Genomic DNA, 56264 nt, shown 5'->3' on the forward strand with positions numbered 1-56264 from the left:
GTTTAACAAACGGTGAAAAATACTTCTTCCGTCTGGTAGTCAAATCGGGATTCTATAAAGGAACATCCAATGTAGTCCAAATCTCGCCAGCCGAGAAGCTGACCGCTCTGACAGCAACTAGGGGCAGCAGCAAAGCGACCCTGACGTTCCCGGCTTTAACCGGAGCGACGAATATCGTAGTTGAACAGTCTACGGACGGCGTGAACTTCACGCCTGCGACAACGACTGAAACGCTGGATGAGACTTCGACGAGCGCGACTGTAGCGGAATTGACGAACGGCACAACCTACTATTTCCGCTTGTCTATTGAGTCGGGCAAATATGCGGGTGTATCCAATGTCGTTACGGTTACGCCTTCTGTACCTTATACACCGCCAACACCTGAAATTGAGCAGCCAATGAATACGAAGGTGACGGTGTCCGATGGCGGTAAAACCGTTCAGGACAAAATCACGAAGCTTGTTGGAGAAAACCTGAAGGTATCGGGTAAAATCAAGTCTGCCAACGGTCAAGAAGTGAATGTGCCAAACATTGTAATGAATGCAGACGGCAGCTTTACGCTTCCGAAAGTTGCTGCGGGCGAGTACAAGCTTGTATTGAACGTAATTGCGCCAAATGGTGAAAAACTGGCTGGTCCTACAGGCAAGCTTGTTGTTGACAGCAATGGAAATGCAAGCTTGACGGTCGACCTGGTCGATCCGTACGGCACGATTCTTGATACGATAACGAATGAGCCTATTGCTGGCGTTAATATGAAATTGTACTGGGCGGATACCGAACTGAACCGCTCCAAAGGCAGAACCCCTGGAACGCTTGTTAATCTGCCGGAGCTGCCGGATTTCGCACCTAACAAAAACCACAACCCGCAGATCAGCTCGGAAAAAGGTGAATACGGCTGGATGGTATACGCCAATGCCGATTACTACTTCTTGGGCGAGAAGGACGGTTATGTTGTATTCGACAGCCGCAACGATAAGCGCGAAGAGAAATTTGGAGATGACAGCTTTATTAAGGGCGGAGTCATTCATGTCGGCGAAACGATCGTGAAGTTCAGCTTCTCGGCGGATCCGAAAGTGAAGGCTTCCGGTACTCATAATCCGTACATGATCGGTTATCCGGACGGAACGTTCAAGCCGGACCGCGGCATTGTCCGTGCGGAAATTGCTACGATCCTGAGCCGTTTGTACAAGCCATCCACGAACTCTAAGAAACTATCGTTTACGGATGTGGACTCCAAATACTGGGGAGCGGATGCAATCGCAATCGCGACGAATAACAAATGGATGGTAGGCACCGGCAAAAATACGTTTGAGCCAACCAAACAAATTACACGTGCAGAATTTGCGCAATTGCTGACGAACCTGTATAAATGGGACGTTGAGAAAGAAAGCAGCTACACAGATCTCTCCGGACACTGGGCGGAGAAAGCCATTGCAACGGTTGAGAAGCAGGGCTTGCTGTTTGACTTTACGGATAAGACATTCAATCCGAACAAGCCGATTACGAGACTAGAGGTTGTCCGGATCTTTAACCGCCTGCATGAACGCAAACCATGGCATGTTGAAGTTGACGCGAAATGGTCTGACGTTCCGGCAAGCCATGCATACTATTCGGATATTATGGAAGCTTCGGTTCAGCATCCGTTCGAGCAATTCGAGACGGGAATCGAGAGCTGGAAGAAATAAAATAAGTTGTTGAAAAAGCAGCGATCGCATTCGGCAATGTCATTAAGTTAAGCAACTAATGACATTGCCGTTGCCGGTCGCTTTTTTTCACAGCAGTGTTTACGGATCAGCCCTTAGCCGACAATAAAGCTATCCGGACTTTGGTGGAATTTATAAGCTGCAAGCAAGCGAATGGCAGAATGGCAGGGGATTGGAATTATCTTCCTATGTACACAGCGGATTACAAGTTAATATGCTGCTTCTTTTGGCGGACAGCCTGTATATTTTGATACATCTTGACACAAAAACGAACTTTCTTAATTTGAATGCACAGAAATGTTCGTATTTTATTCTTAATTCATTGACAGCTATGGAGGGATTGGATAAACTAGAATAGGTCAAGGCGGAACATTCCGCCGCAATAGTCGAACACTCGTATATCCTCGGGATTTGGCCCGAAAGTTTCTACCCGAAAACCATATTTTCGGACTACGAGCACGCTGAAACAATTGAACGGGTTGCCCTTCCATAGGGCAGCCTTCTGCTGTCTTTGCGTTATCGCATTAGCGAAGTAAAGCCAATTGTTGCCAGCAACCGCATCGAATCGCCTTTTCATTTAGAAAAGGCGTATACGATGCTCCGCTCGGGTCCGGTTAAGCAATCGTGTATATTCTACGGCTGCAAGCCGGACTTTTGTGCGTTTAGGGCCAAGTGCCGGGAATATCAAATTATAAATGAAGGAAGGTTTAGCGCATGTCTGCGAAGGTTGGCGTTATCATGGGCAGCAAGTCCGATTGGGACACAATGAAATTAGCTTGCGACGTGTTGGAAGAACTGCAGGTTCCATATGAGAAAAAGGTAGTCTCCGCACACCGTACCCCGGATTTAATGTTTGAGTACGCAGAAACAGCCGCTGAACGCGGGTTAAAGGTCATTATTGCAGGAGCAGGCGGCGCGGCTCATCTTCCAGGGATGGTAGCGGCCAAAACGCTGCTGCCGGTCATCGGAGTGCCCGTCAAGTCATCGAACTTGAACGGGCTGGATTCGCTTCTCTCGATCGTGCAAATGCCAGGCGGCATTCCGGTAGCGACGGTTGCAATCGGCAACGCCGGGGGCACGAATGCCGGATTGCTGGCGGCGCAAATGCTGGGCGCTTTTGATCCCGAGCTGCTGGCGCGTGTTGAAGCGCGGCGCGCACGCATTCAGCAGGAAGTGCTGGAAAGCAGTGAAACGCTATGACAATAGAAGCAGACAAGCGCATGAACGCTGAACGGACGATTGCGCCGGGCAGCACGATTGGCATCTTGGGCGGCGGACAGCTTGGCCGGATGATGGCGCTGGCGGGCAGCGCGATGGGCTACCGGTTCGTGGCGCTTGATCCGACCCCGGACGGGCCTTGCGGTCAAGTGTCGGAGCAGATCGTAGCCGCTTACGATGACCGCGAGGCCGCTAGAGAGCTGGCGAAGCGTGCGGACGTCATTACTTACGAGTTCGAGAACGTAGATGCAGGCGTAGCAGCGATGCTCATGGCTGAATCGTACGTGCCGCAAGGCAGCGAGCTGCTCTACACGACGCAGCACCGCTTGCGGGAGAAGCGGGCGATCGAAGCGGCAGGCGTGCAAGTAGCTCCATACAGCGAGATTCGCAGTGCAGAGGAGCTGAGAGCGGCTGCAGAACGATTCGGTCTGCCTTGCGTGTTGAAGACCGCTACGGGCGGATATGACGGCAAAGGGCAATGGGTTATTCGCAGCTTTGAGGAGATTGATGAAGCTTATGAGACGCTGAACCGCAGCGGCGCGGAGCTCGTGCTGGAGCAATTCATCCGGTTCGAGAAGGAATTGTCCGTTATCGCGGCGCGAAGCCCTCAGGGGGAGATTAAGGCATTCCCTGCGGCGGAAAATATTCATATCGACAACATTCTGCATCTGTCCATCGTGCCTGCCCGTATTTCTAATGAAGTTCAGCGGGAAGCCGAAAAGCTGGCGATGCGGATTGCTGAAGGGCTTGGCGTTGTAGGTCTGATCGCCGTCGAGCTGTTCCTGACGACAGACGGCGAGCTTTACGTCAACGAGCTGGCGCCTAGGCCGCATAACAGCGGACATTATACGATGGAGGCCTGCCGTACTTCGCAATTCGAGCAGCATGTGCGGGCGGTATGCAACTTGCCGCTTGGCGATACCTCATTATTGACACCTGTTGTGATGGTCAATGTGCTAGGTCAGCATGTCGAGCCGCTTCTAGCCCGCGTACAAGAGCACGATGATGCAGCGGAACGTTTGAACGTAGCACCTAAGCTTCACTTATATGGAAAGAAAGACGCGGTGCATAAGCGGAAGATGGGCCATATGAACGTATTGGCCGACAACGTGGAAGCAGCGCTGCAATGGATAGAAGAGACTACAATTTGGAAGGTGTGACCCGTACATGTTAGAGCGTTACAGCAGACCGGAAATGAGAGCGATTTGGACGGAGCAGAACAAATTTCAAGCTTGGCTTGAGGTGGAATTATGCTCTTGCGAGGCGTGGGCCGAGCTTGGTGTTATCCCGAAGGAAGATGTAGAAGCGCTGCGCAAATCGGCAAGCTTTAACATTGACCGCATTTACGAAATTGAGCAGGACACTCGTCATGACGTTATCGCCTTTACGCGCGCTGTATCCGAAACAGTTGGTCCTGAGCGCAAATGGGTGCACTACGGCTTGACTTCGACAGACGTCGTCGACACAGCGACTGGCTACTTGCTGCTGCAAGCCAATGCCATTCTGAAAAAAGACATCGAGCGCTTTATCGGCATTCTCCGCGAGAAAGCGATTCAATATAAAGATACGCCAATGATGGGACGTACACACGGCGTTCATGCAGAGCCAACGACTTTTGGTCTGAAAATGGCGCTCTGGTACGAGGAAATGAAGCGCAACCTAGAGCGCTTTGAGCATGCGGCAAACGGCGTGCAGTTCGGTAAAATCTCCGGCGCTGTCGGCACTTATGCCAACATCGATCCTTTCGTTGAAGAATTCGTATGCAACAAGCTTGGCATTACGGCTGCCCCGATCTCCACGCAAACGCTGCAGCGTGACCGCCATGCCGAATATATGGCTACGCTGGCGCTGGTTGCGACTTCGCTTGATAAATTCGCAACTGAGATTCGCGCCCTGCAAAAATCGGAATTCCGCGAGGTTGAAGAGCCGTTTGCAAAAGGCCAAAAGGGCTCCTCGGCAATGCCGCATAAACGCAACCCGATCGGCTGCGAGAACATCTCCGGCTTGTCCCGTGTTATCCGCGGCCATATGCTGACAGCTTACGAGAACGTACCTCTATGGCATGAGCGCGATATCAGCCACTCGTCCGCAGAACGCGTTATTTTGCCGGATGCAACGATGCTGCTTAACTACATGCTGAACCGTCTGGGCAACATCATCGGCAACCTGACTGTATTCCCGGAAAATATGAAACGCAACATGCAGCGCACGTTTGGCGTACCGTTCTCCGGCCGCGTCATGACGAAGCTGATCGACAAAGGCCTCAGCCGTGAGCAAGCGTACGATACGGTTCAACCGCGTGCGATGCAAGCCTGGGAAGAGCAGCGCCAATTCCGCGACATTATCGAGTCGACGCCGGAAATTACAGGCCTGCTGTCCTCGGAAGAAATCGATGATGCTTTCAATCCTTCGTGGCACCTGAAGCATGTCGATACGATTTTCACACGTCTTGGATTGAACTAAGCCTGGATTGAACGAAGGGGGATAAGAGGAGAATGACTGCGCAATCGCAAGCATTGTCTACCGCTGCGGAGTATGTAAAAGCGCCGCTGCTCTATAAAGGAAAGGTACGCGAGCTGTACGATCTCGGCGAGCATTATCTGATCGTCGTCACCGACCGCATCTCCGCATTCGACTATGTGCTGGACCCGGCTGTGCCGGAGAAGGGCAATGTGCTGAACCGTCTGTCGGCATTCTGGTTCGAGCAGACCGCTTCGATTCAGCCAAACCATGTCATTCATACGGACGTGGAAAAGCTGGGGGATCTCGTTAGCGAGCCTGAGCTGCTGAGAAACCGCATTATGGTGACTCGCAAAGCAGAGCGGATCGATATTGAATGTGTTGTCCGGGGCTATATCACTGGCGGAGGTTGGAGACAATACCAGCAAACGCAAGCGATCAACGGCATCGCGCTTCCGGCCGGCATGCGCAAAAACGAACGTTTTGCACAGCCGATCTTCACGCCGGCAGCGAAAAACGACGTTGGCCATGACGAAGATATTCCGTTCGAACGGATGCAGGAAATGGTAGGCGCCGAGCTCGCTGAAGAGCTTCGCGACCGCAGCATCAAGCTATATGAATTTGCTCATGCGTATTGCGCAGAGCGCGGCATCATTCTCGCCGACTGCAAATTCGAATTCGGACTTGTGGACGGCAAAGTCATTCTGATCGACGAAATCTTTACCCCGGATGCATCGCGTTTCTGGGCCGAGGGCAACTATGCGCTCGATATCGAAATCGACAGCATGGACAAGGAACCGGTTCGCACTTATCTTCTCGGCTCCGACTGGGATCGCGACAGCAAACCAGCTCCGCTGCCGCAATCGGTCGTAGATGAAACAACGAATCGTTACCTAGACATCTACCGTCGTCTAACGGAATAAGACGGTTCAAAAAGCTTGAAAGCTGGCTTTATGAACTTTGATCATATAAAAAACGTGCACCGGCCGCGGACAAAGCGGCCGGGCCACCCTTTCTTCACCGACCACCCGAGATGTTTTTAGAACAAATCGCTGTGAGCGAATTGAAGCGGGGGTGTCCGATCTGAAAGCCGAAAGGCGTTCGCTTTTGAACAATTGAAAAATTTCCACGATCCTGTGGAATCAGAATTTTTCAATGTTCAACGCGATGAAGACGGACACCCGCGCGGAAAGAGCGGGCATCAGCCGATTTCTTCTAACTACCATCTCGGAAAACTCACATTTCCAGGAGGCCACAATGAAAGCAATCGTCTACGTTACCATTAAAGAAAATGTATTGGACCCGCAAGGAACAGCCGTTCAAGGCGCACTGCACACGATGGGCTTTGGCGATGTCGGCAAAGTGCGCATCGGCAAATATTTGGAGCTGACGCTTGATACGACGGACCGTGCACAAGCGGAAGAGCAAGTTAAAGCGATGTGCGAGAAGCTGCTCGCGAACACGGTCGTAGAAGATTACCGTTTCGAACTGGAGGGTTAACACGATGAAGTTTGCGGTTCTGGTATTTCCCGGCTCCAACTGCGATATCGACTGCTTTAAAGCCGTTGAAGCAATTGGCGAGCAAGTCGAATACGTATGGCATACAACGACGGACCTGAGCGGCTTTGACGCCATCCTCGTTCCTGGCGGATTCTCTTATGGCGATTACTTGCGCTGCGGCGCGATTTCCCGTTTTGCCCCGGTTATGAATGAAGTGAAGAAAGCGGCGGACGAAGGCAAGTTCGTCCTCGGCATCTGCAACGGCTTCCAGATCCTGACGGAAGCAGGCCTGCTGCCAGGCGCACTGATCCGCAACAACGGACTGAAATTCCGTTGTCACCAAACGCCGCTTGAAGTGGTTAATAGCGCTACGGCGTTTACGAATCAATATTCGCAAGGCGAAGTGATCAGCATCCCGATTGCGCATGGCGAAGGCAACTACTACTGCGATGACGAGACGCTTGCTAAGCTTCAAGCAAACAATCAGATCGTATTCCGCTATGCGGGCGATACGAACCCGAACGGCTCGGTTGACAATATCGCAGGCGTAAGCAATGAGCGCGGCAACGTGGTCGGCATGATGCCGCATCCGGAGCGCGCGATGGATCAATTGTTCGGCTCGGAAGACGGCAAACGGATGTTCACATCGATTTTGAATGCATGGAGGGAACAACATGGCGCAGCAGTTAACGGCTAAGGAGCCTACAGCGGAACAAATCGCGGATCAGCGCATTTACACGCAGTTTGGCGTTACGGATTATGAATATGAGCTTATTTGCGGATTTCTCGGCCGCAAGCCTAACTATACAGAGATCGGCGTATTCAGCGTTATGTGGTCGGAGCATTGCTCGTACAAAAACTCCAAGCCGATCCTGAAAAAATTCCCGATCACCGGCCCGCGCGTCCTGATGGGACCTGGCGAAGGCGCCGGCATCGTCGATATCGGCGACAACCAAGCGGTTGTATTCAAAATCGAATCGCATAACCATCCATCCGCCGTTGAGCCTTACCAAGGCGCAGCGACAGGTGTAGGCGGCATTATCCGCGACATTTTCTCGATGGGCGCGCGCCCGGTTGCTCTGTTGAACAGCCTGCGCTTTGGCCGTCTGGAAAATGACCGCGTTAAATATTTGTTCGAGAACGTTGTAAGCGGCATTGCCGGCTATGGCAACTGTATCGGCATTCCAACGGTTGCAGGCGAAGTGATGTTCGATGAGAGCTACGAGGGCAACCCGCTCGTTAACGCAATGTGCGTAGGCTTGATCGATCATGACAAAATCCAGCGCGGTGTAGCTAAAGGCGTTGGCAACCCTGTATTTTACGTGGGACCGGCAACAGGCCGCGACGGCATCCACGGCGCAACCTTCGCTTCCGTTGAGCTTTCCGAGGAATCCGAAGAGAAGCGTACGGCGGTACAAGTCGGCGATCCGTTCATGGAGAAGCTCGTTATGGAAGCTACGCTTGAGCTGATCGATTCCGGCATCGTGCTTGGCATTCAAGATATGGGCGCAGCAGGTCTTACTTGCTCCAGTGCAGAGATGGCTTCGAAAGCAGGCAACGGCCTTGAGCTGTACCTCGACGAAGTTCCGCAGCGCGAGACAGACATGACGCCTTATGAAATGATGCTCTCTGAATCGCAAGAGCGCATGCTGTTCGTCGTTGAGCCGCAGCATGAAGCGCAAGCGAAAGAAATTTTTGACCGTTGGGGCATTATTTGCGCCAAAGTCGGCAAAGTAACGGATGACGGACGTCTCCGCTTATTCCATAAAGGCGAAGAAGTGGCGGATATGCCGGTTAAAGCGCTCGTTGACGAGTGCCCGGTATATGAAAAACCATCACAAGAGCCGGCTTCCTTCGCAGCAAGCGCATCGATCGATACAGCTGATTTCGCTGAAATCAATGATCTGACTGGCGCGCTTGAAAAAGTATTGGCTTCCCCAACTGTAGCAAGCAAAGAGTGGGTTTACAGCCAATATGACTACATGGTTCGCACATCGACAGCCGTTCAGCCTGGCTCTGATGCTGCAGTTGTTACAATCGACGGCACACGCAAAGGTCTGGCAATGACGACGGACTGCAATGGACGTTATGTATTCCTCGACCCTGAAGTAGGCGGAAAAATCGCAGTAGCGGAAGCGGCGCGCAACATCGTATGCTCCGGTGCAGAGCCGCTTGCGATTACCGACAACCTGAACTTCGGCAGCCCGGAGAAGCCGGAAGTGTTCTGGCAGCTGGAGAAATCGGCAGACGGCATGTCCGAAGCTTGCCGTGTGCTCGATACACCGGTTATTGGCGGCAACGTCAGCTTGTACAATGAGAATGCCAAAGGCGCGATCTATCCGACACCGGTTATCGGCATGGTAGGTCTCGTACATGATACAGATCACATTACGACGCAAGGCTTCAAGCAAGAAGGCGACGTTATTATTCTTGTCGGCGAGACAAAAGCGGAATTCGGCGGCAGCGAGCTTCAATACGTGCTGACGGGCGAAGCGAAAGGCCGTCCGCCAGTGATTGATCTGGCAACGGAAAAAACATTGCTGAACACGGTGCTTGGCGCGATTCAGCAAGGACTTGTCGCTTCGGCGCATGACTTGTCCGAAGGCGGCCTGGCGGTGGCGCTTGCAGAATCCTGTATCAGCGGCCGCATCGGCGCAGAAGTAAACGTAGCAACTGAGCTTCGTGCGGATCACGCGCTGTTCAGCGAATCGCAATCCCGCATTCTGCTGTCGGCGAAGCCGGAGCAAGCGGCTGCGCTGCAATCGCTGCTTAGCGAGCAAGGGCTGACTAATGCAGCTATCGGTACGGTAAAAGGCGGCAGCCTGACCATTAACATTAACGGCAAGTCCGGCGTTGCTGCGCCGGTACAACAACTGGAGAAGGTCTGGAAGGATGCGATTCCATGTCTGATGAAATAAAACAGCTAACGCTGTGGACGGGAAGCCATTATAACGAAGGCATCGGCCGTGACGATATTTTCGATAAATTGCGTGAGGAGTGCGGTGTGTTCGGGGTATTCAATGTCCCGAACGCCTCCTCGCTTTCTTATTACGGCCTTCACGCCTTGCAGCACCGCGGCGAGGAAAGCGCGGGCATCTGTACGGTGGATACGGAAGACCATAACCGTTTTGCTTATCATCGCGGGATGGGGCTTGTGAAGGAAGTATTCGATAAAGAGAAGATCAGCTCGCTGAAAGGCGACCGTTCGATCGGCCACGTCCGCTATTCGACGGCGGGAGAGAGCAAGCTGGCGAATGCGCAGCCGCTTATTTTCCGCTACCGGGACGGCGACCTTGCGGTTGCAACCAACGGCAATATCGTAAACGCGCCTGAAATTCGCAAGGAGCTGGAGAGCCAAGGCTCGATCTTCCAGACGTCCAGCGATACTGAGGTTATCGCTCACTTGATCGCCCGCTCGCCGAAGGATTTCGAGACGGCGGCTAAGGAAGCTTTGCAGCGGATCGTTGGCGGCTTCGCGTTCCTCATCATGACGAATGACAAGCTGCTTGTCGCATCCGACCCGAACGGCCTGCGGCCGCTCGTAATGGGCAAGATCGGCGACGGCTACGTTTTCTCGTCGGAATCTTGTGCATTTGAATCCATCGGAGCCGAGTATGTGCGTGACGTTCAACCGGGCGAGCTGCTTTATCTCGACGAGAACGGCCTGCGCGAGGACCGTTATGCCGAAGTGGAACGCAGAGCAACCTGTGCGATGGAATACATTTATTTTGCAAGACCCGATAGCGATATTCATACGATCAATATCCACTCCGCCCGTAAACGGATGGGCAAGCAGCTGGCGATGGAAGCGTTCGTGGACGCGGATATCGTAACCGGCGTGCCGGACTCCAGTATTTCGGCAGCGATTGGCTATGCGGAGCAGACTGGTATTCCTTATGAGCTTGGCCTCATTAAAAATAAATACACCGGCCGGACCTTTATCCAGCCTTCGCAGGAGCTTCGTGAGCAAGGCGTTAAAATGAAGCTGTCCGCCGTTCGTAAAGTGGTGGAAGGCAAACGCGTCGTCATGATCGATGATTCCATCGTTCGCGGCACGACGTCGCGCCGCATCGTCAATATGCTGCGCGAAGCGGGTGCTACGGAAGTCCATGTACGGATTACGTCGCCGCCTTTCCAAAACCCTTGCTATTACGGCATCGATACGCCGGACCGCAAGGAGCTGATCGCTTCCTCCCGTACGGTGGAGGAAATTCGCGACATGATCAATGCGGACTCGTTGTCGTTCTTGACCAATGAAGGCTTCATCGACTCGGTAGGCGGCAATGACGGCGCTTATAACCGGGGCATGTGCCTGGCTTGCTTTGACAATGACTACCCGACTCCGGTCAACGAAGAATCGGATAAAAGCTGCAGCTGTTAAAATGCAACAACCATATATAAAGGGGATGACTTGTAGTGGCAGAAGCGTATAAAAAAGCCGGCGTCGACATTGCGGCAGGCAATGAAGCGGTTGAGCGGATGAAGAAGCACGTCAAGAAGACGTTCCGTCCCGAAGTGCTGACCGACCTCGGCGGCTTTGGCGGATTGTTCGGCTTGAACAAGGACAAATACGAGGAGCCGGTGCTCGTATCCGGAACGGATGGCGTAGGCACGAAGCTGAAGCTTGCTTTTGCAATGGACAAGCATGATACGATCGGCATCGACGCGGTTGCGATGTGCGTCAACGACATTATCGTACAAGGCGCCGAGCCGTTGTTCTTCCTGGACTATCTGGCATGCGGCAAAGTCGTTCCGGAGAAGATCGAAGCGGTCGTAAAAGGGATTGCTGACGGCTGCGTACAGTCCGGCTGCGCCCTGATTGGCGGCGAAACAGCAGAAATGCCTGGTATGTACCAAGGCGACGAATACGATATCGCTGGCTTTACAGTTGGCGTTGTCGACAAGAAAAAAATCATCGACGGCACGACGATTGCTGCTGGCGACGCAGTGCTTGGCTTTGCTTCCAGCGGCATTCACAGCAACGGCTTCTCGCTCGTTCGCCGTCTTCTGCTTGAAGAGTGCGGCTATGCGCTGGACCAGCGTCTGCCGGAGCTTAACGACGCCGTACTTGGCGACGTTCTGATCGAGCCTACACGTATTTACGTGAAATCGGCGCTGAAGCTGATAGAGCAAGTAAACGTTAAAGGCATGGCGCACATTACAGGCGGCGGCTTTATCGAGAACATTCCGCGCGTACTGCCGGAAGGCGTTAACGTCGACATCGAATACGGCTCGTGGCCGATTCTGCCAATCTTCCAGCTGATGCAGGATAAAGGCCAAATTACGAACCGGGATATGTTTACGACTTTTAATATGGGCATCGGGTTAATCGTGGTTGTTCCTGCCGAGCAGGCAGAGCAAGCGCTTCGCATTGCAGCTGAGCTTGGCGAGCAAGCTTACCGCATCGGAACCGTAACGGAAGGAAGCAAAATCGTTACGTTCACGGGAGCGGAAGTGTAATGGGAGCATTGCGGTTAGCTGTTTTCGCGTCAGGGCAGGGAACGAACTTCCAGGCTCTGGCCGATGCGGTGCAACAAGGAGGGCTCGATGCGACCATCGAGCTCCTTGTTTGTGATAAGCCATCCGCACCTGTTGTTGAGCGCGCGAAGAAGGCTGGTATAGAAGCGTTTGTGTTCAAGCCGAAGGATTATCCGTCCCGTGAAGCGTATGAGACCGAGATTCTTGTGGAGCTGGAACGCCGCGGAGTTGAATTGATCGTGCTGGCCGGCTATATGCGCATTATTACGCCGGTGCTGGTGGAGCCTTATTACGGGCGGATGATTAATATTCACCCGTCGCTGCTGCCGTCTTTCCCCGGCGTGAACGGCATCGGTCAAGCTTTGGAATATGGCGTCAAGGTAACAGGTGTTACCGTGCATTATGTGGATGGCGGCTTGGACAGCGGGCCAATTATCGCGCAGCGCACCGTTGAAGTGCTGGAGGGCGATACGGAAGCTTCGCTCGCCGAACGTATTCACGCGGCCGAACAGCAGTTGCTGCCGCAGGTGGCGCAATGGATTGCTCAAAGTAAAGTGACGCTGAACGGCCGTCATGTAACCTTGAGCAAGTAAAGTCGTTATCGCATTCTAGAGGCTGCGGTGTGCAGCTGCAATACTTTACTCATTCATCCATTTCAGCATGGCTCCAATTGGAGCGTTAACGATAAACTACTTTTGAACTCATAAGGAGGATAATCGCGTGGCTATTCGCAGAGCGTTAATCAGTGTATCGGACAAGACGGGCATCGTAGAATTTTCTCGTGAGCTCGCCAACCAAGGCGTGCAAATTATTTCGACAGGCGGCACGTTCAGCCTGCTGGAGAAGGAAGGCATTCCGGTTATCGGCATCTCGGACGTAACAGGCTTCCCTGAAATACTGGACGGACGTGTGAAAACATTGCACCCGGCAGTACACAGCGGCTTGCTCGCTGTTCGTGACGATGAAGAGCATCAAAAGGTGATGAAAGAGCTTGGTCTGGACTACATCGATCTCGTTGTCGTGAATCTGTATCCGTTCAAGCAAACAATTGCTAATCCGGATGTTGCTTACGCAGATGCGATCGAGAACATCGATATCGGCGGTCCTACGATGCTCCGCTCGGCGGCTAAGAACCATAAGTTCGTAACCGTTGTCGTTGACGCTTCGGATTATGCTGCGGTTATCGAAGAAGTGAAAGCTAGCGGTGACACGACGCTGGAGACGCGCAAACGTCTGACTGCGAAAGTATTCCGCCATACAGCTGCTTATGATACTCTCATTGCCGATTATCTGTCGAAGCAAGTAGGCGAGCCTCTTCCAGAGAGCTACACCGTTACTTACGAGAAAGTACAAGATCTTCGTTACGGTGAAAATCCGCATCAGAAGGCTGCTTTCTACAGCAAGCCGCTTGCGGCTGCAGGCAACATTACGACTGCCGAGCAATTGCACGGCAAAGAGCTTTCCTATAACAATATCAATGACGCAAACGCGGCGCTTGCGATCGTCAAAGAATTCGACGAGCCGGCTGTCGTAGCGATTAAGCATATGAATCCTTGCGGCGTAGGCATCGGCGTCAACATCCATGAAGCTTATCAAAAAGCATATGCTGCTGACCCAACGTCGATCTTCGGCGGCATCGTAGCAGCTAACCGCACGCTTGGTGCAGACACAGCTGAGCTGCTGAGCCAAATCTTCTTGGAGATCATTATTGCACCGGACTTTACACCGGAAGCGCTGGAAATTTTGTCGAAGAAGAAAAATATCCGCCTGCTCAAGCTGGGCGAGCTGTCGGTAGCAGCGGCTGAGCGTCAGCCGGAATGGCTCGTTACGACAGTTGACGGCGGCATGCTCGTACAAGAGAGCGACGTTCGCAGCCTGACGGAAGCGGATCTGCAATTTGTTACAGACCGCAAGCCAACGGCTGAAGAGCTGAAGCAATTACTGTTCGGCTGGAAAGTCGTGAAGCATGTGAAATCGAATGCGATTGTTGTCGTGAAAAACGATATGACGATTGGCGTTGGCGCTGGCCAAATGAACCGCGTGGGCTCCGCACGCATTGCGCTTGACCAAGCAGGAGAGCAAGCTGCAGGCGGCGTATTGGCTTCGGACGCTTTCTTCCCGATGGGCGACACGGTTGAGCTGGCTGCCAAGCATGGCATTACAGCGATCATTCAAACAGGCGGCTCCGTGAAGGATGCGGAATCGATCGCAGCGGCAAATGCGAACAATATCGCAATGGTACTCACTGGCGTACGCCATTTCAAACATTAGAATAAAAGCTTAGCGGGGGGAGGCAACAAGCATGAGAATATTAGTTATTGGCGGCGGCGGACGCGAGCATGCCATCATATGGGCGCTGAAAAAAAGCGAGAAGGTCAAGGAAGTTTTTTGCGCGCCGGGCAACGCGGGTATCGCACAGCTGGCTGAATGCGTGCCGATTGCTGTTAACAAATTCGATGAACTGGTACAGTTTGCGAAGGATGCTGCGATCGACCTTGTATTCGTAGGCCCGGATGATCCGCTTGCGGAAGGCATCGTAGATGCTTTCGAAGCGCATCAGATTCCGGTATACGGACCAAATAAAGCGGCGGCTGAAATTGAAGGCAGCAAAATTTTTATGAAAAACCTGCTCAAAAAATACAATATTCCGACCGCTAAGTATGAGACGTTTACCGATTACGAGGCTGCTTCGGCATACTTGCGCGAGCAAGCGATTCCGATCGTGATTAAAGCGGACGGCCTTGCCGCAGGCAAAGGCGTAACGGTCGCTTATTCGATGGAAGAGGCTGAGCGCGCTTTGCGTGAAGCGATGGTCGACAAGGTATTCGGCGAAGCTGGCAACCAGATCGTCATCGAGGAATTCCTCGAAGGACAGGAAATGTCGATTCTTGCATTTGTAGACGGGGAGACGGTTCGCGCGATGGTTCCGGCACAGGATCATAAGCCGGTCTATGACAACGATAAAGGTCCGAATACGGGCGGCATGGGCACGTATACGCCGCTTCCGCATATTCCGCAATCCATTGTCGATGAGTCAATTACGAACATTATCATTCCTACAGCGAAGGCCATGGTTAGCGAAGGACGTCCATTCCGCGGCGTGTTGTTCGCAGGTCTGATGATTACGAAGGACGGTCCAAAAACGATCGAATTCAATGCGCGTATGGGCGATCCAGAGACGCAGGTTGTTCTGCCGCAGCTGGAAACCGAATTGATTGATATCGTACTGGCATCGCTTAACGGCAGGCTGGATCAGCTGGATATCGTATGGAAGGATGAAGCGGCAGTGTGCGTTATTGTTGCTTCGGAAGGCTATCCGGCGTCGTATCCGAAAGGCCGTGTCATTAGCGGTCTGGAAGCGGCAGAAGCGCAAGGCGCGCTCGTGTTCCATGCAGGAACGGCTGAGAAAGACGGCAGCATTGTTACAAACGGGGGACGCGTGCTAGGCGTCGTCGGCCGCGGCCGCGACATTGCCGAAGCTCGTGCTCGTGCATACGAGGCAGTCAGCGTCATTCATTTCGACGGCATGCACAGCCGGACGGATATTGCAGCGAAAGCGCTCAAAGGTTTGTAATTCATAACAAATGGCATCCAAACTGACAATCGTTTGGATGCCATTTGTTTAACGAAAAAGCCCGCTGATCAGCGGGCTTTACTTTTTGCTGTTTTCCACTCTTCATGCATGCGGCTGACCTTGCTCCATAGGGCATCTTTGTCGGGTGCTGAGTAATCGGCTAGCGGCTCGTTGAATACTTCGGCCATAATGTCAAACCATTGGGACTTGCTCGTTATTTCGGTTGTCTCCACGCCAGAGCTTGTCCGGGATTTCCAGATGCAGCCCCGCAGCTCATTGCTTCCTCCGGCATGGCGGTTTTGCAGCAGCAGAACTCGCAGCCACGGTGATTCCGGCGCGTGACAGTAATGATGATGACGGGAGGCGAAGCGGTTCAAATCCGGCAGCGGTTCTGGTGCAAAGTCGACTCCGGCATAGGAATAGCCTGGGGTATGTACCAAGCGCCAGCCGCCTTCGGCGACGTCTGATCCGGTTACGCTGTAGACGAATCCTTGTTGCTCATAGGACCCGGACAAGAGCGGAACCGGATCATAAAGCATGTCGCCAAGTCCGACATCGGCAATCCACTGCTGCGGCTGACCTTGCTCATCTATAAGCTCCACAAGCAAGCCCACATGAAAGGAGTCGATTCGCGGCTGCAGTCCTACAGGCTGGATGCCGGAATCATGATACGTCACTTTGAAGCCAAGAGTACGAAGCAGCAGGCTAAAGGCTCCGTTTAATTGAAAGCAATAGCCGCTCCGCTGGTCGTTAATGAGCCGGACAGAGTCCTGCGGGTCAATAGAGATCGTTCTCCGGGCGAAAATATCAATCGTTTGCCAAGAGATTTTCTCCACATGGGCTCTGTGCAGTCTTTGCAAATAGGGGAGCGTAGGAGGCTCTGCTTCAAAGCCTCCCAGCCGGCTTAAGTAGCTGTCCCGCATATGTTGATCCAGCAGCATGTAACAGTTCCTCCTTTGGAAAGGTTGAGGCTGCTCCATTTGATTTATGAGAAGCACAGCCTTACACTATTTAGGTCAGTAGAACTTAATTGGAGGTTTTCCAACATGTATGCAACCGTTCAAAGCTTTATCCAAGACTATACGCAAGAATCAGCTTCAACGCAACGGATTTTTGACGCGTTGACGGATGAGTCTCTTACGCAGGCCGTCGCGCCAGGCTACCGGACAATCAGTCAATTGGCATGGCATTTGGCCGAAAGCGGAGGCATGCTTAGTTCCGCTGGATTCAACCTGGACAGACCGTCTGGCCGTTCAGAATCGGCAGCTGCTTTAGCCGAAGCCTACCGTGCAATTTCGCAGTCCATTATCCGCAGCGCCGGAGAAGTGCTGACCGATGCGAAGCTATCAGAACCGCTGACTGTATTCGGCAAGCCTTTCACTTATGGATCGCTGCTCGGCATGTTTATCAAGCATGAGGTTCATCATCGCGGACAACTGACGATTCTGATTCGCCAAGCGGGAATCCAAGCACCGGGAGTATATGGTCCATCGAAAGAGGAATGGGCATTGAACGGTATGGAAGCTCCGCAATAAATAACTCCAATCAACTCAAGCAAAGAGCTGAGATATGCGATGTAATTGATTCCTGCCCCATACAGGAGTCAGTTCCGGCGCCGTTCCCGGCTCTTTTTTTTGTCCAAAAAACGGCTTGGTAAAAACTGCTGGAAGATGTCGAAACCATGTAACTAATTTGTAACTCCCTCGCTCTCTTAATCCGGTACTATGAAACTATCAACCCGGGAGAGTAGAAAGGTGAATTAGGATGGGAAATAAACGCAGAAATCGTCGTCGTTCGCTAGCAGCAGCCGTCATGCTTGTCGTTATTAGCATTATTATCGGAGGCTGCGGCACAGGCTTAGGCCTCTCAATTGCAGAGATTACTGGAAAAGTTGTAAAAGCAGATGAAACCGATCAGAATAACAGTAAGCCGGGTGCAGTCGAACAAGGCGATCTTGTCGATTATCCGCGGCCGCCGGAAAAAACCGGTACCGATAACGGAAACACAAGCAAGGGCGACGAGCATACGGCACCACCATCCGAACTGCCAAGTAAACCGGGAAATGGAACGAAGCCGGACAAGGAACAAGGACAAGAACATGAACATGAGACTCCCCCTGTGGAGCATCACTACAAGGACAAAATTATCGCACTAACGTTTGATGATGGACCGGATAAGAAGTATACACCGGCTATACTGGACATATTGAAGGAAAAAGGTGTGAAAGCGACATTTTTCGTCGTAGGCCAGCAGGTAGAGAAGGAACCCGAAGTATTGCAGCGAATTGTAGACGAAGGCCATGCAATCGGCAATCATTCGATGAATCATAAAGATATGGCCAAGCTTGATGCGGAGCAAATCCAGCAAGAAATTGATGAAGCCGATAAGCTGATTAAAGATGTTGTCGGTTTCAAGCCGAAAATGTTCCGCGCTCCATATGGCGCCGTATCCGATACGCTCAAAAGCATGCTGAAGGACGAAGACCGCGAGCTCGTCAGCTGGAATATCGACACACGCGATTGGGCGGGAACGCCGGTATCAGAAATGCAGGAGATGATTCGGAAAAAAGCAAAGCCTCACGCTATTATTCTTATGCATTCATTCGGCAACAAAAATATAAAGCATACGGTGGAGATGCTTCCGCATGTCATTGATGATTTGAAGAAAAAGGGCTATACGTTCGTGACTCCTGATGAAATGGCAGGATAAGGAGGTTAATCTTTCCTTGAAAATAAGCATGTTAAGCAGGGCGGCGCTAATAGCCGCCTTTCTGTGTATGTTTGCGACCGGCTGCAAATATACGGCTGCACCGGCTGATTTGCTGACGAAGCCGTCGCAGACAGCGGACAAGCAGGCATTGATGAAGGCAGTAGAAGCGGCAAGGCCTGCTTATTCCAAGCTGACGCTGCCGCTTCGTGATGATGGAGAGGGTGCCATCCGTCTAGTTGATCTGAACGGTGACGGCACGCCAGAGGCGATCGTCTCGCTATACAATGAGTATAACGTTCCGGAGCTTGTCGTGTTCCGGATGTCCTCGGGAGTCTGGCGCTCCTGGTTTATTATCCAGCAGCCAATGGCAAGGCAAATCGACTGGATTAAAATCGATGATTTCGACCAGAATGGCAAGGTGGAGCTTGCCATCGGCTGGGTCGGTTCTTTTGAAAGCCCTAGTCTAGCTGAGTTTTACTCTTTCCAATCAAAGCCGGTACGGAATGAAGAGGGCAAGCTGGTACTTCAGCCGGTAGATTCCATTCCTTATGCGTACGCTGAGGTTGGAGATGTGAATGGGGACGGCAGGCTTGAAATCGCTATTATTCAAAGCGATGGCTCCTATCAGGAGGCGGGTCTGCCTTCCTATACGTTGAATCTGTACAATTGGGAGGGTACTGAGCTGACGCTGTTGCAGCAGCTGGAGCTGTATGACGGTGTTAATATGTATGACCGGATGATCATTGGCCGTGTCTCACCGGAACAGAACGGAATCGTCGTAGAAGCTTCGATGGGGGCCCACGCGATGTACACCGCCATGTACGCTTGGGAGAACAGGCGTCTTCAGCTTGTTTACCCGAAGCTGGCGGCGTCCGCAGGACCAGAGGATGTCGTCTTTACCGAGACGCCGGTTATGAGCGAGGACGTAAACGGCGATGGTATCATTGAGTTAATGCTGCCGAGACCTGCGCCTGGTTATGACGATCTACCTTACGCTGAAATGAGATGGATTAACGAATGGATGCAATGGGACGGGACAGATGCCTTTCATAAGGTGCTGGAGGAATACAGCGATTACGGCTACCAGATCCGTTTCCAGATTCCCGGGGCATGGATGGGGCACTATACGGTTCGAGCGCCGGATAAAGGCGCTAGCTATGCGATCGCTGCTTTTGAATATTGGAACGGTGAGCGAGCCTATAAGGCGAAGCTGGCTGACATCTATGCCATTCCTCTTAAGAAACGGGAGGCATTCGATGCAGAGTGGAAATCGAAGGGCCGAAGCTATTCCGTTCTGAAAATAAAAGACGGCCTGGTCTATGCCGTCTCCTTCGCAGAACCGCCGGAATCGATGCCGGAGGGCGATAAAGCGGTCTTCCTGAATATGAGGCTGGAGGACGGGAAGGTTAGCGAGCTGTTGCGGGTAATGGAAGACGAATAGTTATTCGATATAAACAAAAAGCAGGTGTGTCATGCGAATTTTATTGCTGGAGGACGAGGAAGCTATCCGCGGCTTCGTACGCATAAACTTAAAGCGCAACGATATGGACGTTATTGAGGCTGATCATGGCGAAGCGGCGCTGGCATTGGCGGCGAATGAAGGGCCTTTCGATATTGCCCTGCTGGATGTCATGCTGCCGACAATTAGCGGTTTCGAGGTGTGCGAGCAGCTGCGCCGCCTCTATCCGGGCATGGGCATCATTATGTTAACGGCCAAATCCCAGGAAGAGGATAAAATTTACGGACTGGAGCTGGGGGCTGATGACTATGTGCAAAAGCCGTTCAGTCCGGGTGAATTAATCGCCCGAATCAAATCGCTCTATCGGCGGATGAAGCCAGTTGAAGGCACGTTGGCAGCTGCTCCCCTGGAAGGTGAAGCCGAGTCTGAGGCCAAGCCCTCTGCTGTGCAGGGAGCGGATAAGGCCGCCGAGACGGCAGCGGCGGCTCAGACCGATAATGAGCTGGTTCGCGGACGCTTCCGGCTTACGTTCGCCGACCGCAAGCTTTGGAAGCATGACGATGAGATCGTCCTGACTCCGACGGAGTGGACGCTGGTTAAGCTGCTGATGGAGCGGCAAGGCCGGAACGTGAGCCGGGATGATATTTTGACCGAAGTATGGGGCCGTTACTATGTTGGCGACTTGAAGGTCGTCGATGTGAATATCCGCAGGATACGGCAAAAAATCGAGGACAATCCGTCAGAGCCGGTCTTCATCGAGACGGTATGGGGACTGGGCTATCGGTGGAATCGGAGCGATCGTCCATGAACAGCCTGAAAACAAGAATCGTATGGAGCTACCTGCTTCTCATCGTTCTCGTTGTTTGTGTGCTTGGAGGCTTGTTCCTGACTTTGATATGGAATTATTACTATGGGAGCGCGCAAAGCTCCGTTAAGCAAAGGGCGATCTATGCGCTGACGCAGCATAGCCGGTCGCTGGCCTCATTGAAGGTTCACGATCAAGCCGATTATATGCTGCAATATATGGCTGAGGGAGATGTCCGCCTTCAGCTTCTCGACAATAATGGCAGAGTAGCCATTGACTCCGACGGATTTGCGGAACAAGTTCAGTATACGACCCCTGATGTAAAAACGGCTATGGACGGCTATAACGGCACTTGGCAGGGAGAAGACCCCTATTATGGAGAGCGGGTCACCTCAGTTACGATTCCTATTTATAATGATACGAGAGTCGTCTCGCTGCTTCGTTATTCAGCTTCGGTGGAGTTGATTGACGACATGGTTACGCGGCTGACGCAAATGACTGCTATCGTCGGGGCTGGCGTCGTCCTGCTGTTTCTCGGCTTAAGTCTGTGGATGACGCAGCGGATCGTACGTCCGATTCAGGAGCTGACGCGTGCGGCACGTTATATGGCCGACGGAGATTGGTCGCGCCGGGCGGTCAAGCGAAATAATGACGAGATCGGGCAGCTTGCCGAGACGTTTAACGTCATGGTCGTGGAGCTGAATAAGCGGGAAAAGCTGAAAAATGATTTTATTTCTTCCATCTCGCATGAGCTGAGAACGCCGCTTACCTCGATTAAAGGGTGGAGCGAAACGCTAAAAGGAAGCGAATCGGCGGTTGATGAGGAAACCTCGTTAGGGCTTAATATCATTAGCCGTGAAACGGACCGGCTTACAGGGCTTGTTGAAGATTTGCTCGACTTCTCCAAGCTGGCAGCCGGCAATATCGAGCTGCAGCCGGAAGTGCTTGATCTGAACAGTCCGGTGAGGGAAATGGTGCATCAGCTCGGGGTGCGCGAAGAGCAGACCGGCGTGAAGCTGATCGCAACATTTGGCAAAAATCCGATTTTCGTCTACGGGGATGCGAACCGCTTGAAGCAGGTCATCATTAATTTGATCGACAATGCTTTCAAGTTTACCCCAAGCGGAGGGTCCGTCCGAATTGCTACGACTACGTATGCAGACAAGGATAATGAGAAGAAGGCGTATGCGCAGTTAACAGTTGCGGACACGGGAAGCGGGATTAACGAAGAGGACTTGCCTCATGTCACGGAAAAGTTCTACAAGGCCAATACGGGACATGGAGGAAGCGGGCTGGGACTGGCAATTTGCAAAGAAATCGCCGAGCTCCACGGCGGCGAATTGTTGATTGACAGCGAACGCGGAGCCGGAACGATTGTAACGGTAAAGCTGCCGGTTGTGAAGGAGGAGTAATTTTATTCTCTTCGGAATGCCGGCATACGTAAGTTATTCTTTGTAGAACAGCATATCCCGGTTGATCATCACGTACAGCACCGCGATGATAGCGCCGGCAATGAGCATGACGGACAGCCAATGTTTGGTCAGCCACTCGATCCATACAGGCATAAAACGGTCACTCCTTTTCTTACGGGAATAGGTGTGGCTTTAGTATGTCCAAAATAAGAAATCTTGATTGACCTGTTGACAGCAGGTTTGGGTGAATGCTATTATGAGGTCAATTAATCATAGTATTCGGGTAGGAATTATAAATATTGACGAGCTATATTCATTTAATTACTTAAGGGTGCGGGCTACGGGAGGTTATCGGAATGGAAAAACAATTGATTCTGCGTCATGACGGCTTGGAGCTGGCAGCTACGCTTCATTATCCAAAGGACGTCGCAGGCAAGGAAAATGCCAAAAAACAAGCGATCATCATATGCCATGGATTCGTGGGCAGCCGTGTAGGCGTCGACCGGTTATTCGTGAAGACGGCAAGAGCATTGGCGGCAGAGGGCTCTTACGTTCTTCGTTTCGATTATGGCGGCTGCGGCGAAAGCAATGGAGATTATGGCGCCCTTGGCTTTGAAAGTATGATCGACCAGACGCGTACCGCGATCGATTACATCTCTTCGATGGACTGCGTCGACCCGCAGCGGATCGTGCTTCTCGGTCATAGCTTGGGCGGTTCGCTTGCCCTCATGACGGCTGTAAGAGACAGACGGGTAAAACGGCTTATTCTATGGTCGCCTGTTGCCTATCCGTTTAACGACATCGTCCGGATTGTCGGCCGAACCGGCTACGACGAAGCGGTTCAGCAAGGCGAAACGGATTACTCGGGCTTCACGCTTCAACCGGTATTCTTCGACTCGCTGCTTCAGCATCAGCCGTTTCAGGCGGCAACGAAATTCGGCGGCGAGGTGCTGCTTGTGCACGGTACGAGCGACGAGCTCATTCCAGTGGACTACAGCTTCCTATATCAGAAGGTGTTCTGGACCCGCAGTGAAGGGCTCTGCGATAAGGAAATTATTTTTCAAGCGAATCATACGTACTCCAACCGCAAGCATCAGGAAGAAGCGATTCGGGTAAGCTCGAACTGGCTTGCTGGCCTGGACCGGCAGCAGCAGGAATGGCATCATTGGAGTATTTAATAGCAGCAAGCAAGACGGCGGTGCCAGCGGGCGCTGCCGTTTTTTTGCGCAATGGAGCAGACAATTTTTTCTAAATGTGATTAAATGATAAATAGAAATAAAGCGCTACCGCGTGACAATGACGAATGTAAGGCGGGAGAATAAATGAATAATCGAATGCAAGTATTACGCAAATTGACAGCAATAGTGTTAGCGGCTGCAATGATGGTTTTGCTGCTCGCGGCATGCGGCCAAGGCGGCAAAGCTGCAGACCCTGATGTGGAAGTCATTGTAGATCCGACAGATGCTCCTGCACCGGAAATGACACCTGGACATCCTTTTACGGCACCATTAACCGGTCTGGGAAGAGATATGGAAGCAGGCTCTCGTCCAATTGCGGTCATGATCAACAATTTGAAGCCTGCCCGCCCGCAATCCGGGTTAACGAATGCCGATATCGTATGGGAAGTGCTTGCGGAAGGCGGCATTACGCGATTGATCGCGATTTTCCAGAGCACGGACAAGCTTACAGATTCCATTGGTCCGATTCGCAGTATACGTCCTTACTTGATCGATATTGGGGAAAGCTATGGTGCCGTTCTTGCTCATGCAGGGGGCAGCAATGACGCATATGCGATTTTGCAGCAGCAGAAGAAGCCTTATCTGGATGAAATCTCGAATGCGGGAAGCTATTTCTGGCGCAGCAAGGAGCGGAAAGCGCCGCATAATCTCTATTCGGATCTGGAGAAGCTTCGGAACGGGGCAGATAAGCGGGGCTATGCAAGCGAACGTTCCGTTCCGGTCTATTCGTTCATACCGGGCAGTCAGGACGGAGCGGTTCCGGTGTCAGCTGCAGCAGGAGCCGGCGCGGATGCGACAACTATTGAAATCGGCTTTACTTTGAAAAATTATAAAGTGTCGTACGCCTATGATGCAGCGAGCGGCCTATACCAGCGCTCCATTAATGGCGAGCCTCATGTCGATATGAACAATAACGAGCAATTGAAAGCCGCGAATCTGGTGGTGCTTGGCGCAAAGCATAAAACGCTTGATGATGTCGGACGGCTGGAAGTGGATCTTCATGCAGGCGGTTCGGCCATGCTGTTCCAGCAAGGCAAGGCGATCACATGCGAATGGGTGCGCAGCAGCGACAATATGATTCGTATTATGAAGGACGGAGCTGAGCTGCCGTTTGTGCCGGGCGTAACGTATTTCCATGTTGTGCCGAATACGCCAACCTTCGAGGATCATATCGTTTTTGGGTAAAATGGCGCCTTAACGGAAACACTCTTAACAGGCAAAGAGTGCTTCCAACTTGACGATTCGGTTATACGAATGTTGATAGGGAATTGTTGTAAACACGCTCCTTGCGGGGCGTGTTTTTTAATTATTTGTAATGAAATACGAAAAAAATAAAAGTTTTCATAAATCCTTTACATTCCCTTAACAAAACTAAAGTAAACTATGTTAAGATTATCTGGGCTTATTTTATGAGCCTCAACATCCAGTCAGGTAAAGGGGATTACGATGTTTAAGAAAAAAGACATTTTCTTTAAAACGTTTGAAGAAATGGCAGACACCTTAGTAGAAGCAGTACAGTACTTTTCAAACGGGGTTTCTGACCTGTCGGATGTGACAGCTTTCGCAAAGGCGATGAAAGAATACGAAAGCAAATGCGACGTATACGTCCACACCATTCTCAAAGAACTGAACAAGACGTTCATTACCCCGATTGAGCGGGAAGATATAATGGCGCTTACGACGTCTCTCGACGATGTTCTCGACGGCATTGAAGCTTGCGCTTCGCGCTTCGAAATGTACTACGTTCATGAAAAGGACGAGTACATCACGTTGTTTGGCGATATTTTGCTGCGCTCTGCTAATCAAATCAAGAAGGCCATTTACTTGCTGACGGAGAAAAAACTGCTTGCGATCCGCGAACCGAATATCGCGATCAACGAGCTGGAGAACCAAGCGGACGATCTGCTGCGCGTTGCAATTAAGAGCCTGTTCGCTAATGTGAAGGATCCGATTGAACTGATTAAACGCAAAGAAATCTACGAAATGCTGGAGCTAACGACCGATTATTGCGAAGACGTAGCCAATACGTTGGAATCGATCATTATGCGCAACAGCTAACCAGATAGTAGAGAGTAGGAGTCAATTCAAATGGATTTAATGGTTCTATCAGTAGTCGTTATTCTTGCGCTCGGCTTTGACTTCATCAATGGTTTTCACGACACAGCCAATGCGATTGCTACTTCGGTATCGACGCGGGCGTTAAAGCCGCGTGTTGCCATTATGATGGCAGCTGTCATGAACTTTGTAGGCGCTTTGACCTTTACCGGTGTAGCGAAAACTATTGGCAGCGGTGTCGCCAATCCGGCTGATCTCCCCAATGGCGTTGAGATTGTCATTGCCGCACTTGTGTCCGCCATCGTATGGAATCTCATCACCTGGTGGTTCGGTATTCCTTCTTCCTCTTCCCATGCCTTGATCGGCTCGCTTGCAGGCGCGGTCATTGCAGGAGCAGGCACGGGTTCGATCAACAGCAGCGGTATGCTCGATATCGTCAAAGCGCTGCTCATTTCTCCGCTGATCGCGTTTGCTGCGGGCTTTATCATCATGTGGATTCTGAAACGGATTTTTGCCCGTTCCAGCCCGCATCAAGTGAACAAAGGCTTCCGCTTCGGACAGATCATTACCGCTGCATTCCAATCGTTCTCGCACGGAACGAATGATGCGCAAAAGGCAATGGGTATCATTACCTTCGCCTTGGTAGCGGCAGGTATTCAAGATACGATGGACGTTCCGCTTTGGGTTAAGCTGTCCGCTGCGCTTGCAATGGCGCTCGGCACTTCGGTCGGCGGCTGGAAAATCATTAAAACGATGGGCACGAAGATTTTCAAAATCGAGCCAATCAATGGCTTTGCCGCCGATATCGGCTCGGCAGCCGTTATTTTGACTGCGACACTGATTCATTTGCCAGTAAGTACGACGCATGTTATTACGTCCTCGATTCTGGGCGTAGGCAGTGCGAAGCGCTTCTCCAGCGTTCGCTGGTCGGTCGCTGGCCGTATCTTCGTCGCGTGGATTATTACGATTCCGATTACTGTCTTTATGGCTTATGCTGTTTATTGGGTTATCGATAATGTGTTTTACTAAAAGGATTGGAGGCTGCCGGGAGTTCTTGGCAGTCTTTTTTATGTGGTGCGGGTTCTCTCTGTGTAGCGTTGTGTGCTGTCGAGTTCTGGGTTCGCTGCGCGTTTTGGTTCATGCCGCCGTTCTTGATTCCATTTTCCCATCGCTTGCACGATGTTTAATGGATAGAACCTTCGAAAAGTCGCCCTGAACTCAAAACGCTCCGCTTACCCTAAGCGCACACAACAGAAGACCGCACAAGACGTACCGAACAGAAACCAACCATACAAAGCTATCCCTTACAAGCAGGACATAGAGGATACTGCGGAGATCCGCTGACCCAGCTGATACAGCAGACATATCGTACAGACTAGACACACCAACACCCAGTAAACCCAGCAAGCACACCCAACACAATGAACGCAACAGGGCATACAGAAAATATCAGCACATCGATACCCACTGGGACAGGACACATAGCACATGTTTAGCTGGTTGACTACAACGAACCGTCTTCGCTAATTAACGAAGAGAGGTTCGTAGATTTTACTCAAAAACGTACAGAACGGGGTTGTGCTAGAGCATTAGCGAAGAGAATTTCGTTATTGGAGAAGGAAGGTTCTCGAAAAGCGAAATTTAGTTCGCTGCAGCCAATGCTGTCGTTAGTTTGGAGTCACATAGCGAACTTGGATTCGCTCTTTTGCGAATCAGGTTCGTTGTAGGTCTTGCCCATCATGCGTGCGGATCTATTTACTTTAAGTATGCGGGCTGAAACGTATCCATTTAACCTGCAACGAATCGTCTTCGCTAAATAGCGAAGACAGGTTCGTAGTATTCGAGCAAAACATACGGTTTTGCTCGAAGCAGCAGCATTAGCGAAAAGAAGTTCGCTGTTGGAGAAGGAAGGTTCACGAAAAGCGAAGTTTAGTTCGTTGCAGCCAATGCCGTCGCTAGTTTGGAGTTACACAGCGAACTTGGATTCGCTCTTTTGCGAATCAGGTTCGCTATAGGATGTGCACGCGCGGATTTCTCTACTGTTAGAAAAAGCTAATTGTCCAGGCAGACCAGGCAGACAACCAGACAGATCAGACAGACAACCAGGCAGATCAGGCAGATCAGGCAGACAACTAGGCAGCCAGACAGATCGGACAACCAGGCAGACTGAAATTTGAAAAGACGCAAGCCAACTGGCTTGCGTCCTTCATTGCGGAGCAGGAGATGGTTACAGCTTCTTCTTCACTGACTTCCGTTTGCGCTGTCCCTTTGAGGCACCTGTACGTTTACGTCTGCGCTTGCGCTTCTTTGGAATAAATTCATCGGACTCGTCGGAATCATCGCTCGATTTCTTGAAGGAGCCCATCAGCACTTTGACCATCGGCGCCATTTGCGACACGGTGGAGACGACCTTCTGCACTTTGGTGACGGTGTTCAGAATGCCGTCGATTCCGCCGAGGCGGTCGACGAAGCCTTTGATGTCACCCAGTTTGTCGAGGGAGAACAGTCCCCCTTTTGCCGGTGCCGCTTGGGTCGTCTCGACCAGCTCGGCGGCTGTGGCCGGTACGACCACGGGAGCCAGAGATTCCTGTATGGGAACAGCCGGTACGGGCGGGTCAATCTCCTGGTTCACGCCGAATGTCTGAGACAGGCTGGAGACGCCCTGGCTCTTCTGGGTCAGCGCCTGGCGGTGATGGCCGCCGTGAGGCGAGTGCGGCGGATAGTAGTGCTGCGGATAACCGCCGCCGTTGTTGTTGCGGTAGTTCACGCGGATCACAACCCTTTTCTCATTGTATGTTCTGCTTAATAGCAGTCTATGGGATAGGCGAACATACGGATTGGACGATTGTCACGGGTCACCAATAAAAAATCGGGATAGCAGCCCTGTCTCCCTAATAAAGGACTCTTCCGTCCTGTAAAGCGTCGAAACGGTAATGCTTGAAAAAATGCCCTAAAAAAGTTACAATGTGAGCAATAACTTATAGGAAAGTAGTGGATTTGCATGCAGCTTAAAAAGCTTAACGATAAAGCGATCGATCAGTTATTTGAAGCAGTTTTGACTCTTAAATCGGTGGAGGAATGCTACGTCTTTTTTGACGATCTGTGCACGATCAACGAGATCCAGTCGCTCTCTCAGCGGCTTGAGGTTGCGCGCATGCTCGGCAAAGGCAGCACCTACAACCAGATTGAGGCAGAGACAGGCGCCAGCACAGCAACAATCTCACGGGTGAAGCGTTGTTTGAATTACGGCAACGACGGGTATAAAATGGCTTTAGAGCGTTTGGGACGATAAGCAATGAAGCCCGGCATACTCGTTATCAGCCATGGTTCGCGGGAAGCAGAGTGGGTAAGGCTTGTAGATGAAGCGGTGGCTGCTGCCGCCGTGTCATTGCCATCCCTTCAGGGCGTGCCGGTCTATTCGTCTTTCCTCGAAATTGTGGAGGGGCGGCTCATCCAAGACGGTATTGATGCATTGGAAGCACAAGGTGTAACGGAGCTGTTCGTGCTCCCGTTGTTCGTCTCGTCCGGCAGTACGCATGTCGATGAAATCGGGCAAGCCTTTGGACTTCCGCCAATCTCAGACCTGGAGGGTGACCTAGGAACCTTCCGGGTGGAACGTACCACCAGCATTCATATGGGCCAGCCGATTGACGAGGATGAAGAAATTATAGAGCTGCTGCTGTCGAACATAAGGCCATTATCGACGGCTGCTGATCGGGAGACGCTGCTGTTAATTGGTCATGGCAGTAAGGAGCCGGTATTTCACGAGCGATGGCAGCATGGGCTGAATCGTCTAGCGGAACGGATGCGAGAGCTTGGCGGTTTTGCGCATGCGGCGACGGCGATGCTGCTGCCGGATCAGGCTGCGGCTCGAATGCGTGAGCTTCAACAGAACAGGCCGGATGAAGCGGTGATTGTTGTGCCGCTATTTTTGAGCAAAGGATATTTTACGAATACGGTCATTCCGAAGCGGCTGTCTGGGCTGGACTATCGCTATAACGGCGAGGCGATGCTGCCGCATCCTGCTGTTGCGCGCTGGCTGGAGAGACGGATCTCTACTTGGCTTGAGCAGCTTGAGGCGACGGAACGGTATTCGTAGTGGGGGCTTTATCGTATGGTACATAAAAGAGCAAGATTAATTTATAACCCGACATCGGGACGGGAAGAGATGAAGCGCCGGCTGCCGGATATTTTGCAAAAGCTTGATCAGGCCGGTATCGAAGCAAGCTGTCATGCGACGACGGGCGAGGGCGATGCGACACTTGCGGCTGCCGAGGCAGCAGAGCGTGGTTATGACATGATCATTGCGGCCGGCGGTGACGGAACGCTGTATGAGGTCATCAATGGCTTGGCGGAAAAGCCTAATCTGCCGCCCCTCGGCATTTTGCCTCTGGGCACGACGAATGATTTTGCCCGGGCGATGGGGATTCCACGGCATTGGGAATATGCCTGCGACCTGATTATTCAGCAGTATACGCGGCCGATTGATGTAGGGAAGGCGAATAATCGCTATTTCATTAATATCGCCGGTGGCGGATCGCTGACGGAGCTGACTTACGACGTTCCAAGCAAGCTGAAGACGATGATCGGGCAGTTGGCCTATTATATGAAGGGGCTGGAGAAAATGACCCGCCTCCGTCCAACACAGCTCAGCTTTGAAGCGGCGGGTGTTGGCGGATTTGACGGGGAATTCATGCTGTTCCTTATCTGCAACAGCAACTCTGTTGGCGGCTTCGAGAAGCTGGCCCCGGAATCCAAGGTGGACGACGGGCTGTTTGATGTCATTTTGCTGAAAAAATGCAATTTGGCGGAGTTTATCCGCCTTGCGACGATGGCGCTGCGCGGCGAACATTTGAACGACTCGCATTTTATTCATTTTCGGACGAGTGAGCTGAAGGTGACGACACCGGATTATGTACAGATTAATCTGGACGGGGAATATGGCGGCCGGTTGCCGTTTACGTTCTCGGTACTGCCGTCGCATTTGCAGATTTTTACCGATGAGACGGGTATCTCGACGTATCGTTAATAGATAGTGATGAATAAACCTTTGTAGGCAAGCTGCGCCGGGTGGCGATTGGCTGCTTATGGAGGTTTATTTCTTTTTGGAGATGGATTACACTAGAGGGATAAAGCATGAGGAACGGAGATTGTTGGGATGAGCAGAAGAGGCAATAACGGCAGAGGACAAGCAGGCGGCGGAGCTCGAAGGCAGACAGGGAGCAGAGGAGCTGGCGTCCGGAACGGAGCGGGGAGCAAGGGCGGAACGAATGTAAAGGAAAAGGCTCGTGAAGATGCACCGTTTCAGAAAAATGAAGAGGTAACGGTCGATATTATCGGCTTGACCCATGACGGAGAAGGTGTCGGACGCGCCGACGGTTTTACCTTGTTCATTCAAGGCGCTTTGCCTGGCGAGAGAGTACGGGCGAAGGTTATGAAAGTGAAGAAGCAGTACGGCTATGCCCGGCTGGAGGAGCTGCTATCGGAGAGCAGCGACCGTGTGGAGCCGCCTTGCGATATTTTCGACAAATGCGGGGGCTGCCAGCTGCAGCACTTCGATTACCCGGCTCAACTGGAGTGGAAAAGGCAGCATGTCATCGATTCATTGGAGCGGATCGGCAAGCTGAGGGTTGCGGGCGGAAAGGCTTTTGCCAATGGGGATGGCGAAGATGACGCTATGGGCGAGGGAATTATTGTGCATCCTACGGTTGGCATGGCAGAGCCATGGCGCTACCGGAATAAAGCACAGGTGCCTGTTGGTGCTAGCGGTGGAGCGGGCAGCGAACTGATCGCTGGCTTTTATGCGCGGGGCAGCCACCGAATTATCGATATGGACGATTGTCTCATTCAGCATGACCGCAATGACGAGGTTGTGCGTGTTGTGAAGACGATCGGACGGGAGCTTGGCATATCGGCTTATGATGAAGAAAGCGGCAAAGGGCTGCTTCGCCATGTGATGGCGCGGACAGGTTTTATCACGGGTGAAATTATGGTTGTGCTTGTCACGAACGGTACAAAGCTTCCGCAGGCGGAGGAGTGGATCAAGCAAATCCGCGAGGCGCTCCCGGCTGTGAAGAGTATCGTGCAGAACGTGAACAAGCGGGACACGAACGTCGTATTCGGCGACGAGACGCGCGTACTATGGGGCAGTGAGGTCATCTATGATGAGCTCGACGGCATCCGTTTCGCAATCTCCGCACGATCATTCTACCAGGTGAACCCGGCGCAAACGGTGGAGCTGTACCGCAAAGCGGTGGAGTACGCGGGACTGACCGGCACGGAGTCGGTTATCGATGCTTATTGCGGGATCGGCACGATCTCGTTGTTCCTCGCGCGGCAAGCGGGCCATGTGTACGGCGTCGAAATTGTACCGGAGGCAATCGAGGATGCGAAGCGCAACGCGGAGCTGAACGGTATCGCAAACGCTGCGTTCGAAGCAGGTCCAGCGGAGGTTGTCATTCCTCGCTGGCGCAAGGAAGGCATCGTCGCCGATGTTATCGTCGTTGACCCGCCGCGCAAGGGCTGTGATCCTGCGCTGCTTGATACGATCCTGGCGATGAAGCCGGAGCGTGTCGTCTATGTGAGCTGCAACCCGTCGACGCTGGCTCGCGATCTGCGTGTGCTGGAGGACGGCGGTTACCGGACGGCGGAAGTGACGCCGGTCGATATGTTTCCATGGACGGTTCATGTGGAGAGCTGTGTGTTGCTTGTAAGGAAGTAGTAGTTAAGAGCCTCATTTTCCTGTATATTGAAGCCTGAATGTATTTAGTTTTCGGGCTTCTTTGCTTGTGTTTGAGGTGGACTGTTATTCTTAGTTATCACAATTCGGGGGACCGGATATATTCTGGTTGCCAGAAGTTCGTTGCAAAGGGGTTCACCCATGTCGTCCCACCGCTCGATTTTGCCGTAAAAGCTAAAGCGAGCCTTGATGACATCAAGGTATCAGGAAAATTACTGAGTTCCTTCGCAGATGCGAGCAACGTCTCCGAGTGGGCGGAGAGCAGTATTGTCGACTGCTTGGAGTTACAAACATTACCGGGAGAAGCAACGCGCAACTTGCGCTAAAAGCATATATTTCCAGAGCTGAGGTCGCGACCCTTGTTCAGAAGCTGCTGCAAAAGTCTGGACTAATTTAAAGCTAACTTGCTTCTCTCCACCATACTTAACCTTCAGAACGGCAGAGATGCCGTTTTTTTGTTCTGATAATCTTGTACGTAGTCCATACATGTGGAGTGCTGTGTGTTGTTAATTAGGGAGTAGTGTTTTGGAGCCACATTTACCTATGGGACGAAGCTCAGGCGTAGTTAGCGCTTGGGCTTTTTGTACACTTTATGTGTCATTACTTGTTCTACAATTAGTCAATAATTCCTCAGGGGAATTTTGCTCGGCTAGTGGAGATGAAGTTAGGTACGGGTTCTTCATCAGTACCTAACAAAATAGCAGAGATACTGTTTTTTTTAAGAAGTATTTATTTTCCTGTTGAAACTTGATCGTTGTAAGTGTTTGGGATTTATGAATAGAAGAAAAGCGAGGATAGTTCAGACCACTTAAGTTTAAGAAAGTGCTATGAAAAATACGGAGATATTGTAGAATAGTAGTATGTATAAATTGTTTTTTCAGTAAGATATAAAATGAATAGTATGGAAGTTTTAGGCCACTGGAATATCCCAGGGTACGATGAAAATAGTGTAGAAGGTATTTAACGTTTAAAGCATATCCAAAAAGAGGGGGGCTTTTTGTGAAGAAACTACTTGAGATTTTTTTCGATGAACAGTTTATATTTCCATATATGCATTTGGATGATGTTCGTGAACAGCATTCACACTACAAAAATACAAATATTTATATGGTTATGTTAGCAAGAAAGTATCAAATAGTAGATGCTCATTGCATCAATCAACAATTAGTTGTCAGCTATAAATGCTTGGAGATAAACGAGAGTTATAAAATATCGAATATTATACTATTGCCTTTTGAAGTTCCCAATGGGTCCATTGCGATTAATACTAGTGATTATGGAACTACAATTGAAATAGGGTTGACTAATTACGGGATCGAATTTATTAGGGAAAATCATGTTGATTTCTTTAATAGGTCTAACATATATGCCCAAAAGAAGCTATCTATATACGATCTAATAAGTATGTCCAATCAAAATTGGGAAACAAGCGAGGAGTACGAAATTTTGTATATTGGACAATCTCTTGATACTGGTGAAGGTAGAAATATCTTTGATAGATTGAGCAGTCATGAGAAGATTTTGAAGATATATAGAGACTATAATATGAAGTATAGAGATAAAGAACTGGTAATATTTTTGCTTCATGCGAAGTCTAAGTTACATACAGTTATGACCCCAGACTCCATGACCACCATGTATTTTGGGAACTCACACTGGCAAACTACTGATGAATTGGGAAAGAAAATAACAGATGCTACAGTGGTTAATGTGATTGAGGCCATGCTAATTTATCATTTTAAACCCCAATATAATATTAAATTAAAAAATTCTATACCTAATCTTGATTTAAAAACATACTCCGAATTAAAAAATGCAGGTGTTCATCAGATAGACGTAGGATTGAATCTTTATTTCGAACGATTAAAAACATGTGTACATTTACTTACTGATAAAATCAGCGTGTACTCCAAATTAAGAATTCTACATTGTTATCTTGAAAATTTATATGATAAAAAAGATGAGTCTGAGATTGAAGCGGAGGATATTGACGATAAATTATATCGGCTAATTAATTTGTAATTCAATGAAATCTGCTTATATTCAAGGATAATATGGACGTTAATTCAGTCACTTGGGAGCATGATTCCACACAGATGAGTTTTAGATAATCATCTTAAAAATGGTAGAAGTTAGTGGAATAGGCGGTGTAAAATTAATGAGGGTATTTGTTTGTGAAGAATTAATTAATGATCTCAGAGTCAACTTTGAGAAAATTAATGATATGTTCGGGCAAATGAATAAACAAAACTATGAAGCTTTTTTTGTTTATTCATTTGCCCTTTTTGAAAGCAGCATTTGTGAGGTTGTAAGGCGAATACTCGCCGCCTTCCCAGAGAAGTTATCAGACGAAAAGCAGCCTAAGCTTAAATATTCAGATATAATTAATAATATCTATTCATCAAATTACATCCTTTATAGCATCATCGAAGCTGAAATAAAATCTATTTCAAAAGGAGATGCAGTCGCGCTATTACAAAAAATGCAGAAGCTTATATCAATTGAACTGCCATTTAATAAAAATGTTATAGATGAGGTATCTAAGTATAGGAATAAACTTGCACATGATAACACTGTTTCAAAAAGGAAATATATCTTAGGTTCGGGGACAAGTAATAACGATAGTTTTTCGCTTGAGAAAGCGAAGAATCTTATAGACGTCCTACTGAATGTGTTATCTGAATTGGAGCAGTCTTTAAAAATGAAGTACCAAAAATATACGAAGTACAAACTTATAAAAGACTTGTGGGAAGAAATATTTAAGACTCCTTTATTAAAATTTGAAGATTGTATAGTAATAAGAAAAAGTACAATGGATAAAAAAAATGATGTTGTTGGTTTGAATTTTGAGCATCTTAAAAGATCGACACGGTCTATATCATCAGGTGAAAAGTTTTTTTTAGCGTTTCTACTAAATCAGTATTCTGGTAGCATAAATGATCAGTTTTTTAAATTTGGAGATATACCAGGTTTAGTTTCAGTGACTTCAAAGACTAATATAAACAAAATTCTTCATGTTTTTGATATTTATCCAAATTTATTTAATGGAGTGCACATAGATGGTGCTACTTGAAAACAAAAATTTACAGATGGTACATGTGCAGTAGTGTTGCGTATGGCTCGTGAGAACGCTTTGATTTAGAGCCACTTTAAACGTAAAGATGAAATAGTAATGTTTTGTCTGTAGGTGGGCTGTATCAGTTTAAATAATAACGTTCCTTAGTATAGGAAAGAATTGTCTAGTTAATTGAAGGAATTTTGTTCAGTTTGATTTTAAACCCAGTTCATGGAACACGGAATCGGGAGATGAGATAATTTACTGAAGGAATATATTAACCAGTAATAATCGACCGGAGTAGCTTGTTTACAGGCTACTCCGTTTTTTTAAGACACATAGTGTTGAAAATCCTTTAGTTAATTTTCGATACAATGGATGTTACTTCCATGTCCTTATATGATAAAATTAGGAGTATAGTCTTAGGGAATATAGAATTACTAGAGCAGGGGGACTCAAAATTGGAAACTATTCCAGTAGCTCCACCGCGAGCATCTATTGATACTAGCCGAATATTTGACACTTCAATTGACCCATTAGTTCGTTTAAGAATTATTGAAGCTGGAGAATTTGAAGATATAGTTTGCGAATGGGCAGTAGGATATTTAATGCAATATGAAAATTATAAAAGTGTTGCTCAAATAGGTGGCTCTAAAGATTCCGGACGTGATATTGTAGCCTATTTAGATAATTCAATGCAAAGTTTTGATATTTTTCAGTGTAAAAGGTATAAAGACCCGCTTGCTCCATCTGGCTATATGAGTGAATTCGGAAAGCTCTGTTACTATACGATGATTGGAAAATACAATAGACCTCGAAAGTATTTTATTGTTGCAAGCAATGGTATTGGACAAGATTTAAGAGATTTGGTTGAACACCCATCAAAAATAAATAGAGAATTAATTGATACTTGGGATAAATACTGTGCAGGCAAAAGAAAAATATTATCTTCCGGATTACCTTTATCAGCTGAACTGAAAGTTTATATTGAACAGTTTGACTTCTCTATTGTGTCTGAGATTTCACCTGCGACTCTTATAGAACAATTCGCTAAAACTAGATGGTATAAATATCATTTTGGTGGAGGTCTGAAGCAGCGTCCTAAAGTAAACAAGCCTCAAGAAGATATTGAGGATGAGGAATTAAGAATGCAATATGTTGATCAATTATTACAGGTATATTCCAAACATGAAAATACATCAATAAATAATATTGAGATACTTAAACTAAAGAAGAATTTACATCAGCACTTTAAACGTCAAAGAGAGTGTTTTCATAATGCACAGGCTTTAAAAAGATTTGCTCGAGATGAATTAATTAGTGATGATGCCTACGATGATGTAAAAAATCAAGTTCTTCATGGAGTTATAGCAACTTGTCAAATAGAATACGATACTGACTTGAAACGAGTAGATGAAACTGTCGGAAGATCCCAAATTCTTCCTATTAATAGTACTGAATTAGGAGCTATTAATATATTAGAGAAAAGCGGTATCTGCCACGAACTGGTTAATGATGAGGAGTTGCAGTGGATCTATGATAGCGAATAAAATTAGAATATTTAACTCTCCTGAGGAAGTCGGTGTAAGAGCACTATTTATTTTATCATTATGTGAAAAGCGAATGAGTTCCCAGCGAATTATGTACTATGATTATTTTATTTTACATTTAAAAGACATTGATGAAGCTCATAGAAGTTTACATCCAGACAATCCCAATCATTCTTCCGAAATTGCAGTTAGGAGAAATATTATTAATAAAGGACTTGGACTTATGGTTTCTAAGGGATTAATGGACATTAAGTATACAAAGACAGGGGTTTATTATCAGAAAAACAGAGTAACTGATCCATTTATTGGCCTATTTTGTAATGGGTATGTTGAGTTGTTAAAGAAAAATATTGTAGTAGTAAATGAAAAATTCTTGAACTATTCTGATGCTCAAATGTATAAATACATAAATAAGAATATAGGTTCATGGATAGGTGAATTTGAAAAAGAGTATAACTCGGTAGGTGACTTCATTGAGTGAATTTGGTCTAATTATTAGAAAACTCGTACTTCAAGGAATAGGTAAAAGAGATGCGATACTAACTTTCAATGATGGATTAAATATTATTGCAGGAGCATCAGATACCGGAAAATCGTTTGCATTTGGATGTATCAATTATATACTGGGTGGAAGTGAGCTTCCAGAGAAGCCTGAAGAGTCAATAGGATATAATAATGTACTGTTGGAATTTATAGACAAGAAGTCTAAACAAATAATTACTTTGAAAAGAAGTTTAAATGAAAATGAGAAAACTAATATATTTATGTATCATTCAGATATTGACCATATTGATGATGTCTCGGAGAATGTTTTATCAAGTGATTCAAAAGCTAAAAAAAGCTTATCATCTAAACTACTGAGTCTTATTGATTGTAGGTATGAAAATGTTTTAAAATCAACAACTAAAGGTGAAACCGAAGCGTTTACATTCAGAAAATTTGTCCCGTTAATGATGTTGAATGAATCGAGAATAGTGCAGAGTAATTCAGCTGTTTTTCTAGGAGATACAACACGTGATGCAAAATCTACTAAAGAAACAGCAACCTTCTTCACATTACTTACTGGAAATGATTATAAAAAATATGTCAAATCTGAAAGTGTTGAAGTAAAGAAAGCACAGCTTAGAGGAAGAATTGAGGAGTTAACGTTTTTAAGCAATGAATTAAGGGTAGAGATTTCTCGATTAGAGGAATCTTTAGAGGAAAAAAGTGTGGGGAATGTTGATCGAAGAATTAAAGAGATAGAGCTTTTAATAAAAGAAAATAAAGCACAAGTGGAAGAACAGGAAAACAAGCACAGATTATTAATCGACGAATATCGTGTTTTATCAAACGAAAAGGCACGAATCAAGGATAATTTAATAAAGTTTAGAATGTTAAAAAAGAACTACGAATCAGATATTGAAAGATTGGATTTTATTGATCAGTCTCACAATTATATTGACCAACTTACAGATATAATTTGTCCTGTTTGTAGTACGCAAATAGAAAATGAAAATCAGCCAAAGGAAATCTACTATATTGCTATCAATAAAGAGAAACAGAAATTGAATTCACATTTGTCAGACTTAGACGAGACGATATCAGATTTTGAAGATGATTTATTAGAGAATGATGTGCTAATGCAAAAGAAACAAACTTCAATTAATGAATTAGAAGGTTTGTTGAGGACACAATCAACGTTTATTTCCTCTGAGATATCTGATTATGAAAAGTATTTAAAAGTAAGGGACCATGTTATTGATGTTCAAAAAGGAAAAAATAAGTTATCTGAAATGAATGCTCGTATTATTAAGCTCAATGCTACAATTGAAAAAACAAAATCTAATGTAAGTAAAGCTGAAATTAACAAATTATCTGATGAACTATTAATTGAATTCTGCAGTATTATAGAGATGTTTCTTGAAAAATGGAGTTTTATCAATGATAAAGATGATGTCCAATTTAACAATAAAAAAACTGATGTTATTGTAGCAGGGAAAACCAAAGCTTCCTATGGAAAAGGAGCTAGGGCAATAATTAACTCTGCATTTATTTTAGCTATTATGGACTATTGTACTAATCGTGGACTCCCACACCCAGGCTTTGTTATTTTAGATTCTCCATTAACGACATATAAGGAACGTGATAAAATCCAAAATGCAAAAAATGAAGATGTAAATACAAGCGTAAAAGAATCTTTTTTCAAACACTTAGCAAAATATTCAAATAAGTATCAGGTTATAATTTTAGATAATGAATTACCACCAAGTGATTTGAAGGATATTACATATCACCACTTGACAGGCAACAAGGAAATAGAGCGCACCGGTTTTATCCCTAATTAACTTCTAAAAAATCATTAATTGTGAACGGCTGTAAAGCAGCTTTAACATCCATTCTTTGGTTAACATATATCTATCAGTCTGTTGTAATAAAGCATCTTCCTAGGTAACATGTAACAAACGTATTCCTTGAGAGTTTTTTACACCGTTCTCTTTGTGTTTGCACGTTAATGAACCGTCCGGGGGGACGGTTTTTCTTTTTTTCAAAAAGGACCTCAGTGTTGTTTGCGTTCAACGGCCCCGCTGATATTTGCAGGGTACATTTTCCTTTAATGATGATATTATTTAGTTAATCAACTTACTTATTGCGCTCTTGTAGATTGGGGTAGGGTTCATAATGAGGGGAATTCTCCGAATCGGTTCTCGCACTATCTTGCTTTATATAGCTGCTGCCGTTGTTGTTGGTTTGGTTGCAAGCTATGCCGTCATCTCTGCATCGGATTCCCCTAAGATCGAAAGTAAAGAAGGCATTCTGGATCTAACGCATGTTCATGTCAGTAAGAATCCGTTAAAGTTACAAGGGGAGTGGGCGTTCTACTGGCAAGAGCTGCTGTCACCAGAGGACATACAGATTCGTTCGGTCAGGGAAGGAAATCAGGACCGCTGGATCAGCATCCCGGGCTCCTGGCTAGGCTATCGGTTGGATGGTCAGCAGTTGAACGGTACAGGCTTTGCAACCTTTCGGGTGGTCATTGAGCTTAGCGAGCAGGATCGGAACGAGCGGCTTGCTTTGCGGCTGCCTACCATTTTTCATGCGTATAAATTATGGGTTAATGGTGAGTTGTTGGAAGAAGTTGGTGTAGTTGGTCAGGACAAAAGTGGCGTGACTCCGCATCTGGAAACGAAGCTAGTGTTCTTCCAGCCCGAGAATGACAGAGTGGAGCTGGTTATGCAAGTCGCCAACTTTCATCATAAGCGTGGCGGTATCACCAAGTATATAGAGCTCGGCGGCAGTGATCTGTTAGCGGTCAGGACCAATCTGAGAATCGCTGCTGAAATGTTCATCACCGCAAGCCTGCTAGTGATTGGCGTGTATCACCTGCTGTTGTTCATCCTGCGACGCAAAGACAGGGCTCCATTGTATTTTGGTCTGTTCACCCTGTTGTTCGGTATCCGGTCGTTGCTGGTCGGCGAGCTATTGCTCACACAATTGTGGCCAGCTTTTCCATGGGGCTTGCAGTTCAAGCTCGAGTACCTGATTCTGTGCAGCAGTGGATACATCATCACGAAGTACTTTGATTGCATCTTTCCCAATTATGTGTCGCGTTGGTTTCAGCTTGGCTCGCGGATTGTAACCAGTGCATTCTGTATCGTTGTTGCGGTGACCCCTGCGCTTATATATACAAAATTATTACTGATGATCGGTGTGATGGTTGTTTTCCATATGATTTATCTGATGGTTGGATTGGCCCGAGTGGCTACGCAGCGTATGGAGGGAGCGCTGATCTTCCTGCTGGTGTCGGTGGTTGCGTTAGTTACGGTCATCAACGATTTTTTATATTACAACGAATGGTCACTGATTGGAAATACATCTCCCCTTGGACTGTTGGTATTTACGATCGCACAGATGATTCTGCTCTCTTTAAGATTTACGAGGGCGGCATCGAACGAGGAGAGGAATGCACGAGAGCTGCAGGACGTTAACAACAAGCTGATTGAATTGAATATGAATTTAGAGAGGACCGTGCAGGAACGCACACAGGCCTTATCAGCAGCTCATGATGATCTCCGCACTTCGTATGACCGGTTGCTTCACTCCGAGCAAGGGAGAAAGAAGCTCCTTGCCTATATTACACATGATCTGCGTATGCCGCTGTCCAGCATGCTTGGTTATGTAGAAGCTGTGCAGGACAGGGTCAAGCCGGAACGTAATGAACAGTACTTGAAGTACATCCAGGAAAATACGATAAGGATTAACCGCATGATCGAGGAGTTGAGCTTCTTGTCGCATTTGGAGACGGGACAAGTCTCGTACCGAATGGAGCCGGTTCATGTGATTCACTTCTTGCGTGGTTTTTTTGAACAATATGAGCTGGTTGTGCGTGACGCAGGGCTCCATTTCATGCTGGATATTGGAGATGCGGAAGATCAACGGCTTAATTTGCCTATTGTCGAGATGGATGCGCCAAGATTAGAGCAGGCTTTGTTTAATCTGGTGTCGAACGCGATGAAGTTCACCTCTAGAGGTGGGCTGGTGCGTATTGCGCTAGCTGTGGACGAGGTGGATGATACCCGCTATGCGATTATTAGCGTACAAGATTCAGGCACGGGTATTCCTTCAGATCAGCTCAAGCAAATCTTCGATCGCAATTACAAGTATGATCGGCCGGGCGTGGAGAACGGAATAGAGGGCAGCGGGCTCGGGCTGGCGATTTGCAGGGAAATCGTACAAGCGCATAGAGGGACAGTTCGAGCGGAGAGCGACGGCACGACCGGGTCGGTATTCTATGTATCGCTTCCTTGTGTGTTGTAAATGAAGAAAGGTGACGATGTGGTGGACACGCACAAAATATTGATCGTCGATGATGATCCCCATATATGCGAGATTATTCAGGTGTATTGCGAAAGGGAGGGTTTCATATCCTCCTACAGTCATAGCGGGACAGAAGCCATGAAGCTACTTGCGTCTTTCGAGCCGGATTTAATTGTTCTGGATGTACTGCTAGCTAATGAAAACGGTATTGATTGGTGTATGAATGCACGCAGCTATACGAATGCACCGATCGTGTTTCTGAGCAGTCTGGAGGAAGACGAGGTGAAAATCAGTGCATTATCCTATGGCGGTGATGATTATGTGACCAAGCCGTTCAGTCCGGGAGTACTCATGGCCAAGATCAAGGCGCACCTTCGCAGGTTGTCAAAGGGCAGAAGGGAACAGCTGCTGGAGTTGCCGGGTTTGACGCTGGATTTCTACGCACAGTCCGTCATCATAGGCAGTGAAACCATCTTCTTATCGAAAAAAGAGTTCAGTCTACTGTCCTATATGGCCCAAAACGTGAATCGTGTCGTCAGTGTCGATGCTTTGTTTCAGCTCATCTGGGGAATGGAGAGTCTGGAGGATACGAGAACGGTTGCTGTACACATCAGTAATTTACGTAAAAAAATCGAGGCTGACCCTGCCAATCCTGAGATAATTATTACAATTCGGGGGAGCGGATATATGCTGGCTGCCATGAAAAAATAGCGGGCAGGGATTACTTCCCGTGCGCCGCTATTTTTCTAGAGTAAGCTATACGATTAAGAAAAGGTCAACAACGTCCTGAATATCTTGTTTCGTAGACATCGGTGTTCCAAAAGGATTGTTCCTAGACTCCTGATAAGCCAAACTAAGCTCGTCTAAGATAGCGTCTAAATTAGCAGCATCCACACCGGTGATACCGGCGCGAGCGAATATTTCTACTGTAGGGGCAGATCCTCCGCTGAAAGAATTTAAGAAGGCATAGATTGCAGCTACATTAATAGTCTCATCTACAATCGTTTGAATTTCGAGCAATGATTTTGGAAGTGCTGTTGAAGGGTAATCATAGTCTTGCAATACGCCTTGGATACCGTATAGGTTCTCAGATGTGACCCCCGTAATTCCCGCATCGGTAAAAGTCGTCTCAGTAACTCCCGTCCATACACCCGAAGCCGATGCTTCATTGATTAAATCTAGTGACATTTTGGATAATGAAGGCGTGATATTACCCGTATATTGCATGGTTGCTGTTGCCGGAGGCGTTGCAGAATCCGTCGCGCCGATCGTAAAGTGGTATGCACCGCTTACGCTTGGCGTTCCGGTAATCGCTCCCGTGCTTGGATTCAAAGTCAGCCCCGCAGGCAGTGTTCCATTCGTCACTGCATAAGTAACGGTCCCCGTTCCTCCGGAAAGCTTGGCTACGCTGCTGTTGTAAGGTTGATCTTGGGTCAAGGGGGAAATCGATTCTGGCAAAACGATTGGCATCGCGACCGTATATTCGAATATCGCAACTGAGCTATTCTTCGAGCCAGGCTTAACGGCGATGGCTTTGATCGTTGTACTGCTCGTGATGATGATCAGTCCCGTATACGGCGTGCTGGACGTGGTCGGCTCGCTGAGATCCGTCGTGTAGTATATAGCAGCGGATGCGGTCGCCGAAGTCAGAGTAACATGCGTTCCCGAAGTCACCGCGCCGCCTGCAGGAAGTGCCATAGGAGTCTCAACGGTAGCCTGTACGGGCTGCGGAGCTGGAGAACCAGTCTGCCCTTGCTGCTTTTTCTTTTCTTCTTCCTCTTTCTTCTTTTGTTCTGCCTGTGCTTCCAATTGACCCTTGGCTTCATAGGAGCCTGTAACAAGCAGATCGCGCGTTGCGTTGACTTGACCGCCGAACTTTCCGTCTGCTCCGTTCTCCAACAATTTTAGTTCCAACGCAAGAGCGACATAACCCTGCGCCCAGTTGGATACCGTATTATCGTTTCTAGTCTTCGCCTTTGCTTCCGCGTCCTGGTCTATTAGTCTGACCAAGAATGTGGCCAACTGCTCTTTGGTTACTTTGCCGGCCGGATTATATTTGCCTTCGCCAGAGCCATTCGTAATTCCAGCAGATTTAAGTGCTTCAATGTAGGGCAGCGCATAACCGCTCGGGCCATCCGCCTTGACGTCGCTGAAACTGGATGTCTTCAAATCTTTATCGACTTCAAGGCCCTTAGTCAATGCCGCAACCTTTGCGAACTGGGCTCGGTTCATTTCCTCTTTGAGTCCGAATGTGCCCTCGCTCACACCGTCGAATACACCAGCGCTTATCATCTTGTCGAACTTGGCTTTCGTTGCAGCATCCAGATCCTTCAAATCCGTAAAGTCAGCTGAAGATTTCGTTGTACCTGCTGCAAAGCTAACGGGAAAATGAAAGCACAGCAGCACTGCCATCAATAATCCGACTACTTTTTTCCTCATCGTTTGTCCCCCTGAAGTATGATATCGATTTTCCTCCTCGATCTTATCATGGTTGGTTAGTCTATCTATGAAACATAAAGAAAACTTTAAGATCGCGCTCGAGATAACGCTTTGTTAGTAAATTAAGCGCATTGATAATATAAATGATCTTGTTCATGTAGCTAGCGTGTCGGTTGTTTTCATAGTTATATTTTAGTATTTTGGGCTGCGCGGGAGTCATAATGTAAAATAGCGGCGCAAGGGGCAGTTCCCTTACGCCGCTATTTTTCTAGAATAATTCATATACTTTTCCAACCAACTGGTTACGGCAGCTTGATGATCGTTATCGGTTTTTCATATGGAGGTTCTTAAAGCAAATGTCCGCCGGACACTTCAACATCTTGGGCTGTAACCCAACTGAAATCATCGGACAATAAATTCACAATGACCTTGGCAAGATCTTCGGGTTGGCCGATTCTTCCAAATACAGATTGCTCAGCCAACGGCTTAATGAATTCAGGATGTTTATCGAATACTCCATCGCCAAAATTGCTTTGCGTAGGACCGGGCGAAACTGCGTTGACTCGAATTTGCCGAGGTGCAAGTTCTTTAGCGATGTAGCGAGTCCAAGTTGAGAATGCCGCTTTTAACGAGCCGTAGACAGAGTAGCCTGGGAATGATTGGCTTTTGGATGAGCTCGTGGTATTTACGATGGATCCGGCATCATTCATGAATCCGACAAGCTGTTGTGTCAAGAAAATTGGTCCCTTGAAGTTGGTATTCATAATCTTGTCAAAGTATTCTTCGCTCATCTCAGTCAACATCATTGGCCCACCGACACCGCCATTATTAACCAAGTAATCAAAAGTCGTTGTATTCCAAATGTCTTTGAGGCTCTTTTTCACTTCTACAACAAAAGCTTCGAAGGTGGATAGTTGAGTCAAATCCAGCTTTAGTGCGACTGCCCGAACTCCTTGATTGTTCTCAATTTCCTTAACGACAGCCTCTGCCCTGTCTTTATAGGAATTATAGGTGAGAATGACGCTAATTCCACGCTTGCCAAGCTCAAGAGCCGTCGCTTTTCCAATGCCATTACTTCCGCCAGTTACAATTGCAATTTTCATAGGATCCTCCTTAATAATGCGTTCGATCTGATTTCATTTTAGTCGCATCTGCTGAAACAATATAGATCTAATAATGCCTTTTGATTGCCTAAAAGAACCACGACAATTTAGGTTAACTTGAATTATCCTTTATATATGGCACATGAAGAGCCTAAAAATGCCGAGACATTTCAAAGATGTGTTGAGGGGTAAGAAGTCATATGATAAAATAAGTGCATGAATAAAATCCTTGATGAAATCATTGATCTAATGAAAGGCGCAGACACTCGACAAATCGAAACTGGAGTGCCTGGGCTAAGTATGATTAAGGGAGACATTCCCGCACATCAACTCACAGCGCTTTACGAGCCGATGATAGGCTTTACGGTTCAAGGAACAAAGATCCTTTCTATCGGGGAGCGTAGCACTAACCTGAATGGGCCATCCTATTTCGTGTTACCGGTACATGTTCCTGCCACCGGGAGTGTACATCCAGATCGCGATGGTCGTCCTTACATGTCCCTTGGTCTTAAGTTGAATCAGAATGTTCTTCAGAGTTTGTTAAGGGATCTTCCTGACAATCTAATACCAACTGCTTCAGAGCATTTCGCAGCTTGTGAAATGGACGTTGAATTGATGGAAGCGTGGCTGCGCTTATTGCGATTATCCAAAACAACAAGAGATATTCCAGCGCTTGCACCGGCTTACGAGCGTGAAATCCTTTATCGCGTCCTAATGGGACCACAAGGATGGCATCTGAGGCAATTTGGTCTGCGGGAAAGCAATTTATCCAAGATTTCTCAGGTTATAAAATGGTTTCGTAATAATTTTACGAGGCCAATAGAGATTGGTGAGATGGCGTCGAAATCGGGTATGGCTATTAATACCTTCCATCGTCAGTTTAAAAAGGCAACGGGTTTGAGCCCTATTCAATTTCAAAAGCAATTAAGGCTTATGGAGGCACGAAACCTCATTGCATTCGAGGGCTATCCAGTAGCCAGTGCCGCCTATCATGTTGGTTATCAGAGTCCCTCGCAGTTTAATCGAGAGTACTCCCGCTTTTTCGGTTCATCTCCAGCTCGGGACACTGAAAATCTCAGACAAATCGAAAGCACAAGGGATTAGATAGTTGGAGTCTTTTTTTGTACACTCCACACATGTGGAGTGCTTAATATTGATGATTCTGAAACAATAATTGAGATGTGACGGTGCGGCTCAAAGGCATTGATTGTAATGATATGATCGTATACGTTTAGGCACTGGCATTAAGCGAAACGGGCAGTTTAGCGGAACAAAACGGTTAGATAGTTCTCAAATATAATATTAAATCCATGGTATGATGTGGGAAATGGGTCAAGGTTAGGTGAGCAGATTTTCTATTTTTGCGAAGGATGCGATAAAAGGATATGGAAAGTTCGAATCAATGGGATGCAGAATGGGAAGTATCAGAAGAATTGGCTTATAAATTAATAAGTAGTCAGTTTCCGCAGTTAGCTACAAAAAGCGTAAAAAAACTAGGGCATGGCTGGGATAACACTGTTTTTCTTGTCGGGGCCGAATATGCATTTCGCTTTCCAAGAAGAGAAGTTGCAATTAATTCTTTAAGGATGGAAGGAAAGATACTGCCTAAGCTTAAAGATTATTTTTCCATTGCATATTCGATACCGCTATTTTTTGGGGAAGGGGATTATAATTATCCTGCACCCTTCCTAGGCTACCCCTATTTATTCGGAGAGTTTCCAATCGGAATAACTGACAAGCAACGAGCGCTATCAGCAACAACGCTCGCGCAATTTTTAAAAAGCTTACATGCATTCCCTGTGCAAATTGCCCAAGAAAATGGAGTTCAACATGACCATAGAAATCTGACTGATATTGCGATGCGTAAGGAGAAGATACATAAATTCATTTCCGATCTCGCCCTTCATTTCAGTGAAGAAGAATATCATGCAATATCAAATTATTTGGAACAGCTCAGAACTGAAAGAGTGAATCAAAAGTATGTTTTCCTTCATGGTGACCTTCATTTTAAAAATATACTGGTAGATGAGAATGGAAGAGTTTCAGGGATTATCGACTGGGGAGATATCAATATAGGACATCCTGCTTGTGATTTGAATGTTGTGTATAGCTTTTTACCTCCGGATGCGCGTTCTGACTTTTTCAAAGAATATGGGGATGTAGATGAAGAAACGAAGATCTTATCTCGATTAATTGCCATATATATTCCCATTTTGATAATGATGCAGGCAATTGATGATAAAGATGAAAGGTTGGTTGATGAAGCAAAAGCGAACATAAAACGTGCTCTTTCAGATTAAGAAATGTCATTCCGCTAACGAGGAACGAAAGTTGAAGAAATCGCCTTATCATAGGTGATCTTTTTCTTTATTTATCAAAAAAATTTACGATAATAGTGCCTTGATTCATCGCAATATTACGTACTCCAGTCATGTGGAGTGTGTAGTGTCGCTTATAAGAAAGTAATATTTATAGAGCTGCGTTTGAACGAAATAAGTGGAGGCTATGGCGCCCTGCACAATTATGGGAAATATCTTCGAAGCAAGACGTCACATTGAGAGGAAGAAAAAGGTGTCGGAATCTACCGCTATGATCTGCATCAGTGAGTCTGCTTCGTTCCCCGTCCGGTGCGGCTACCCGTGCGGAAATCGCAGCGATTTTGATGCGATTTTGGAATGGTAATAATCCCAGTTAGCGCACATATAAACACTTAGGCAACAAATAGAAGTGCCCCTTAGAATAGACATTGGACAGCTACTGCAGTTAATCCAATGATATTCTTGAGGGGCATTTTTCATGGCAATTAGAGGTCAGAATTTTCGGCATATTGCAAGCACTGCTCAGTCACTTTCGCTCAATACGTTTCAAGTTGTTGAACAAGCTCTTAGTTAGTTCGGACGGCTCGATCTGCAGCTCTTCCAACGACTGTTCCAGCAGCCGGTAAACATGGTACGCCTCATCGTGCTTGCCCATCGTTTGCAAGCCTTGCATCCGCAGCCGATACGATTCCTCGTTATACGGCGACTGTAGGCAGATTCGTTCCGCCAGCTCGATCGCCCTCTCGGCGTGCCCGTGATCCAAGTAAGCTTTGACCAGCGATAGGCGGCACTTCTCCACCGTATGGTCGAGCTCTTCCACGCTCTGCTTCGCCCACAAATAATCTTCGCCTTCTAACATCGGCCCGCGATACAGCTCAAGCAATTCCGACCATTCGTTCGGAGTCGTCTGCGGTTGCTGCTTCATCGCGGCAAGCTGATGCTGGAAAGTATGGACGTCGACCGTAACTCTGTTAAGGTTCAAATAATAGCGCTGGTCGTCGTACAATACAACGTCCTCGAGGCCGAACGATTTTATATTTCTGCGCAAATAGCTCACGCATGTGTGCAAGTATCCTTTGGCTTTTCGGTAATGCTCCTTCGACCACAGGTGTTCCAGAAAGACGTCCCGATGCGACCGGCTCTCCGCGTGTGCCGCTAAGTAGGCAAGCAGTTCTTTCTCCTTCGCCGTCCGCACCTTGAGCCGCTGTCCGTTCTCGTTCGTTACCTCGAATCCGCCAAACAGGCGGATATGCAGCTTCGGGAGCGGCGGGCTGGCGCTATCTGCCGTCGTCTGTGCTGCCATTGGGGCGATTTTGCCGAGTTTCTTGCTTATTCTGTTAATCGTCCTCGCCAAACGTTCAATTTCGAGCGGCTTCAAGATGTAGTCCAACGCTTCCTGCTCAAACGCCGATACCGCATAGCGGTCGTAGGCTGTGACGAAGACGATGTGCACGTTAGTAAACTCGTTGTTGATGACTTCCGCCAGCTCGACGCCGTTCATCCCGGGCATCTCGATGTCGAGGAATACCACGTCGGGCTTGGTCGTCCGCATGCTTTCGAGCGCTTCCGGAGCATTGTTCGCGCGACCGACAACCTCGACTCCGCCGATTTTTTCTATGAACAGCTCCAATATGTTGAGTGCATGCTCTTCGTCGTCAACCAATAACGCTCTCATCCGCAAGTCCCCTCCTCGGTGTCGTGGCAGTGCGGGCAGCCGGAAGCCAGATCGTCACTGTCGTTCCCGAACCTGGTTCGCTTTCAATAGCTGGCCGCTTGTCCGTCAAATGCGCGACTCTTCGCACAATATTGAGGAAGCCGATCCCTTGGTTATTTTGATTTCGATCGAAAGCCGCCTCGACCTGGGCGGGCGTCATGCCAACGCCATCGTCTTTCACAGTTATTTGCACGTATTCGCCTTCGCTGCGAATCGTCAGTCGAACGGTGCCGCCGCCTATCTTTTTGGAGATGCCGTGGCGTATCGCATTTTCCACTAGCGGCTCGATCGTAAGCGGCATGACTTGGCAATCGTACAGCTGCTTGTCCGCGTCGAGTTCAAAACGAATACGCTCGCCGAACCGGACTTTTTCGATATCGACATAAGCTTGTACGAGCTCCATTTCTTTGCGGATCGATACGGTCTCCTCGATATTGTCCAAATGGAAGATGATGCGCAAATATTTGCTGAATACGGCCAGCAGCTCCCCGGCTCGGGGCCCGTCCGTGTAGCAGAGGGACATGATCGTTCCGAGCGCGTTGTACAGGAAATGCGGCTTGATCTGCGACTGGAGGAATGCCATCTCATTCAATGCGGCTTCTTTGGCCAGACGCTTGATCGACAACAGCGTGCGCAGACGCATGCGAATTTCTCCGGCGTCGAGAGGCCTTGCGATGAAGTCGCTGACTCCCGAAGAAATGCCGGTCTCGATATCTGCAGGTGTATTGCGAGCGCTGATGAGCAGAACGGGCAGCTCCACGTGCGTGAAGTGATCGCGAATTTGGCGGCAGAGCTCATAGCCGTTCGCTTCCGGCAGCATAACATCAAGAAGCACAATATCGGGTCTGCTCGCACGCGTGACAAGCGTCCATGCTTCCCTGTCCGAGGAAGCGGCGGTTACCGCGTATCCGTCCATCTCAAGCATGCCGTACAGTTGTTCCAGATTAAGCGGGTCGGCGGAAGCAATCAACACCCTGGGGGCACCGTCGTCAGCCGAAATCCGTGAGGTCTGCGGCGACGATTGCGAGGAGGCGGCGATCTGCCGCCTGGTTGTATCTTCCTCCCCGGCTGCCGGCATGAACAAACGAATGCACCCTGCATCCTCGGGGCGTTCAAAACGTCCGTTCATCCGCAGGATCAATTCGCTCGCAATCGACAGCCCGATCGCCACTCCGGCGTCTTCATCTGGCGCGCTGTCTTCGCCAGGTATCGCTTCGCTTCTAGCGGTGGGCTCGCAGGCGATTTCGATGACGATCGCACCTTGTTCTCTTCTGCTGCCGATGACAATCTCCCCATCCTGCACACGCATCAAGCAATAATCGATCGCGTTATAGAGCACTTGCATCAGCCGGATTTCATCGGCAACGATATAGCGGGCGTCCGGCGCGATGGAGGAAGCGAACGTCGCGTTCCGCCCTTTGGCGAGAAACCCGAACACTTCGATGATGACCGAGACGCACGTGACGAGATCGACTTGCCGAAGCTCTAACTGTAATCGGTCTTCTTTAAGCTTGGCGGCGTCGATGAGATCCTTTACCAAATTGGACATGCGATAGGCGGTGCTGCGAATCAAGCGAAGCCGCTCTTTGATCGTTTCCTCGTTCGATTTGTGAAATTTCTCCTCAAGAGCGGTTTGGGCTAAGTTGATGATTCCGTGCAGTGGCGTATTGAGCTCATGGGAAGTAAGCAGCAGAAATTCATCCTTCATCCGGTCGGCTATTTGCAACTTTTGCGTCAGTTGTCGCATCGACGAGTAAGCGATGAAGTATTGGCGCGCCAGCATGATGACGATAAGTACGGAAACCACAATGATATTGAAGTTCGTTACTGCGTTCGAGGTCATATTTTCATTGCTCATCACGACGCTCACCTCGGTAAGCAGCAATGCATAAACAGCAGCTCCAAAAAGCTGGAACCCTCGCTTGTCGAGCGTTCCGAATCGTCCGGCGACATACGCGAACGTGAGGAAGACGATGAGGAGCGCATATGACAGCAGGATACCCGCATAGCTAACTTCCTGCAATTGCGAATAGACGTGAAACGGCAAGACGACGATCCCGGCGCAATAAACGGCGTAAACTAACGATATCGCAAGGAAAGGCTTGCGGAGCAAGGATTTCTCGAACATGATCGATACAATCCAGAAGAGCAGCACCGGTCTCAAATACATGGACATGTTCTTGATTTTGAAGGCCAACTCGAAAGGGATGTCCGGGAAAAGCTGCATGAACATGCGCTCGCCGTTCGTAATGATGACAATAGCGGAAACGAAGAAAAAAGCACCGAATACTAGCAGAAGACGGTTCTTATGAAGCCACATGTACAAAGAGAGAACGAATAGACTGAAAAATAGGGAGATGAACATTCCCGTCATTTCAAATGATGTTTGGACATTTTTATAGATGGCGATAGCAGTGGCCGGGCCGAAATAAAGCGAGTTGGCGATGCCGCCGCTCTTGTAATCGAAGTTGGACACTTGCAGCAAAATTTCGATCTCGTTGCGATTGGTATGGAAATAGACTGTATAGGGAACGTTTCGCGGCGAGTAGCGATCTCTTGATTCCCCAGTTTGGCCGGACTCTCCCATTAGCACGCCATCGATATAGAGTTTGTCGGCAAAACGAATGTAGTTTTTGGCTACGGCTAGTTGCTGTTCCGTTGTCTCGATCCCGATTAGTAGCCGGTACGTACCGAACCCCATGCCGCGCATCGAAATGCCGCTGTCCGTCTGTGTCTTCTCCCACTTGCCCGGTACCATCATATATCGTTTCTTGTTTGCTGCGCTCAAGATGTCGCCCGGTATTAGCAATTGGTTCGGATAAAATTCCCATTCGCCATTCAGCGGGACAATGGCGTGTTCATCGAAGTTCCACGCGCTTAGATCAAGGTAACCTTGTACCGCAACGGGAGCATTTTTGTTGGCTTGTGAGGACATCCAAATTACAAGCGCGACAGTCGCGGTCAATAAGAGAATCCACAATATAAATTTATCTCTGAACATTCGGTGCCTATGCCCCCCTAGCTACAAGCAATTATAGAGTAACAAAGCCCTCTTAACAAACGATTAATTCGATTGGATGCGGGGTGCGTTCGACAACGGAAGGTCTACGCTTTCTTCTTTTAAGTGAATGTTAAGCGGTCTCTGTTATGATCGCCTATATCCGGCAGGAAGCTTAAGCGCCTAGAGGTCTTACTATTGAATCTACTATGAAATGAAAAGAAAGGCGAGTGGATAAAAAACAATGATCAAACGTTGGATTTCTACTATCATCGTATTTTTTTTAATTGCGGCTACTCTTCCCGAGTATGCCTTAGCAGGTTCACTTGACAAATGGAATATTCAGAGTCCGCTGCCAACGGGCAATCAACTGAATAGCATCACTTATGGAAACAACATGTTTGTGGCCGTGGGGTTCCCTGGAACGATTGTCACTTCAAGCGACGGAACGAGCTGGACGAATCAAACGAGCGGCACTACGAGTCAACTGAACAGCATCGCTTATGGAAACAACATGTTTGTGGCGGTGGGGGCAACTGGAACGATATTAACCTCAAGCGACGGAACGAGCTGGACGAGCCGAACGAGCGGCATTGCGGCTATGTTGATCGGTGTCGCCTACGGCAATGGCATGTATGTGGCGGTGGGCGAAACTGGAACGATTGTGACTTCCAACGACGGAGTGAACTGGACGAGCCGAACGAGCGGTATTACGGATAATTTAAATGGCGTTACCTTCGGCAACAACACCTACGTGGCTGTGGGGAACTCGGGAAAGATTGTAACCTCTGTTAACGGGACGAACTGGATGAGCCGAACGAGCAATACTACGTATCATATAAGGTCCATCGCCTATAAAGTCGGCAAGTATGTGGCGGTGACACAGTCTGGACCGGTTGTACTCTCAAGCGACGGAATAAGCTGGATGCAAGAATCCAGCGGCACCACGAATGCTTATTTTAGTATCATTTATGCCAACAACACGTATGTGGCGGTGGGGAACTCCGGAAAGATTATAACGTCAAGCGACGGAACGAGCTGGACGAGCCAAACGAGCGGCATTGCGAGTAATCAAAATCTAAATGGCATCGCCTATGGAAATAGTACGTATGTAGCGGTGGGGACTAGCGGAAACATTTTAACCTCCAGTAACGGGGTGAACTGGACGAAGCAAAACAAAGGCACTACGATGGCAATATATGGCGTCGCCTACGGGTTAGGCAAATATGTGGCAGTGGGATTCTCTGGAGAAAGTATTGCCTCCAGCGATGGAGTGAACTGGATGAGCCCCACAAAAATCACTTCGGCTATGCTGAACAGTGTCACCTACGGAAGCAACATGTTCGTGGCGGCGGGATCCTCTGGGGGGATTTTTACCTCCAGTAACGGAACAAACTGGACGATGAGGACAAGCGGGACTTCGAGTGAACTACTAGGCGTCACCTATGGAAATGGCACGTATGTGGCCGTGGGTGCAGGCGGAAGGATTGTAACCTCCAGCAACGGGGTGAACTGGACGAGCCAAACGAGTAATACTACGGATTATCTAACTGGCGTCACCTACGGAAATGGCATGTATGTGGCGGTGGGGTATAACGGAACGATTGTAATCTCCAACGACGGAGTGAACTGGACGAAACAAACGAGCAATATTACGAATCATCTAACTGGCGTCACCTCTGGAAACAACACCTATGTGGCGGTGGGGAACACGGGGACGATTCTCGTCTCCGATGACGGAGCGAGCTGGACGAGCCGAACAAGCAATACTACGAATCACCTAAACAGTATCGTTTACGAGAATGGCACGTATGTGGCGGTGGGAAACTCGGGAACGATTTTAACCGCTAGCGATGAAGTCAGCTGCAACGCCGGAGTGAGCTGGGCGAGCTGGACGAGCCAACCGAGCGGCACTACGGGCCAACTAAGAAGTATTACGTATGGAAACGGCATGTTTGTGACGGCGGGTATGGGTGGAATCATAATGACAGGCGATATAGCGACACAAAATAGCGCCGTCAGTCCGAGCACGTGCAGTTTCGACAAGAACACGGCAGACACCTCGGCTGGACACTACCAAGATGTATCCGCGACGCTGACGCTGAATGGCAATACGCTGAGCAGTATCTCAAACGGCGCTGCCGTATTGGTGCTGAACACGGATTACACAATGTCTGGCAACACGGTGACAATCAAGAAAGAATATTTGGCGCAGCAGGCGCCCGGCACGACAACCTTGACGTTTAGCTTCAGCGCAGGCTATACGCAGACGCTGACAATAACGGTTAGCGATACGGGACCGCAGAACAGCACGATCAGCCCGAACACGGGCAGTTTTGACAAGAACACGGAAGACACCTCGACCGGACACTATCAAGATGTATCCACGACGCTGACGCTGAACGGCAACACGCTGAGCGGCATCGCGAATGGCGCGGCGGCGCTGTTGCTGGACACGGATTACACGGTGTCTGGCAGCACGGTGACGATCAAGAAAGAATACTTGGCGCAGCAGGCGCCCGGTATGACGATCTTGACGTTTATCTTCAGCGCAGGCCATACGCAGACGCTGAAGATAACGGTCAGCGATGCGACGATGACCGACGCGGAAGCCGTAGCCGCCGATAAGACGGCATTGACAGTCGGCTTTGAGAGCGGAGACAGTGCAACGAACGTGACGAAGGACCTGACGCTGCCTGCGGCGGGAATAAGCGGCACTACAATCAGTTGGTCTTCCAGCGATGCGACTGTTGTAGATGAAGACGGTAAGGTGACCCGTCCATCCTACACGGCAGGAAATAAAGAAGTAACGTTGACGGCAACCATCACAAAAGGTAGCGAAGTGGAGACCAAGATCTTCACGATCATGGTGAAGGCAAACTTGCCGACCGACGCGGAGGCTGTAGCCGCTGATAAGGCAACGTTGGAAGTAAGCTTTGGAAGCGGAGACAGTGCAACGAACGTGACGAAGGACCTGACGCTGCCTGCGGCGGGAGCAAGCGGCACGACGATCACTTGGTCGTCTAGCGATGCGACTGTTGTAGATGAAGACGGTAAGGTGACCCGTCCATCCTACACGGCGGGAGATAAAGAAGTAACGTTGACGGCAACGATTACGAAAGGCGGCGTAACGGAAACAAAGACGTTCACGGTAAAGGTAAAGGCAAGTTTGCCGACCGACGCGGAGGCTGTAGCCGACGACAAGGCTGCACTGGAAGTAAGCTTTGGAAGCGGCGACAGTGCAACGAACGTGACGAAGGACCTGACGCTGCCTACGGCGGGAGCAAGCGGCACGACAATTACTTGGTCTTCCAGCGATGCGACTGTTGTAGATGAAGACGGTAAGGTTACCCGTCCATCCTACACGGCGGGAGATAAAGACGTAACGTTGACGGCAACGATTACGAAAGGCGGCGTAACGGAAACAAAAACGTTCACGGTAATGGTAAAGGCAAGTTTGCCGACCGACGCAGAAGCTGTAGCCGACGACAAGGCTGCGCTGGAAGTAAGCTTTGGAAGCGGCGACAGTGCAACGAACGTGACGAAGGACCTGACACTGCCTGCGACGGGAGCAAGCGGCACGACGATCACTTGGTCTTCTAGCGATGCGACTGTTATAGATGAAGACGGTAAGGTGACCCGCCCATCCTACACGGCGGGAGATAAAGACGTAACACTGACGGCAACGATTACGAAAGGCGGCGTAACGGAAACAAAAACGTTCACGATAAAGGTAAAGGCAAGTTCGCTGACCGACGCGGAAGCTGTAGCCGACGACAAGGCAGCGCTGGAAGTAAGCTTTGGAAGCGGCGATAGTGCAACGAACGTGACGAAGGACCTGACGCTGCCTGCGGCGGGAGCAAGCGGCACGACGATTACTTGGTCTTCCAGCGATGCGACTGTTATAGATGAAGACGGTAAGGTGATCCGTCCATCCTAC

The 56264-nt window shown here is 48.7% G+C and carries 42 protein-coding genes and 1 riboswitch (1 of these 43 cut by a window edge); of the genes, 36 read left to right on the forward strand and 6 right to left on the reverse strand.

The genetic code is table 11. The annotated features are described in order from the left end of the window. From ACFVVF_RS22510 to purD, 13 genes are all read left to right on the forward strand, one after another. Positions 1 to 1685 carry the 3' portion of an S-layer homology domain-containing protein gene (locus tag ACFVVF_RS22510; protein WP_387814476.1) on the forward strand. It extends 1660 nt beyond the left edge of the window, so the window shows 1685 of its 3345 coding nt (coding positions 1661–3345); the start codon falls outside the window, past its left edge; the stop codon is at positions 1683 to 1685. Positions 1686 to 2077: 392 nt separating this feature from the next. Beyond that, positions 2078 to 2176: riboswitch (purine riboswitch) on the forward strand. Between the two features lie 241 nt (positions 2177 to 2417). Further along, a complete protein-coding gene (gene purE / locus ACFVVF_RS22515) occupies positions 2418 to 2903 on the forward strand; it encodes a 5-(carboxyamino)imidazole ribonucleotide mutase (protein ID WP_188890881.1) in 486 nt (161 codons plus the stop codon). After that, the gene (purK, locus tag ACFVVF_RS22520) at positions 2900 to 4081 is read left to right on the forward strand and encodes a 5-(carboxyamino)imidazole ribonucleotide synthase (protein ID WP_387814479.1); all 1182 of its coding nucleotides are present in this window, start codon (positions 2900 to 2902) and stop codon (positions 4079 to 4081) included. The genes purE and purK overlap by 4 nt, the downstream gene beginning before the upstream one ends. Before the next feature lie 7 nt (positions 4082 to 4088). Then, positions 4089 to 5384 (forward strand): adenylosuccinate lyase, encoded by a 1296-nt coding sequence (gene purB, locus ACFVVF_RS22525; RefSeq protein WP_188890883.1) that lies wholly within the window; start codon positions 4089 to 4091, stop codon positions 5382 to 5384. 32 nt (positions 5385 to 5416) lie between these two features. Then, positions 5417 to 6304 carry a phosphoribosylaminoimidazolesuccinocarboxamide synthase gene (locus ACFVVF_RS22530; protein WP_387814481.1) on the forward strand — a complete coding sequence of 296 codons (888 nt, stop codon included), beginning with the start codon at positions 5417 to 5419 and terminating at the stop codon, positions 6302 to 6304. A gap of 334 nt (positions 6305 to 6638) precedes the next feature. Further along, positions 6639 to 6881 carry a phosphoribosylformylglycinamidine synthase subunit PurS gene (gene purS, locus ACFVVF_RS22535; protein WP_042167190.1) on the forward strand — a complete coding sequence of 81 codons (243 nt, stop codon included), beginning with the start codon at positions 6639 to 6641 and terminating at the stop codon, positions 6879 to 6881. 4 nt (positions 6882 to 6885) lie between these two features. Then, positions 6886 to 7578 (forward strand): phosphoribosylformylglycinamidine synthase subunit PurQ, encoded by a 693-nt coding sequence (gene purQ / locus ACFVVF_RS22540; RefSeq protein WP_387814483.1) that lies wholly within the window; start codon positions 6886 to 6888, stop codon positions 7576 to 7578. Beyond that, positions 7556 to 9799, forward strand: coding sequence for a phosphoribosylformylglycinamidine synthase subunit PurL (gene purL, locus ACFVVF_RS22545; protein ID WP_387814485.1), 2244 nt, complete (start codon positions 7556 to 7558; stop codon positions 9797 to 9799). Before purQ ends, purL begins: the two co-directional genes overlap by 23 nt. After that, the gene (gene purF, locus ACFVVF_RS22550) at positions 9784 to 11262 is read left to right on the forward strand and encodes an amidophosphoribosyltransferase (protein ID WP_387814487.1); all 1479 of its coding nucleotides are present in this window, start codon (positions 9784 to 9786) and stop codon (positions 11260 to 11262) included. Before purL ends, purF begins: the two co-directional genes overlap by 16 nt. Positions 11263 to 11297: 35 nt before the next feature. Beyond that, positions 11298 to 12341 (forward strand): phosphoribosylformylglycinamidine cyclo-ligase, encoded by a 1044-nt coding sequence (gene purM / locus ACFVVF_RS22555; protein ID WP_042167180.1) that lies wholly within the window; start codon positions 11298 to 11300, stop codon positions 12339 to 12341. Next, complete coding sequence (gene purN / locus ACFVVF_RS22560) at positions 12341 to 12952, forward strand: phosphoribosylglycinamide formyltransferase (RefSeq protein WP_387814490.1); 612 nt, start codon at positions 12341 to 12343, stop codon at positions 12950 to 12952. Before purM ends, purN begins: the two co-directional genes overlap by 1 nt. Positions 12953 to 13079: 127 nt before the next feature. Then, positions 13080 to 14630, forward strand: coding sequence for a bifunctional phosphoribosylaminoimidazolecarboxamide formyltransferase/IMP cyclohydrolase (gene purH, locus ACFVVF_RS22565; protein ID WP_387814491.1), 1551 nt, complete (start codon positions 13080 to 13082; stop codon positions 14628 to 14630). Positions 14631 to 14661: 31 nt separating this feature from the next. Next, complete coding sequence (gene purD, locus ACFVVF_RS22570; RefSeq protein WP_387814493.1) at positions 14662 to 15933, forward strand: phosphoribosylamine--glycine ligase; 1272 nt, start codon at positions 14662 to 14664, stop codon at positions 15931 to 15933. Between the two features lie 68 nt (positions 15934 to 16001). On the opposite strand, the gene ACFVVF_RS22575 is transcribed toward purD, so the two are convergent. Continuing rightward, positions 16002 to 16874, reverse strand: coding sequence for an arylamine N-acetyltransferase family protein (locus tag ACFVVF_RS22575; protein ID WP_387814495.1), 873 nt, complete (start codon positions 16872 to 16874; stop codon positions 16002 to 16004). Between the two features lie 105 nt (positions 16875 to 16979). Between ACFVVF_RS22575 and ACFVVF_RS22580 the strand changes: the two genes are divergently transcribed. The 9 genes from ACFVVF_RS22580 to ACFVVF_RS22620 all read left to right on the forward strand — a co-directional run bounded on the left by ACFVVF_RS22580 (position 16980) and on the right by ACFVVF_RS22620 (position 26640). Further along, positions 16980 to 17468, forward strand: a complete 489-nt coding sequence (locus ACFVVF_RS22580; protein WP_387814497.1) for a DinB family protein — start codon at positions 16980 to 16982, stop codon at positions 17466 to 17468. A 229-nt stretch (positions 17469 to 17697) separates the two neighbouring features. After that, the gene (locus tag ACFVVF_RS22585) at positions 17698 to 18642 is read left to right on the forward strand and encodes a polysaccharide deacetylase family protein (protein WP_387814499.1); all 945 of its coding nucleotides are present in this window, start codon (positions 17698 to 17700) and stop codon (positions 18640 to 18642) included. A gap of 16 nt (positions 18643 to 18658) precedes the next feature. Beyond that, positions 18659 to 20083: a hypothetical protein gene (locus ACFVVF_RS22590; protein ID WP_387814501.1), complete on the forward strand. Its 1425-nt coding sequence runs from the start codon at positions 18659 to 18661 to the stop codon at positions 20081 to 20083. Positions 20084 to 20114: 31 nt separating this feature from the next. Next, positions 20115 to 20909: a response regulator transcription factor gene (locus ACFVVF_RS22595; RefSeq protein WP_387814503.1), complete on the forward strand. Its 795-nt coding sequence runs from the start codon at positions 20115 to 20117 to the stop codon at positions 20907 to 20909. Continuing rightward, entirely contained in the window at positions 20906 to 22318 is a 1413-nt protein-coding gene (locus tag ACFVVF_RS22600) for a sensor histidine kinase (protein ID WP_387814505.1), read from the forward strand. Before ACFVVF_RS22595 ends, ACFVVF_RS22600 begins: the two co-directional genes overlap by 4 nt. 356 nt (positions 22319 to 22674) lie before the next feature. Then, entirely contained in the window at positions 22675 to 23496 is an 822-nt protein-coding gene (locus tag ACFVVF_RS22605; RefSeq protein ID WP_387814507.1) for an alpha/beta hydrolase, read from the forward strand. Between the two features lie 144 nt (positions 23497 to 23640). Then, complete coding sequence (locus ACFVVF_RS22610; RefSeq protein WP_387814509.1) at positions 23641 to 24741, forward strand: DUF3048 domain-containing protein; 1101 nt, start codon at positions 23641 to 23643, stop codon at positions 24739 to 24741. A gap of 261 nt (positions 24742 to 25002) precedes the next feature. Further along, on the forward strand, positions 25003 to 25614 hold the full coding sequence (locus ACFVVF_RS22615; RefSeq protein ID WP_387814511.1) for a DUF47 domain-containing protein: 612 nt from the start codon (positions 25003 to 25005) through the stop codon (positions 25612 to 25614). A gap of 30 nt (positions 25615 to 25644) precedes the next feature. Then, positions 25645 to 26640 carry an inorganic phosphate transporter gene (locus ACFVVF_RS22620; RefSeq protein ID WP_387814512.1) on the forward strand — a complete coding sequence of 332 codons (996 nt, stop codon included), beginning with the start codon at positions 25645 to 25647 and terminating at the stop codon, positions 26638 to 26640. 1198 nt (positions 26641 to 27838) lie between these two features. Here the strand turns inward: ACFVVF_RS22620 and ACFVVF_RS22625 are convergent. After that, positions 27839 to 28387, reverse strand: coding sequence for a hypothetical protein (locus tag ACFVVF_RS22625; RefSeq protein WP_387814514.1), 549 nt, complete (start codon positions 28385 to 28387; stop codon positions 27839 to 27841). 225 nt (positions 28388 to 28612) lie between these two features. Between ACFVVF_RS22625 and ACFVVF_RS22630 the strand changes: the two genes are divergently transcribed. The 11 genes from ACFVVF_RS22630 to ACFVVF_RS22680 all read left to right on the forward strand — a co-directional run bounded on the left by ACFVVF_RS22630 (position 28613) and on the right by ACFVVF_RS22680 (position 42463). Then, complete coding sequence (locus ACFVVF_RS22630; protein WP_042167158.1) at positions 28613 to 28903, forward strand: YerC/YecD family TrpR-related protein; 291 nt, start codon at positions 28613 to 28615, stop codon at positions 28901 to 28903. Positions 28904 to 28906: 3 nt separating this feature from the next. Further along, the gene (locus ACFVVF_RS22635; RefSeq protein ID WP_387814516.1) at positions 28907 to 29710 is read left to right on the forward strand and encodes a sirohydrochlorin chelatase; all 804 of its coding nucleotides are present in this window, start codon (positions 28907 to 28909) and stop codon (positions 29708 to 29710) included. A 15-nt stretch (positions 29711 to 29725) separates the two neighbouring features. Further along, on the forward strand, positions 29726 to 30640 hold the full coding sequence (locus ACFVVF_RS22640; RefSeq protein WP_387814518.1) for a diacylglycerol kinase: 915 nt from the start codon (positions 29726 to 29728) through the stop codon (positions 30638 to 30640). A 129-nt stretch (positions 30641 to 30769) separates the two neighbouring features. Continuing rightward, the gene (gene rlmD, locus ACFVVF_RS22645; protein WP_387814520.1) at positions 30770 to 32332 is read left to right on the forward strand and encodes a 23S rRNA (uracil(1939)-C(5))-methyltransferase RlmD; all 1563 of its coding nucleotides are present in this window, start codon (positions 30770 to 30772) and stop codon (positions 32330 to 32332) included. Positions 32333 to 33349: 1017 nt separating this feature from the next. Beyond that, complete coding sequence (locus tag ACFVVF_RS22650; protein WP_387814522.1) at positions 33350 to 34372, forward strand: hypothetical protein; 1023 nt, start codon at positions 33350 to 33352, stop codon at positions 34370 to 34372. Positions 34373 to 34472: 100 nt separating this feature from the next. Then, positions 34473 to 35423, forward strand: a complete 951-nt coding sequence (locus ACFVVF_RS22655; protein ID WP_387814524.1) for a hypothetical protein — start codon at positions 34473 to 34475, stop codon at positions 35421 to 35423. A gap of 443 nt (positions 35424 to 35866) precedes the next feature. Next, on the forward strand, positions 35867 to 36955 hold the full coding sequence (locus ACFVVF_RS22660) for an ABC-three component system protein (RefSeq protein ID WP_387814526.1): 1089 nt from the start codon (positions 35867 to 35869) through the stop codon (positions 36953 to 36955). Continuing rightward, on the forward strand, positions 36942 to 37436 hold the full coding sequence (locus ACFVVF_RS22665) for an ABC-three component system middle component 2 (RefSeq protein WP_387814528.1): 495 nt from the start codon (positions 36942 to 36944) through the stop codon (positions 37434 to 37436). The genes ACFVVF_RS22660 and ACFVVF_RS22665 overlap by 14 nt, the downstream gene beginning before the upstream one ends. Beyond that, positions 37429 to 39282, forward strand: coding sequence for a hypothetical protein (locus tag ACFVVF_RS22670; RefSeq protein WP_387814530.1), 1854 nt, complete (start codon positions 37429 to 37431; stop codon positions 39280 to 39282). The genes ACFVVF_RS22665 and ACFVVF_RS22670 overlap by 8 nt, the downstream gene beginning before the upstream one ends. Before the next feature lie 370 nt (positions 39283 to 39652). Continuing rightward, a complete protein-coding gene (locus ACFVVF_RS22675) occupies positions 39653 to 41752 on the forward strand; it encodes a sensor histidine kinase (protein ID WP_387814531.1) in 2100 nt (699 codons plus the stop codon). Continuing rightward, on the forward strand, positions 41753 to 42463 hold the full coding sequence (locus tag ACFVVF_RS22680) for a response regulator transcription factor (RefSeq protein ID WP_387814533.1): 711 nt from the start codon (positions 41753 to 41755) through the stop codon (positions 42461 to 42463). Positions 42464 to 42508: 45 nt separating this feature from the next. On the opposite strand, the gene ACFVVF_RS22685 is transcribed toward ACFVVF_RS22680, so the two are convergent. Together ACFVVF_RS22685 and ACFVVF_RS22690 are read right to left on the reverse strand one after the other, a co-directional pair. Beyond that, positions 42509 to 44191 (reverse strand): chitobiase/beta-hexosaminidase C-terminal domain-containing protein, encoded by a 1683-nt coding sequence (locus ACFVVF_RS22685; RefSeq protein WP_387814535.1) that lies wholly within the window; start codon positions 44189 to 44191, stop codon positions 42509 to 42511. 347 nt (positions 44192 to 44538) lie between these two features. Continuing rightward, on the reverse strand, positions 44539 to 45294 hold the full coding sequence (locus tag ACFVVF_RS22690; protein ID WP_387814537.1) for an SDR family NAD(P)-dependent oxidoreductase: 756 nt from the start codon (positions 45292 to 45294) through the stop codon (positions 44539 to 44541). Between the two features lie 216 nt (positions 45295 to 45510). Here ACFVVF_RS22690 and ACFVVF_RS22695 point away from each other — a divergent pair, with 216 nt between their 5' ends. Further along, positions 45511 to 46398: an AraC family transcriptional regulator gene (locus ACFVVF_RS22695; RefSeq protein ID WP_387814539.1), complete on the forward strand. Its 888-nt coding sequence runs from the start codon at positions 45511 to 45513 to the stop codon at positions 46396 to 46398. A 281-nt stretch (positions 46399 to 46679) separates the two neighbouring features. Beyond that, positions 46680 to 47594, forward strand: a complete 915-nt coding sequence (locus ACFVVF_RS22700; RefSeq protein WP_387814541.1) for a phosphotransferase — start codon at positions 46680 to 46682, stop codon at positions 47592 to 47594. Positions 47595 to 48138: 544 nt separating this feature from the next. Here the strand turns inward: ACFVVF_RS22700 and ACFVVF_RS22705 are convergent. Next, positions 48139 to 49287 (reverse strand): response regulator, encoded by a 1149-nt coding sequence (locus tag ACFVVF_RS22705; RefSeq protein WP_387814543.1) that lies wholly within the window; start codon positions 49285 to 49287, stop codon positions 48139 to 48141. Beyond that, entirely contained in the window at positions 49268 to 52327 is a 3060-nt protein-coding gene (locus ACFVVF_RS22710) for a hybrid sensor histidine kinase/response regulator (RefSeq protein WP_387814545.1), read from the reverse strand. The genes ACFVVF_RS22705 and ACFVVF_RS22710 overlap by 20 nt, the downstream gene beginning before the upstream one ends. Positions 52328 to 52568: 241 nt before the next feature. On the opposite strand from ACFVVF_RS22710, the gene ACFVVF_RS22715 reads away from it, so the two are divergent. Beyond that, on the forward strand, positions 52569 to 56264 hold a 3696-nt coding region (locus ACFVVF_RS22715), incomplete at its 3' end, for an immunoglobulin-like domain-containing protein (protein WP_387814547.1).

Source organism: Paenibacillus sp. NPDC058174 (genome assembly GCF_042883865.1).
Lineage (GTDB): Bacteria > Bacillota > Bacilli > Paenibacillales > Paenibacillaceae > Pristimantibacillus.

What these genes read in the sequence shown, in the direction of transcription:
- purN (WP_387814490.1), top strand. Translation starts at nt 12,341, where the DNA reads ATGGGAGCATTGCGGTTAGCTGTTTTCGCGTCAGGGCAGGGAACGAAC.
- ACFVVF_RS22690 (WP_387814537.1), bottom strand. Translation starts at nt 45,294, where the DNA reads ATGAAAATTGCAATTGTAACTGGCGGAAGTAATGGCATTGGAAAAGCG.
- ACFVVF_RS22530 (WP_387814481.1), top strand. Translation starts at nt 5,417, where the DNA reads ATGACTGCGCAATCGCAAGCATTGTCTACCGCTGCGGAGTATGTAAAA.
- purE (WP_188890881.1), top strand. Translation starts at nt 2,418, where the DNA reads ATGTCTGCGAAGGTTGGCGTTATCATGGGCAGCAAGTCCGATTGGGAC.
- ACFVVF_RS22610 (WP_387814509.1), top strand. Translation starts at nt 23,641, where the DNA reads ATGAATAATCGAATGCAAGTATTACGCAAATTGACAGCAATAGTGTTA.
- ACFVVF_RS22575 (WP_387814495.1), bottom strand. Translation starts at nt 16,874, where the DNA reads ATGCTGCTGGATCAACATATGCGGGACAGCTACTTAAGCCGGCTGGGA.
- ACFVVF_RS22605 (WP_387814507.1), top strand. Translation starts at nt 22,675, where the DNA reads ATGGAAAAACAATTGATTCTGCGTCATGACGGCTTGGAGCTGGCAGCT.
- purS (WP_042167190.1), top strand. Translation starts at nt 6,639, where the DNA reads ATGAAAGCAATCGTCTACGTTACCATTAAAGAAAATGTATTGGACCCG.
- ACFVVF_RS22600 (WP_387814505.1), top strand. Translation starts at nt 20,906, where the DNA reads ATGAACAGCCTGAAAACAAGAATCGTATGGAGCTACCTGCTTCTCATC.
- ACFVVF_RS22585 (WP_387814499.1), top strand. Translation starts at nt 17,698, where the DNA reads ATGGGAAATAAACGCAGAAATCGTCGTCGTTCGCTAGCAGCAGCCGTC.
- ACFVVF_RS22665 (WP_387814528.1), top strand. Translation starts at nt 36,942, where the DNA reads ATGATAGCGAATAAAATTAGAATATTTAACTCTCCTGAGGAAGTCGGT.
- ACFVVF_RS22695 (WP_387814539.1), top strand. Translation starts at nt 45,511, where the DNA reads ATGAATAAAATCCTTGATGAAATCATTGATCTAATGAAAGGCGCAGAC.
- ACFVVF_RS22680 (WP_387814533.1), top strand. Translation starts at nt 41,753, where the DNA reads ATGAAGAAAGGTGACGATGTGGTGGACACGCACAAAATATTGATCGTC.
- ACFVVF_RS22580 (WP_387814497.1), top strand. Translation starts at nt 16,980, where the DNA reads ATGTATGCAACCGTTCAAAGCTTTATCCAAGACTATACGCAAGAATCA.
- ACFVVF_RS22705 (WP_387814543.1), bottom strand. Translation starts at nt 49,287, where the DNA reads ATGAGAGCGTTATTGGTTGACGACGAAGAGCATGCACTCAACATATTG.
- ACFVVF_RS22635 (WP_387814516.1), top strand. Translation starts at nt 28,907, where the DNA reads ATGAAGCCCGGCATACTCGTTATCAGCCATGGTTCGCGGGAAGCAGAG.
- ACFVVF_RS22700 (WP_387814541.1), top strand. Translation starts at nt 46,680, where the DNA reads ATGGAAAGTTCGAATCAATGGGATGCAGAATGGGAAGTATCAGAAGAA.
- ACFVVF_RS22630 (WP_042167158.1), top strand. Translation starts at nt 28,613, where the DNA reads ATGCAGCTTAAAAAGCTTAACGATAAAGCGATCGATCAGTTATTTGAA.
- purL (WP_387814485.1), top strand. Translation starts at nt 7,556, where the DNA reads ATGGCGCAGCAGTTAACGGCTAAGGAGCCTACAGCGGAACAAATCGCG.
- ACFVVF_RS22710 (WP_387814545.1), bottom strand. Translation starts at nt 52,327, where the DNA reads ATGTTCAGAGATAAATTTATATTGTGGATTCTCTTATTGACCGCGACT.
- ACFVVF_RS22615 (WP_387814511.1), top strand. Translation starts at nt 25,003, where the DNA reads ATGTTTAAGAAAAAAGACATTTTCTTTAAAACGTTTGAAGAAATGGCA.
- rlmD (WP_387814520.1), top strand. Translation starts at nt 30,770, where the DNA reads ATGAGCAGAAGAGGCAATAACGGCAGAGGACAAGCAGGCGGCGGAGCT.
- ACFVVF_RS22640 (WP_387814518.1), top strand. Translation starts at nt 29,726, where the DNA reads ATGGTACATAAAAGAGCAAGATTAATTTATAACCCGACATCGGGACGG.
- ACFVVF_RS22655 (WP_387814524.1), top strand. Translation starts at nt 34,473, where the DNA reads ATGGTAGAAGTTAGTGGAATAGGCGGTGTAAAATTAATGAGGGTATTT.
- ACFVVF_RS22595 (WP_387814503.1), top strand. Translation starts at nt 20,115, where the DNA reads ATGCGAATTTTATTGCTGGAGGACGAGGAAGCTATCCGCGGCTTCGTA.
- purD (WP_387814493.1), top strand. Translation starts at nt 14,662, where the DNA reads ATGAGAATATTAGTTATTGGCGGCGGCGGACGCGAGCATGCCATCATA.
- purK (WP_387814479.1), top strand. Translation starts at nt 2,900, where the DNA reads ATGACAATAGAAGCAGACAAGCGCATGAACGCTGAACGGACGATTGCG.
- ACFVVF_RS22685 (WP_387814535.1), bottom strand. Translation starts at nt 44,191, where the DNA reads ATGAGGAAAAAAGTAGTCGGATTATTGATGGCAGTGCTGCTGTGCTTT.
- ACFVVF_RS22620 (WP_387814512.1), top strand. Translation starts at nt 25,645, where the DNA reads ATGGATTTAATGGTTCTATCAGTAGTCGTTATTCTTGCGCTCGGCTTT.
- purQ (WP_387814483.1), top strand. Translation starts at nt 6,886, where the DNA reads ATGAAGTTTGCGGTTCTGGTATTTCCCGGCTCCAACTGCGATATCGAC.
- purF (WP_387814487.1), top strand. Translation starts at nt 9,784, where the DNA reads ATGTCTGATGAAATAAAACAGCTAACGCTGTGGACGGGAAGCCATTAT.
- purB (WP_188890883.1), top strand. Translation starts at nt 4,089, where the DNA reads ATGTTAGAGCGTTACAGCAGACCGGAAATGAGAGCGATTTGGACGGAG.